This is a genomic window from Kluyvera chengduensis (genome assembly GCF_044197065.1).
Taxonomy (GTDB): domain Bacteria; phylum Pseudomonadota; class Gammaproteobacteria; order Enterobacterales; family Enterobacteriaceae; genus Kluyvera; species Kluyvera ascorbata_C.
Map to the genome: position 1 here is coordinate 228,791 of NZ_JBIQOI010000001.1, position 57,671 is coordinate 286,461.

Annotated in this window: 53 protein-coding genes (2 of these 53 running past the window's edge); 41 read left to right on the forward strand and 12 right to left on the reverse strand. The window is 55.5% G+C overall.

Going from position 1 to position 57,671, the window contains the following annotated elements; genetic code table 11:
- Positions 1-584, reverse strand: the 5' end (the start) of a protein-coding gene (gene mnmC, locus ACH1XZ_RS01075) for a bifunctional tRNA (5-methylaminomethyl-2-thiouridine)(34)-methyltransferase MnmD/FAD-dependent 5-carboxymethylaminomethyl-2-thiouridine(34) oxidoreductase MnmC (RefSeq protein WP_395593983.1). 1,417 nt of this gene lie to the left of the window's left edge; 584 of the gene's 2,001 nt are visible here — the first part of the coding sequence; its start codon is at positions 582-584; its stop codon lies beyond the left edge, outside the window.
- 160 nt (positions 585-744) lie between these two features.
- On the opposite strand from mnmC, the gene fabB reads away from it, so the two are divergent.
- Positions 745-1,956, forward strand: a complete 1,212-nt coding sequence (gene fabB, locus ACH1XZ_RS01080; protein WP_185666770.1) for a beta-ketoacyl-ACP synthase I — start codon at positions 745-747, stop codon at positions 1,954-1,956.
- 208 nt (positions 1,957-2,164) lie between these two features.
- A complete protein-coding gene (locus tag ACH1XZ_RS01085) occupies positions 2,165-3,340 on the forward strand; it encodes an MFS transporter (RefSeq protein ID WP_395593984.1) in 1,176 nt (391 codons plus the stop codon).
- Positions 3,341-3,483: 143 nt separating this feature from the next.
- Here the strand turns inward: ACH1XZ_RS01085 and ACH1XZ_RS01090 are convergent, their stop codons facing one another.
- Positions 3,484-4,599, reverse strand: a complete 1,116-nt coding sequence (locus tag ACH1XZ_RS01090; RefSeq protein ID WP_395593985.1) for a flagella biosynthesis regulator — start codon at positions 4,597-4,599, stop codon at positions 3,484-3,486.
- A gap of 109 nt (positions 4,600-4,708) precedes the next feature.
- On the opposite strand from ACH1XZ_RS01090, the gene pdxB reads away from it, so the two are divergent.
- The 9 genes from pdxB to purF all read left to right on the forward strand — a co-directional run bounded on the left by pdxB (position 4,709) and on the right by purF (position 13,856).
- On the forward strand, positions 4,709-5,836 hold the full coding sequence (gene pdxB, locus ACH1XZ_RS01095; RefSeq protein WP_395593986.1) for a 4-phosphoerythronate dehydrogenase PdxB: 1,128 nt from the start codon (positions 4,709-4,711) through the stop codon (positions 5,834-5,836).
- Between the two features lie 64 nt (positions 5,837-5,900).
- On the forward strand, positions 5,901-6,914 hold the full coding sequence (locus ACH1XZ_RS01100) for an aspartate-semialdehyde dehydrogenase (RefSeq protein WP_395593987.1): 1,014 nt from the start codon (positions 5,901-5,903) through the stop codon (positions 6,912-6,914).
- Positions 6,914-7,726 carry a tRNA pseudouridine(38-40) synthase TruA gene (truA, locus tag ACH1XZ_RS01105; protein ID WP_395593988.1) on the forward strand — a complete coding sequence of 271 codons (813 nt, stop codon included), beginning with the start codon at positions 6,914-6,916 and terminating at the stop codon, positions 7,724-7,726. Before ACH1XZ_RS01100 ends, truA begins: the two co-directional genes overlap by 1 nt.
- Before the next feature lie 25 nt (positions 7,727-7,751).
- Positions 7,752-8,411, forward strand: a complete 660-nt coding sequence (locus ACH1XZ_RS01110; protein WP_395593989.1) for a DedA family protein — start codon at positions 7,752-7,754, stop codon at positions 8,409-8,411.
- Between the two features lie 195 nt (positions 8,412-8,606).
- Complete coding sequence (gene accD / locus ACH1XZ_RS01115; RefSeq protein WP_035892521.1) at positions 8,607-9,521, forward strand: acetyl-CoA carboxylase, carboxyltransferase subunit beta; 915 nt, start codon at positions 8,607-8,609, stop codon at positions 9,519-9,521.
- Between the two features lie 72 nt (positions 9,522-9,593).
- The gene (gene folC, locus ACH1XZ_RS01120) at positions 9,594-10,862 is read left to right on the forward strand and encodes a bifunctional tetrahydrofolate synthase/dihydrofolate synthase (RefSeq protein ID WP_395593990.1); all 1,269 of its coding nucleotides are present in this window, start codon (positions 9,594-9,596) and stop codon (positions 10,860-10,862) included.
- Complete coding sequence (gene dedD / locus ACH1XZ_RS01125; protein ID WP_395593991.1) at positions 10,852-11,529, forward strand: cell division protein DedD; 678 nt, start codon at positions 10,852-10,854, stop codon at positions 11,527-11,529. The genes folC and dedD overlap by 11 nt, the downstream gene beginning before the upstream one ends.
- A gap of 287 nt (positions 11,530-11,816) precedes the next feature.
- Positions 11,817-12,305 (forward strand): colicin V production protein, encoded by a 489-nt coding sequence (gene cvpA, locus ACH1XZ_RS01130; protein ID WP_035892519.1) that lies wholly within the window; start codon positions 11,817-11,819, stop codon positions 12,303-12,305.
- Positions 12,306-12,338: 33 nt separating this feature from the next.
- A complete protein-coding gene (gene purF, locus ACH1XZ_RS01135) occupies positions 12,339-13,856 on the forward strand; it encodes an amidophosphoribosyltransferase (RefSeq protein ID WP_395593992.1) in 1,518 nt (505 codons plus the stop codon).
- Between the two features lie 102 nt (positions 13,857-13,958).
- Here the strand turns inward: purF and ACH1XZ_RS01140 are convergent, their stop codons facing one another.
- The gene (locus ACH1XZ_RS01140) at positions 13,959-15,926 is read right to left on the reverse strand and encodes a glycoside hydrolase family 127 protein (protein ID WP_395593993.1); all 1,968 of its coding nucleotides are present in this window, start codon (positions 15,924-15,926) and stop codon (positions 13,959-13,961) included.
- Between the two features lie 7 nt (positions 15,927-15,933).
- Complete coding sequence (locus ACH1XZ_RS01145; RefSeq protein ID WP_395593994.1) at positions 15,934-17,337, reverse strand: MFS transporter; 1,404 nt, start codon at positions 17,335-17,337, stop codon at positions 15,934-15,936.
- Between the two features lie 351 nt (positions 17,338-17,688).
- On the opposite strand from ACH1XZ_RS01145, the gene ACH1XZ_RS01150 reads away from it, so the two are divergent.
- The 7 genes from ACH1XZ_RS01150 (at position 17,689) to hisP (ending at position 23,638) form a co-directional block, all read left to right on the forward strand.
- On the forward strand, positions 17,689-18,702 hold the full coding sequence (locus ACH1XZ_RS01150) for a LacI family DNA-binding transcriptional regulator (protein WP_395593995.1): 1,014 nt from the start codon (positions 17,689-17,691) through the stop codon (positions 18,700-18,702).
- A gap of 41 nt (positions 18,703-18,743) precedes the next feature.
- On the forward strand, positions 18,744-19,313 hold the full coding sequence (locus tag ACH1XZ_RS01155; RefSeq protein WP_395593996.1) for a UbiX family flavin prenyltransferase: 570 nt from the start codon (positions 18,744-18,746) through the stop codon (positions 19,311-19,313).
- Positions 19,314-19,605: 292 nt separating this feature from the next.
- Positions 19,606-20,388 carry a lysine/arginine/ornithine ABC transporter substrate-binding protein ArgT gene (gene argT, locus ACH1XZ_RS01160; RefSeq protein ID WP_395593997.1) on the forward strand — a complete coding sequence of 261 codons (783 nt, stop codon included), beginning with the start codon at positions 19,606-19,608 and terminating at the stop codon, positions 20,386-20,388.
- 222 nt (positions 20,389-20,610) lie between these two features.
- Entirely contained in the window at positions 20,611-21,393 is a 783-nt protein-coding gene (hisJ, locus tag ACH1XZ_RS01165) for a histidine ABC transporter substrate-binding protein HisJ (protein WP_395593998.1), read from the forward strand.
- A gap of 64 nt (positions 21,394-21,457) precedes the next feature.
- Complete coding sequence (locus tag ACH1XZ_RS01170) at positions 21,458-22,144, forward strand: histidine ABC transporter permease HisQ (RefSeq protein ID WP_185666789.1); 687 nt, start codon at positions 21,458-21,460, stop codon at positions 22,142-22,144.
- Entirely contained in the window at positions 22,141-22,857 is a 717-nt protein-coding gene (locus ACH1XZ_RS01175) for an ABC transporter permease (RefSeq protein ID WP_395593999.1), read from the forward strand. The genes ACH1XZ_RS01170 and ACH1XZ_RS01175 overlap by 4 nt, the downstream gene beginning before the upstream one ends.
- A gap of 7 nt (positions 22,858-22,864) precedes the next feature.
- Positions 22,865-23,638 (forward strand): histidine ABC transporter ATP-binding protein HisP, encoded by a 774-nt coding sequence (gene hisP / locus ACH1XZ_RS01180; RefSeq protein ID WP_395594000.1) that lies wholly within the window; start codon positions 22,865-22,867, stop codon positions 23,636-23,638.
- Positions 23,639-23,651: 13 nt separating this feature from the next.
- On the opposite strand, the gene ACH1XZ_RS01185 is transcribed toward hisP, so the two are convergent.
- The 3 genes from ACH1XZ_RS01185 to folX all read right to left on the reverse strand — a co-directional run bounded on the left by ACH1XZ_RS01185 (position 23,652) and on the right by folX (position 25,555).
- Positions 23,652-24,164 (reverse strand): GNAT family N-acetyltransferase, encoded by a 513-nt coding sequence (locus tag ACH1XZ_RS01185; protein WP_395594001.1) that lies wholly within the window; start codon positions 24,162-24,164, stop codon positions 23,652-23,654.
- 110 nt (positions 24,165-24,274) lie between these two features.
- The gene (locus ACH1XZ_RS01190) at positions 24,275-25,171 is read right to left on the reverse strand and encodes a TIGR01777 family oxidoreductase (protein ID WP_395594002.1); all 897 of its coding nucleotides are present in this window, start codon (positions 25,169-25,171) and stop codon (positions 24,275-24,277) included.
- Between the two features lie 21 nt (positions 25,172-25,192).
- Positions 25,193-25,555: a dihydroneopterin triphosphate 2'-epimerase gene (folX, locus tag ACH1XZ_RS01195; RefSeq protein WP_035892505.1), complete on the reverse strand. Its 363-nt coding sequence runs from the start codon at positions 25,553-25,555 to the stop codon at positions 25,193-25,195.
- A 276-nt stretch (positions 25,556-25,831) separates the two neighbouring features.
- Between folX and yfcF the strand changes: the two genes are divergently transcribed.
- From yfcF to yfcD, 3 genes are read left to right on the forward strand one after another with little or no spacing between them, the layout of a single operon-like run.
- The gene (yfcF, locus tag ACH1XZ_RS01200) at positions 25,832-26,476 is read left to right on the forward strand and encodes a glutathione transferase (protein ID WP_395594003.1); all 645 of its coding nucleotides are present in this window, start codon (positions 25,832-25,834) and stop codon (positions 26,474-26,476) included.
- Positions 26,477-26,531: 55 nt separating this feature from the next.
- Positions 26,532-27,083 carry a phosphodiesterase gene (gene yfcE, locus ACH1XZ_RS01205; RefSeq protein WP_395594004.1) on the forward strand — a complete coding sequence of 184 codons (552 nt, stop codon included), beginning with the start codon at positions 26,532-26,534 and terminating at the stop codon, positions 27,081-27,083.
- Positions 27,084-27,139: 56 nt separating this feature from the next.
- On the forward strand, positions 27,140-27,685 hold the full coding sequence (gene yfcD, locus ACH1XZ_RS01210) for an NUDIX hydrolase YfcD (protein WP_395594005.1): 546 nt from the start codon (positions 27,140-27,142) through the stop codon (positions 27,683-27,685).
- A gap of 95 nt (positions 27,686-27,780) precedes the next feature.
- On the opposite strand, the gene pta is transcribed toward yfcD, so the two are convergent.
- A complete protein-coding gene (gene pta / locus ACH1XZ_RS01215) occupies positions 27,781-29,928 on the reverse strand; it encodes a phosphate acetyltransferase (RefSeq protein WP_035892496.1) in 2,148 nt (715 codons plus the stop codon).
- Positions 29,929-30,004: 76 nt separating this feature from the next.
- Positions 30,005-31,207: an acetate kinase gene (ackA, locus tag ACH1XZ_RS01220; protein WP_035892493.1), complete on the reverse strand. Its 1,203-nt coding sequence runs from the start codon at positions 31,205-31,207 to the stop codon at positions 30,005-30,007.
- A gap of 335 nt (positions 31,208-31,542) precedes the next feature.
- Here ackA and yfbV point away from each other — a divergent pair, with 335 nt between their 5' ends.
- The 4 genes from yfbV (at position 31,543) to ACH1XZ_RS01240 (ending at position 35,178) form a co-directional block, all read left to right on the forward strand.
- The gene (gene yfbV, locus ACH1XZ_RS01225) at positions 31,543-31,998 is read left to right on the forward strand and encodes a terminus macrodomain insulation protein YfbV (RefSeq protein ID WP_185666803.1); all 456 of its coding nucleotides are present in this window, start codon (positions 31,543-31,545) and stop codon (positions 31,996-31,998) included.
- An 81-nt stretch (positions 31,999-32,079) separates the two neighbouring features.
- On the forward strand, positions 32,080-32,574 hold the full coding sequence (locus tag ACH1XZ_RS01230; protein WP_395594006.1) for a YfbU family protein: 495 nt from the start codon (positions 32,080-32,082) through the stop codon (positions 32,572-32,574).
- The gene (locus tag ACH1XZ_RS01235) at positions 32,567-33,244 is read left to right on the forward strand and encodes a sugar phosphatase (RefSeq protein WP_395594007.1); all 678 of its coding nucleotides are present in this window, start codon (positions 32,567-32,569) and stop codon (positions 33,242-33,244) included. Before ACH1XZ_RS01230 ends, ACH1XZ_RS01235 begins: the two co-directional genes overlap by 8 nt.
- A 101-nt stretch (positions 33,245-33,345) precedes the next feature.
- Positions 33,346-35,178, forward strand: a complete 1,833-nt coding sequence (locus ACH1XZ_RS01240) for an SLC13 family permease (RefSeq protein WP_395594008.1) — start codon at positions 33,346-33,348, stop codon at positions 35,176-35,178.
- 125 nt (positions 35,179-35,303) lie between these two features.
- Here the strand turns inward: ACH1XZ_RS01240 and yfbR are convergent, their stop codons facing one another.
- Both yfbR and alaA read right to left on the reverse strand, forming a co-directional pair.
- Positions 35,304-35,903, reverse strand: a complete 600-nt coding sequence (gene yfbR / locus ACH1XZ_RS01245; RefSeq protein ID WP_035892488.1) for a 5'-deoxynucleotidase — start codon at positions 35,901-35,903, stop codon at positions 35,304-35,306.
- Positions 35,904-35,987: 84 nt separating this feature from the next.
- Positions 35,988-37,205, reverse strand: a complete 1,218-nt coding sequence (gene alaA, locus ACH1XZ_RS01250; RefSeq protein WP_395594009.1) for an alanine transaminase AlaA — start codon at positions 37,203-37,205, stop codon at positions 35,988-35,990.
- A 908-nt stretch (positions 37,206-38,113) separates the two neighbouring features.
- On the opposite strand from alaA, the gene lrhA reads away from it, so the two are divergent.
- The 14 genes from lrhA to nuoN all read left to right on the forward strand — a co-directional run bounded on the left by lrhA (position 38,114) and on the right by nuoN (position 54,759).
- Positions 38,114-39,055: a transcriptional regulator LrhA gene (gene lrhA, locus ACH1XZ_RS01255; protein ID WP_395594010.1), complete on the forward strand. Its 942-nt coding sequence runs from the start codon at positions 38,114-38,116 to the stop codon at positions 39,053-39,055.
- A 626-nt stretch (positions 39,056-39,681) separates the two neighbouring features.
- On the forward strand, positions 39,682-40,128 hold the full coding sequence (gene nuoA, locus ACH1XZ_RS01260; RefSeq protein ID WP_123650146.1) for an NADH-quinone oxidoreductase subunit NuoA: 447 nt from the start codon (positions 39,682-39,684) through the stop codon (positions 40,126-40,128).
- 15 nt (positions 40,129-40,143) lie between these two features.
- Positions 40,144-40,818, forward strand: a complete 675-nt coding sequence (gene nuoB / locus ACH1XZ_RS01265) for an NADH-quinone oxidoreductase subunit NuoB (RefSeq protein WP_002913178.1) — start codon at positions 40,144-40,146, stop codon at positions 40,816-40,818.
- Between the two features lie 94 nt (positions 40,819-40,912).
- Positions 40,913-42,718 carry an NADH-quinone oxidoreductase subunit C/D gene (gene nuoC / locus ACH1XZ_RS01270; RefSeq protein WP_115073849.1) on the forward strand — a complete coding sequence of 602 codons (1,806 nt, stop codon included), beginning with the start codon at positions 40,913-40,915 and terminating at the stop codon, positions 42,716-42,718.
- A gap of 2 nt (positions 42,719-42,720) precedes the next feature.
- The gene (nuoE, locus tag ACH1XZ_RS01275; RefSeq protein WP_035892483.1) at positions 42,721-43,221 is read left to right on the forward strand and encodes an NADH-quinone oxidoreductase subunit NuoE; all 501 of its coding nucleotides are present in this window, start codon (positions 42,721-42,723) and stop codon (positions 43,219-43,221) included.
- Complete coding sequence (gene nuoF, locus ACH1XZ_RS01280) at positions 43,221-44,558, forward strand: NADH-quinone oxidoreductase subunit NuoF (protein ID WP_115073851.1); 1,338 nt, start codon at positions 43,221-43,223, stop codon at positions 44,556-44,558. Before nuoE ends, nuoF begins: the two co-directional genes overlap by 1 nt.
- Before the next feature lie 146 nt (positions 44,559-44,704).
- On the forward strand, positions 44,705-47,431 hold the full coding sequence (gene nuoG, locus ACH1XZ_RS01285; RefSeq protein WP_395594011.1) for an NADH-quinone oxidoreductase subunit NuoG: 2,727 nt from the start codon (positions 44,705-44,707) through the stop codon (positions 47,429-47,431).
- Positions 47,428-48,405, forward strand: coding sequence for an NADH-quinone oxidoreductase subunit NuoH (nuoH, locus tag ACH1XZ_RS01290; RefSeq protein ID WP_185666812.1), 978 nt, complete (start codon positions 47,428-47,430; stop codon positions 48,403-48,405). The genes nuoG and nuoH overlap by 4 nt, the downstream gene beginning before the upstream one ends.
- 13 nt (positions 48,406-48,418) lie before the next feature.
- Entirely contained in the window at positions 48,419-48,961 is a 543-nt protein-coding gene (nuoI, locus tag ACH1XZ_RS01295) for an NADH-quinone oxidoreductase subunit NuoI (RefSeq protein ID WP_000172742.1), read from the forward strand.
- A gap of 11 nt (positions 48,962-48,972) precedes the next feature.
- The gene (nuoJ, locus tag ACH1XZ_RS01300; RefSeq protein WP_395594012.1) at positions 48,973-49,527 is read left to right on the forward strand and encodes an NADH-quinone oxidoreductase subunit J; all 555 of its coding nucleotides are present in this window, start codon (positions 48,973-48,975) and stop codon (positions 49,525-49,527) included.
- Entirely contained in the window at positions 49,524-49,826 is a 303-nt protein-coding gene (gene nuoK / locus ACH1XZ_RS01305; RefSeq protein WP_395594013.1) for an NADH-quinone oxidoreductase subunit NuoK, read from the forward strand. The genes nuoJ and nuoK overlap by 4 nt, the downstream gene beginning before the upstream one ends.
- Complete coding sequence (gene nuoL / locus ACH1XZ_RS01310) at positions 49,823-51,664, forward strand: NADH-quinone oxidoreductase subunit L (RefSeq protein ID WP_395594014.1); 1,842 nt, start codon at positions 49,823-49,825, stop codon at positions 51,662-51,664. The genes nuoK and nuoL overlap by 4 nt, the downstream gene beginning before the upstream one ends.
- Before the next feature lie 101 nt (positions 51,665-51,765).
- A complete protein-coding gene (nuoM, locus tag ACH1XZ_RS01315; protein WP_395594015.1) occupies positions 51,766-53,295 on the forward strand; it encodes an NADH-quinone oxidoreductase subunit M in 1,530 nt (509 codons plus the stop codon).
- 6 nt (positions 53,296-53,301) lie between these two features.
- On the forward strand, positions 53,302-54,759 hold the full coding sequence (gene nuoN, locus ACH1XZ_RS01320; RefSeq protein ID WP_395594016.1) for an NADH-quinone oxidoreductase subunit NuoN: 1,458 nt from the start codon (positions 53,302-53,304) through the stop codon (positions 54,757-54,759).
- A 147-nt stretch (positions 54,760-54,906) separates the two neighbouring features.
- On the opposite strand, the gene ACH1XZ_RS01325 is transcribed toward nuoN, so the two are convergent.
- Complete coding sequence (locus tag ACH1XZ_RS01325) at positions 54,907-55,536, reverse strand: NUDIX hydrolase (RefSeq protein ID WP_395594017.1); 630 nt, start codon at positions 55,534-55,536, stop codon at positions 54,907-54,909.
- Between the two features lie 170 nt (positions 55,537-55,706).
- On the opposite strand from ACH1XZ_RS01325, the gene ACH1XZ_RS01330 reads away from it, so the two are divergent.
- Together ACH1XZ_RS01330 and ACH1XZ_RS01335 are read left to right on the forward strand one after the other, a co-directional pair.
- A complete protein-coding gene (locus ACH1XZ_RS01330) occupies positions 55,707-56,816 on the forward strand; it encodes an AI-2E family transporter (protein ID WP_395594018.1) in 1,110 nt (369 codons plus the stop codon).
- Between the two features lie 181 nt (positions 56,817-56,997).
- On the forward strand, positions 56,998-57,671 hold the 5' end (the start) of the coding sequence (locus tag ACH1XZ_RS01335; protein ID WP_395594019.1) for a diguanylate cyclase. Its footprint extends 1,108 nt past the window's final position; the window shows 674 of its 1,782 coding nt (coding positions 1-674); its start codon is at positions 56,998-57,000; the stop codon falls past the right edge of the window.

Here is a 57,671-nt window from a genome sequence, read left to right on the forward strand (position 1 = left end):
GCAAACAGCGTAGGGGTCCACATATCCGGGTTTTTGGAAGGAGCAAAGCCATCAAGGAACCAGGCATCGACCTGCTGATTAAAACTGTCGTCGAGTTTGTCGGTGAGTTCATTGATATCGCCAAACCACAAATCCAGCGTGACGCGGCCTTCGTCGAGCAGCAGGCGATGGCAACCCGCCAGCGGCAGCGGCCACTGCGCCTGAAGCTGCTCAGCCCACGGTGCCAGCTCAGGCCAATGCTGATGTGCCAGACGCAGGTCGTCGGCCTTCAGCGGAAATTTTTCAAAACTGACGAAATGTAATCTTTGTAGCGTAGCGTCAGGATGCTGGCGGCGAAATGCGTCGAACGCCTGCCAGAGCGTCAGAAAATTGAGGCCGGTACCGAAACCGCTTTCTGCCACCACAAAGAGCGGGCGCGGGTGGTGGGGGAAGCGTTCATCCAACTGGTTCCCGCCGAGAAAGACGTAGCGAGTCTCTTCCAGACCGTTGTCATTAGAGAAGTAGACATCATCGAAATCTCGGGAAACAGGTGTACCCTCACTGTTAAATTCGAGGTTGGCAGATTGTATGGCGTTATGTTTCACGTAAGTTACTCGTGCGGCAAGGAGTCTGAGGATCTTAACGATGCGGGCCCAATGGCGCAAATTTCTGCATAAAATTGCTGATCGGACTTGTTCGGCGTACAAGTGTACGCTATCTTGCGACTCGAAACTTTAAAATAGTGATGACTTACAGAGGTATTGAATGAAACGTGCAGTGATTACTGGCCTGGGTATCGTTTCCAGCATCGGTAGCAACCAGCAGGAAGTCCTGGCATCTCTGCGTGAAGGACGCTCGGGGATCACTTTCTCTCAAGAGTTCAAAGATTCTGGTATGCGTAGCCACGTATGGGGTAACGTCAAACTGGACACCACCGGTCTTATCGACCGCAAAGTGGTCCGTTTCATGAACGATGCCTCTATCTACGCTTATCTCTCCATGCAGCAGGCGGTTGAAGACTCTGGCCTGAAAGCAGAAGATTATCAGAACAACCCGCGCGTAGGCCTGATTGCCGGCTCCGGTGGTTCTTCTAAAGCTCAGGTATTCGGTGCTGACGCAATGCGTAGCCCGCGTGGCCTGAAAGCGGTGGGTCCATACGTTGTGACCAAAGCGATGGGTTCTGCGGTTTCCGCGTGCCTCGCTACGCCGTTCAAAATTCACGGCGTGAACTACTCCATCAGCTCCGCGTGTGCCACTTCCGCACACTGTATCGGTAATGCGGTAGAGCAGATTCAGCTGGGCAAACAGGACATCGTTTTTGCTGGCGGCGGCGAAGAGCTGGGCTGGGAAATGGCCTGTGAGTTCGATGCGATGGGCGCACTGTCCACCAAATACAACGAAACGCCAGAGAAAGCTTCCCGTACCTATGACGCACACCGTGATGGTTTCATCATCGCTGGCGGCGGCGGTATGGTTGTGGTTGAAGAACTGGAACACGCTCTGGCTCGCGGCGCGCATATCTATGCAGAAATCGTTGGTTACGGCGCAACGTCCGATGGTGCAGACATGGTTGCTCCATCCGGTGAAGGCGCAGTGCGCTGCATGAAGATGGCGATGCACGGCGTTGATACCCCAATCGACTACCTGAACTCCCACGGTACTTCTACTCCGGTAGGCGACGTGAAAGAACTGGGCGCCATTCAGGAAGTGTTTGGCGACAACAGCCCAGCAATTTCTGCAACCAAAGCGATGACCGGTCACTCTCTGGGCGCCGCTGGCGTACAGGAAGCTATCTACTCTCTGCTGATGCTGGAACACGGCTTTATCGCCCCAAGCATCAACATCGACGAGATGGACGAGCAGGCTGCTGGCCTGAACATCGTGACTGAACCAACCGACCGCGAACTGACTACCGTCATGTCCAACAGCTTCGGTTTCGGCGGCACCAACGCCACGCTGGTTATGCGTAAGCTGTAATTTTTACAGTTGGTGAGAAAAAGGAGCCCGTGGGCTCCTTTTTTTATGCGTTGACAATCGCCTGAAATAACAGGCAAACTCCTGGCTCAACATTATCATCACGATAATGCGTAAGCGTTCAACGTCAACCAACGCACCTTAATCCTGATTCGCAGGTAGAGGGGGCGTGGCTACAGCACCTCGCCTTACTCGTTTTCTGGAGTAAAGCATGACAGCAGTAACTCAAACTGAATCAACATCGTCTTCGAACGGGTCGTTATTTCGCATCGCTTTTGCGGTGTTTCTGACCTATTTAACCGTCGGCATTCCGCTGCCGGTCATTCCGCTATTTGTGCACCAGGAACTGGGCTACGGCAACACCATGGTGGGCATCGCTGTGGGCATTCAGTTCTTTGCGACCGTGCTGACGCGCGGCTATGCCGGGCGATTGGCGGACCAGTATGGTGGTAAGCGGTCGGCATTGCAGGGCATGGCTGCCTGCGCGTTTGCCGGGGCCGCCTGGCTTGGTGCGGCGCTGCTGCCGGTAGATGCGATGGTCAAATTTGGCCTCCTTATCGTCGGACGCTTGATTCTGGGCTTTGGTGAAAGCCAGCTATTAACCGGCACCCTGACCTGGGGCATGGGGCTGGTGGGGCCGAAGCAGTCCGGCAAGGTGATGTCCTGGAACGGCATGGCGATATTTGGCGCGCTGGCTGCCGGGGCGCCGCTGGGCCTGTTTATCAACGCACGCTACGGTTTTGCCGTGCTGGCCGGGGTTACGATGGCGCTGCCGCTGCTGGCCTGGGCCTTTAACGGTTCAGTGCGTAAAGTTGCCGCCATGGCCGGTGAGCGCCCGTCGCTGTTCAGCGTGATTGGCCTTATCTGGAAACCGGGCATGGGCCTGGCGTTACAGGGTGTAGGCTTTGCGGTGATTGGTACTTTCGTATCGCTCTACTTTATGAGCAAGGGCTGGTCGATGGCTGGCTTTACGTTGACGGCATTCGGCGGCACCTTCGTGCTGGTGCGTATTCTGTTTGGCTGGATGCCGGATCGCTTCGGTGGCGTGAAGGTTGCCGTGGTTTCCCTGTTAGTTGAAACGGTGGGTCTGCTGCTGTTATGGCAGGCTCCGAGCGCGTGGGTGGCGCTTTCCGGCGCAGCGCTGACCGGGGCCGGTTGCTCGCTGATTTTCCCGGCGCTGGGTGTGGAAGTGGTGAAACGCGTGCCGCAGCTGGTTCGCGGTACGGCGCTGGGCGGCTACGCCGCGTTCCAGGATATTGCACTGGGCGTATCCGGGCCGCTGGCGGGGATGCTGGCAACCTCGTTCGGTTATCCGTCCGTCTTCCTCGGCGGGGCTATTTCCGCGGTGCTGGGAATTGTGGTCACCCTCTGGTCATTCCGTAAGTAATCGTTATTGCGCGTCAGGGCGCCTGGGATAAAGCCTGATATCCGTTAGTGAGGTCAGTGGTTCCGTTCACTTTGCGCCCGACCGGAAGCCGGAGGGAATCTAGCGCACCCATTAGAGGATGCGCTAATGCCTGATGGCCGAGCTTACAGCAGCACCCAAAGCAGCACCGCCACCACAATCAGCACCACAAAAGCCAACCCAGGGCGTGCCGACAGCGACTTAATTGACGTAATCATCGGCGCAAACGGCGCGTAAATCGGCTGGATATTACGCGCCTCCAAGACCTGCGCCTCGGCATGCGCCACGCGCTCACGCTCAATACGCTTAAGGAACAGCAGATTAAGCAGCTCCTGAACCTGAACGGGGGTGAGCGCCGTCTGCGGCGTAATATTCCAGTTCTGCTGCCCGTAATCACGCAGAATCTGAAACTCCTGATCGCCTAGCGGTTGCTTAAGCGCTGCCTGAAGAACGTTAAGCGTAGGCGCAGGGTGCGTGCTCAGCGTCAACCGCGCTTGCAGCAAGGTCACCAGCGAAGTGAAATATTTAGCGGGAATAAGCTCGCTGGTTTTGACCGGAGAAAACTCCTGAAGCGACTGCCACAGCGGCTTACTGGCCTCGGTGGATGATGCCTGCGCTTTATCTGAATAGAGCGCATCGGGCTTCACGCTGGCGAGCTCAATCAGCGACTGCCAGATTTGCTTACTCGGCTCACCGGTGGCCGCAGAAAGCTTGCCAACCAGCTGATTGAGCGTGGTGTACTCTGCCGGTAGCAGCGGACGGTCTGTCGCCGGGCGCTGCTGTGGTTGAGGAATAGAAAGCTGGCCGCGCTGGAGGAGCTGCAGCACATTTTTAAGCTGCGGCAGCGTGAGCTGGTTCAACGCGGTTTGCCCGTACTGCTGGCGGATAAAATCACTGACGGCCTGACGGTTATTTCCCTGGCTGAGCAGCTCGGTCAACTGAGACAGCGTTTGTCTCATACTGAAGTTCTGCTCAGCAGTACCGATGCGCTGATTTAAATTCTGTTCGGCTGCCGGAAAGTGACGCGATAGCAGCGGCGTATCGCTTTTCACACCCAGATCGTGCTTCACGCCAGCCCATACCTCAGCATTTTGTTGTGAGGTCATAGTGATAAGGCGCGTGATCAAACGTTCCAGCACGGTGCGTTGCTGGAGACTCAGCGGCTGCTCTCCAGCATTGGAAAGCGGTGTAGGGTCGGCCCCCGGAGGGCGCGCAGGCATACCTGAGATGGGTTGCGTCATGATTATTCCTTTCTGCAAAGCGGTACTGATACCAGGCGCGAGTATTCCTGGCGGCAAGATTATGGCACACTTCCCCGGTTTACTCTCGCTCTCAGACAGGTACTGAACCGTGAAAATCCTTGTTGATGAAAATATGCCCTACGCCCGTGAGCTTTTTAGCCGCCTGGGCGAAGTGAGGGCGGTTCCTGGCCGGCCAATCCCGACCGATGCGTTAACCGATGCTGATGCGCTGATGGTGCGTTCGGTAACGAAGGTGAATGAAGCGCTGCTCGGTGACAAGGCAATTAAATTTGTCGGTACGGCGACGGCGGGCACTGACCACGTCGACCAGTCGTGGCTGACGCAGGCGGGAATTGGATTCTCGGCTGCGCCAGGCTGTAACGCGATTGCCGTGGTGGAATATGTTTTCTCGGCGCTGCTGATGCTGGCCGAGCGCGACGGTTTTGCGCTGGCTGACCGCACCGTCGGTATCGTCGGCGTGGGCAACGTGGGTGGCCGTCTGCAAAAGCGCCTTGAAGCGTTGGGCATTAAAACATTGCTGTGCGATCCGCCGCGTGCGGATAACGGCGACGAGGGCGATTTCCGCTCGCTCGACGAACTGGTCGCTGAAGCTGACGTTATCACCTTTCACACGCCGCTGTATAAAGAAGGTCAGTATAAGTCGCTGCACCTTGCCGATGAGGCGCGGATTCGCCGCCTGAAGCCGGGGACGATTTTAATCAACGCCTGCCGTGGTCCGGTGGTAGATAACGCTGCGCTGCTGAAATGTCTGGAAGAGGGACAGAACCTTAGCGTCGTGCTGGATGTATGGGAGCCCGAGCCGGATCTTAACCTGGCGCTGCTCGATAAAGTCGATCTGGGCACCTCGCATATCGCGGGATACACCCTGGAAGGCAAAGCGCGCGGCACCACTCAGGTGTTTGAAGCCTACAGTCAGTTTATCGGTCAACCGCAGGAAGTGGCGCTCTCTACGCTGCTGCCGGCGCCTGAGTTTGGCCGCATCAACCTGCATGGCCCGCTCGATCAGCCTACGCTGAAAAGACTGGTCCATTTGGTGTATGATGTGCGCCGCGATGACGCACCGCTGCGAAAAGTGGCGGGGATCCCGGGCGAATTTGACAAGCTGCGCAAAAATTATCTCGAGCGTCGTGAGTGGTCATCATTAACCGTTGAGTGTGATGATGCCGATGCCGCCGCGCTGCTGCAAAAACTCGGGTTTAACGCCGTACATTGTTAATGTCTTCTTAATGCCTCTGCCGGATACTCCGGCAGGGTCGCCATTTTTTCTGGAGTAAATCACCATGTCTGAAGGCTGGAATATTGCCATCCTGGGCGCAACCGGCGCCGTAGGCGAAGCCCTGCTTGAAACCCTTGCTGAACGTCAGTTCCCGGTGGGTGATATCTATGCGCTGGCGCGCACCGACAGCGCGGGCGAACACCTGCGTTTTAATGGTAAATCAGTCAGTGTGCAGGACGCCGCAGAGTTCGACTGGACGCAGGCTCAACTGGCATTCTTTGCCGCGGGTCAGGAAGCGTCGGCAAGCTATGCCGAAGAAGCCACCAACGCGGGCTGCCTGGTTATCGACCTCAGCGGTCTGTTCGCGCTGGAGCCGGACGTGCCGCTGGTGGTACCAGACGTGAACCCGTTCGTGATGGCGGATTATCGCAACCGCAACCTGATTGCCGTCGCCGATAGCCAGACCAGCCAGCTGCTGGCTGCGCTGAAGCCGCTGATTGATGACGGTGGCCTGTCGCGTATCAACGTGGCCAGCCTCATCTCCGCCTCCGCGCACGGCAAAAAAGCCGTCGACGCGCTGGCAGGGCAGAGCGCCAAGCTACTGAACGGTATTCCGATTGATGAAGATGACTTCTTTGGTCGCCAGCTGGCGTTCAACATGCTGCCGCTGCTGCCGGACCGTGAAGGCTCCGTGCGTGAAGAGCGTCGTATCGTCGACCAGGTACGCAAAATTCTGCAGGACGAAGGCCTGATGATCTCCGCAAGCTGCGTGCAGTCGCCGGTGTTCTACGGCCACGCGCAGATGGTGAGCTTTGAAGCCATGCGTCCGCTGTCCGCAGAAGAAGCGCGTGATGCCTTCTCCCGTGGCGAAGATATCGTGCTGTCTGAAGAGGGGGAGTTCCCGACTCAGGTTGGCGATGCCACTGGTAGCGCGCACCTTTCCATTGGCTGCGTTCGTAACGATTACGGCATGCCGGAACAGGTTCAGTTCTGGTCCGTTGCCGATAACGTTCGCTTTGGCGGCGCGCTGATGGCGGTCAAAACCGCTGAGAAACTGGTGCAGGAGTATCTGTACTAATGTCTGACAAAGAGCTGCTGCCGGTCTATCGAATTGCGCTGGGCATTGAGTACGACGGCAGCAAATACTACGGCTGGCAGCGGCAAAACGAAGTGCGCAGCGTGCAGGAGAAGCTCGAAAAAGCGCTCTCGCAGGTGGCAAACGAGCCTATCAACGTGTACTGCGCCGGACGTACCGACGCCGGCGTTCACGGCACGGGTCAGGTGGTGCACTTTGAAACCCGCGCGTTGCGTAAAGACGCCGCCTGGACGCTGGGCGTAAATGCGAATTTACCTGGTGACATCGCGGTGCGTTGGGTGAAAGCTGTTCCCGACGATTTCCACGCCCGCTTTAGCGCAACGGCGCGTCGCTACCGCTACGTCATCTACAACCACCGGCTGCGTCCGGCGGTGTTGGGGCAGGGGGTGACGCATTATCACCAGCCGCTGGACGCGGAGCGGATGCACCGCGCCGCGCAAAGTCTGCTGGGTGAGAATGATTTCACCTCGTTTCGCGCGGTGCAGTGTCAGTCGCGTACGCCATGGCGCAACGTTATGCATATTAACGTGACGCGCTATGGCAACTATATTGTGGTGGACATCAAAGCGAACGCCTTTGTGCACCACATGGTAAGGAATATTGTTGGCAGCCTGATGGAAGTTGGCGCAGGAAACCAGCCGGAGAGCTGGATGGCAGAACTGCTGGCGGCAAAAGACAGGACGCTTGCCGCCGCAACGGCAAAAGCGGAAGGGCTGTATCTGGTGGCGGTAGATTACCCCGCGCACTTTAAACTGCCCAACGCGCCGATGGGCCCGCTTTTCCTGGCGGACTAACGAAGTCATTTGGGGCTAAGACAATATGGATCTCATCCGTTTTTTAATTGATTTTATTTTGCACATTGACGTGCACCTGGCGGAGCTGGTTGCGCAGTACGGCATCTGGGTTTACGCCATTCTGTTCCTGATCTTGTTCTGCGAAACGGGGCTGGTGGTGACGCCGTTCCTGCCTGGCGACTCGCTGCTGTTTGTTGCCGGTGCGCTATCCGCACTGCCAACCAACGATCTCAACGTCCACCTGATGGTGGTACTGATGGTCATTGCGGCGATTGTCGGCGATGCGGTGAACTACACCATTGGTCGGCTGTTTGGTGAGAAGCTCTTTAGCAACCCGAACTCGAAAATCTTCCGTCGTAGCTACCTCGATAAAACCCATGCGTTCTACGATAAGCATGGCGGAAAAACCATTATTCTGGCGCGATTTGTGCCTATCGTCAGAACATTTGCGCCATTTGTGGCGGGAATGGGCCATATGTCCTATCGTCATTTTGCTCTCTACAACGTAACCGGCGGGCTACTGTGGGTGCTGTTGTTCACCTACGCGGGCTACCTGTTTGGCGATCTGCCGGTGGTTCAGGAAAACCTGAAGCTGCTGATTGTCGCTATCATCGTGCTGTCGATATTGCCGGGCGTGATTGAAGTGATTCGTCACCGCCGTAAGGCGGCAAAAGAGGCAAAATAAACCCTGCACGTAGGGCACGATTCAGCCGTGCCCTGTTACGACATGTTTCGCGGTTCGACCACTTTTTTATGCCAAGTTTCGGGCTGTTATGTTTTAATGTGCAACATTCATGGTCTATGAGGGGCAAAAGTGGCATTATGCGCGCCCCCTTATGGCAAAACTGGCATCGACCAGGTTCAGGCAGAAAGGTTATCAATGAGCTGGATTGAACGAATTAAAAGCAATATCACACCTACCCGTAAGGCGAGCATCCCGGAAGGGGTGTGGACCAAATGCGATAGCTGTGGTCAGGTTCTGTATCGCGCTGAGCTGGAGCGTAACCTCGAGGTTTGCCCGAAGTGCGATCATCACATGCGTATGTCAGCGCGTAATCGCCTGCATAGCCTGTTAGATGAAGGGTCCCTGGTAGAACTGGGTAGTGAACTTGAGCCGAAAGACGTGCTGAAGTTCCGTGACTCTAAAAAGTACAAAGACCGTCTGGCATCTGCTCAGAAAGAGACAGGTGAAAAAGACGCGCTGATCGTCATGAAAGGCACTCTGCACGGTATGCCGGTTGTCGGTGCGGCCTTTGAGTTCTCCTTTATGGGCGGCTCAATGGGTTCTGTTGTCGGTGCGCGTTTTGTCCGTGCCGTTGAACAGGCGCTGGAAGACAACTGTCCGCTGATCTGCTTCTCCGCTTCCGGCGGTGCGCGTATGCAGGAAGCGCTGATGTCTCTGATGCAGATGGCGAAAACCTCTGCGGCGCTGGCGAAAATGCAGGAGCGCGGTTTACCGTACATCTCCGTGCTGACCGACCCAACCATGGGTGGTGTCTCCGCGAGCTTCGCGATGCTGGGCGACCTGAACATCGCTGAGCCAAAAGCGCTGATCGGCTTTGCCGGTCCACGCGTTATTGAACAGACCGTTCGTGAGAAACTGCCGCCGGGCTTCCAGCGCAGTGAGTTCCTCATCGAGAAGGGCGCTATCGACATGATCGTTCGCCGTCCGGAAATGCGTCTGAAGCTTGCTAGCATTCTGGCGAAGCTGATGAATCTCCCGGCACCGAACCCGGACGCGCCGCGCGAAAGCGTGGTGGTACCACCGGTACCGGATCAGGAACCAGAGGCCTGATAATCCAAAGGGCAGGGCCGGGTGGCTCTGCCCTTTTTGCTTTTACTCACCGCTGTTGGACGTTGCGACACCATGGACAAACATCTTATTCCTCAGGCCACGTCGCCCCTGGCTACGTGGCTTTCTTATCTGGAAAACCTTCACTCCAAGACCATCGATCTCGGCCTGGCGCGCGTAAGCCAGGTGGGCGGGAATCTGGGCGTGCTGAAGCCTGCGCCGTTTGTCTTTACCGTTGCGGGTACGAACGGCAAGGGCACCACCTGCCGTACGCTGGAAACTATCCTGATGGCGGCAGGCTACAAGGTGGGGGTTTACAGCTCCCCGCATCTGGTTCGCTACACCGAACGCGTGCGCGTGCAGGGCGCTGAGCTGCCAGAAAGCGCACACACCGCCTCGTTTGCGGCGATAGAAGCGGCGCGTGGTGAAACATCGTTGACCTACTTTGAGTACGGAACGCTTTCGGCGCTGTGGCTGTTTAAGCAGGCCGCGCTGGATGTGGTGATTCTGGAAGTGGGCTTAGGCGGGCGCCTGGACGCCACTAACATTGTCGATGCCGACGTCTCCGTCGTCACCAGCATCGCGTTGGACCACACCGACTGGCTGGGGCCGGACCGTGAAAGCATTGGCCGCGAGAAAGCGGGCGTGTTTCGCGCTCATCGTCCTGCGGTCGTCGGCGAGCCGGATATGCCGCACACCATTGCGGATGTGGCGCGCGAAAAAGGCGCACAACTGTTGCAGCGTGACGTTGACTGGCGCTATAGCGTTGAAGGCGATAGCTGGACCTTCAGCGATGCGCACGGCGAACTGCGCAACCTGCCGCTGCCAAATGTGCCGCAGCCAAACGCTGCTACGGCGCTTGCCGCGCTGCGCGCCAGCGGGCTGAAGGTGAGCGAGGTGGTTATCCGCGAAGGCATCGCCAGCGCGATTCTGCCAGGCCGTTTCCAGACCATCCAGCTTGAGCCGCGCGTCATTCTCGACGTCGCGCATAACCCACACGCCGCAGCCTACCTTGCCGGGCGTCTCAAATCGTTGCCGAAAACCGGGCGAGTGCTGGCGGTTATTGGTATGCTGCATGATAAGGACATCGCCGGTACGCTGGCGTGCCTGGAAGACGTTGTGGATAGCTGGTACTGCGCGCCGCTTGAAGGGCCGCGCGGTGCAACGGCGGAGCAGCTGTGCGAGCATCTGCGCGCAGGTGCTATTTATAGCAATGTGGCGCAGGCGTGGCATGCCGCCATGGCTGATGCAGCGCCTGAAGATACGGTGCTGGTGTGTGGTTCATTCCACACGGTAGCGCATGTGATGGAAGTGTTGGACGCGGGGAGTGCTGGTGGCAAGTAAGTTTCAAAACCGTCTCGTCGGGACGATTGTATTAGTCGCGCTGGGGGTCATTGTACTGCCAGGGCTGCTTGACGGGCAAAAAAAGCATTATCAGGATGAGTTTGCTGCCATCCCGCTGGTGCCTAAGCCTGGCGATCGCGATGAACCAGATATGCTGCCAACGGCGACGCAGGCGCTGCCTGCTCAACCGCCGGAAGGCGCGGCTGAAGAGGTGAGGGCAGGCGATGCCGCCGCGCCATCGCTGGATTCCAGCCGGCTGTCAGTCAGCGGCAACGGCGAGCTCGAGCAGATCCCGCCTGCGGCTGAGCTGCCGAAGCCTAAGCCGGTAGAAAAACCGAAGCCAAAACCGCAGCCAGTGGCCGAGCAGGTCGCGGCGACTACGCCACCGCCGAAAGCCGCGCCGGAAGAGAAACCGGCGCCGGTTGGTAAAGCGTATGTGGTACAGCTCGGTGCATTGAAGAATGCAGATAAGGTGAATGAAATTGTCGCGAGTCTGCGCGGTGCGGGTTATCACGCCTACACGTCGCCTTCGACGCCTGTTCAGGGTAAAATCACCCGTATTCTGGTTGGCCCGGATGCCTCGAAAGATAAGCTGAAAGGCTCACTTGGTGAGTTGAAGCAGCTGTCGGGGCTGAGTGGCGTAGTGATGGGATATACGCCGAACTAAGGCGTTTGTTTTTCCCCCTCACCCCGGCCCTCTCCCCAGAGGGGCGAGGGAGAAAGTCGGTGCTGGACTTATCGACGTCTCCCAACGGTCCCCTCTCCCCTCAGGGGAGAGGGTTAGGATGAGGGGCGCTAAACAACGCCAAAAGCCACCAAAAAACGATGGCGTTGAATATTTTTTCAGCGCCATTTTTTATTTACGCCGGGGAAGGAAATCCCTACGCAAACGTTTTCTTTTTCTGTTAGAATGCGCCCGAACTGGATGACAGGGCGTAAAATCGTGGGACGTATATGGTCTGGATTGATTACGCCATTATCGCGGTGCTGGGCTTATCTTGCTTGGTGAGCCTCATCCGCGGCTTTGTTCGTGAAGCATTATCGTTGGTAACATGGGGCTGTGCCTTCTACGTTGCTAGCCATTACTACACTGACCTGTCTGTCTGGTTTACGGGCTTTGAGGACGAACGGGTTCGAAATGGGATTGCTATTGCGGCGCTATTCATCGCGACGCTCATCGTCGGCGCTATCGTCAACTTTGTGATAGGTCAGCTGGTGGAGAAGACCGGTCTGTCGGGTACAGACAGGGTATTGGGGATCTGCTTCGGCGCGCTACGTGGGGTGCTGATCATCGCCGCTATCTTGTTCTTCCTTGACACCTTTACCGGCATGTCCAAAAGCGATGATTGGCAGCATTCGCAGTTTATTCCCTATTTCTCGCCGGTTATCAGATGGTTTTTTGAATACCTTCAAAGCTCGTCAAGTTTCTTGCCCAAAGTATAAGCTTTGGGTCGTTGCTTAACGAGGAAAAGACGTATGTGCGGTATTGTCGGTATCGCCGGTGTCATGCCGGTTAACCAGTCGATTTATGATGCGCTAACGGTGCTGCAGCACCGTGGACAGGATGCCGCTGGCATCATCACCATTGATGCCAACAACTGCTTCCGCTTGCGTAAAGCGAACGGTCTGGTGAGCGATGTCTTTGAAGCCCGCCACATGCAGCGTATGCAGGGCAACATGGGTATTGGCCACGTGCGCTACCCAACGGCGGGCAGTTCCAGCGCGTCTGAAGCCCAGCCTTTTTACGTCAACTCCCCATATGGTATTACGCTTGCGCATAACGGCAACCTGACCAATGCGCACGAGTTACGTCAAAAGCTGTTTGAAGAAAAACGCCGTCACATTAACACCACCTCCGATTCTGAAATCCTGCTCAATATCTTTGCGAGCGAGCTGGATAACTTCCGTCACTATCCTCTGGAAGCGGACAACATCTTCGCGGCCATCGCCGCTACCAACCGCCAGATTCGCGGGGCGTATGCCTGTGTGGCGATGATTATCGGCCACGGTATGGTGGCCTTCCGTGACCCTAACGGTATTCGTCCACTGGTGCTGGGCAAGCGCGATATCGGCGACGGTCGCACCGAATATATGGTGGCTTCCGAAAGCGTGGCGCTGGACACCCTCGGCTTCGAATTCCTGCGCGACGTTGCGCCGGGCGAGGCGGTCTACATTACTGAAAATGGCCAGCTGTTCACCCGTCAGTGCGCTGACAATCCGGTGAGCAACCCGTGCCTGTTCGAGTACGTCTACTTCGCGCGTCCGGACTCCTTTATCGACAAGATTTCCGTCTACAGCGCTCGTGTGAACATGGGGACCAAGCTTGGCGAGAAAATTGCGCGTGAATGGGAAGATCTTGATATCGACGTGGTCATTCCGATTCCGGAAACCTCCTGCGATATCGCGCTGGAAATTGCGCGTATTCTCGGCAAACCCTACCGCCAGGGCTTTGTGAAAAACCGCTACGTGGGTCGTACCTTTATCATGCCGGGCCAGCAGCTGCGTCGTAAGTCCGTTCGCCGCAAGCTCAACGCTAACCGCGCTGAATTCCGCGATAAGAACGTACTGCTGGTGGATGACTCCATCGTGCGCGGTACCACCTCTGAGCAGATCATCGAGATGGCGCGTGAAGCGGGCGCGAAGAAGGTTTACCTGGCTTCCGCAGCGCCGGAAATTCGTTTCCCGAACGTTTACGGTATCGATATGCCAACCGCCACTGAGCTGATTGCTCACGGGCGTGAAGTGGATGAGATTCGCCAGATAATCGGCGCGGATGGGCTTATCTTCCAGGATCTGGACGATCTGATTGAGGCAGTACGCGCGGAGAACCCGGATATTCAGCAGTTCGAATGCTCGGTGTTCAACGGCGTGTACGTGACCAAAGACGTCGACCAGAGCTATCTTGATTTCCTTGACTCTCTGCGTAACGACGACGCGAAAGCGGTGCAGTTGCAGAACGAAGTGGAAAATTTAGAGATGCATAACGAAGGGTAAATCAGGAATGCCGGATGGCGACGCATCGCGTCTTATCCGGCCTACCGTCCACCCTCGTTGTAGGCCGGATGAGGCGTAGCCGCCATCCGGCTTTTTTTATGGTTACGCCTCGTCCACCCAAATCCGCATTTCGCCTTCGCCACGGTTGGCCCAGCTAAACCACGGGATAAAGGTTAACGTCTGCTTCTCAACCGCCGTCTGACGATTATCAAAGCTGTACAGCGGCTTATCTTCCTGAGCGGTTAGCACGCGTAGCCCTTCCGCCTGCAGCAGCACCTTGCCCTTCAGCACGCCAACGCCCTGGATCTCACGGAACGCACTCTCTTTTGGCAGTGACAGATTATGCAGCTCGCTGCCGTTATCCGCCTCTTCCAGACAGTAGATCAACGGCCCGCGCTGAATCGCCACTTTGCCCGCCGCATGGCGTACCAGCGGGTTGGCGTAGACGCGGCGAATGGTCATTGGCAGGTGCAGCGTAATCACGTCACCCTCCTGCCACTGGCGGTGCAGGTGCAGATAACCGTTGAGGGTATCACCCACCGCAGGTTCACCGTTGACCAGCACCTTCGGCGCGTCACACCACTCCGGCAGGCGCAGCGCCAGGGTGTGCTCGACCGCCTGCGGATGCGTGAAGCGAATGTTCACCTCTTCATCCCACGGATAGTTGCCTTCGATTTCGAGCGCCAGCGTCTGCTCGCTCACCGTGAACTGCGCTTCGCTACCGGCGTAGAAGTTGATAAACAGCGCATCCGGGCGCGGAGTGAAAATGTAATGACCGATAGCAACCAGCGTGCGCGCAATGTTCGGCGGGCAGCAGGCGCAGCCGAACCAGCGCTGACGAACCGGCTTGATGTGATCGTAGATATGGTTATGCGGAATGCTTTTCGGGTGCGTTTCCAGCGGGTTGACGTAGAAGAAGTGCTTACCGTCCAGCGCCATCCCGCCGAGCACCGTATTGTAGAACGCGCGCTCCATCACGTCGGCGTAGTGAGCATCGCCCTCCATTTCTAACATGCGGCGGGCGAACATCATCAGGCCAATCGAGGCGCAGCTTTCGCCGTAGGCGGTATCGTTCGGCAGGTCGTAGTCGCTGGTGAAGGCTTCGCCAATGCCCTGCGAACCGATGCCGCCGGTGATATACATGCGGCGCTGCACCATGTTGTCCCAGATCCGCAGGCAGGTCTGGCGTTTATCTTCGTCGTGGGTCATACGGGCGATATGCGCCAGCCCGGTCATCAGATACACCGACCGCACGGCGTGGCCGACCGCTTCGTGTTGTTCTGAAAGCGGCTTATGTGCGTGGGTGTACGACTTGTCTTTAATCATGCCTGGCCAGGCATCACCCCAACCCACCCAATGGCGGGTACCGCCGCGTTTTTCAAACTCAATATCGTAGTAGTACGGCTGCTGGCCGCGCTCTTCCACGAAGAAGCAGGCCAGCGCCTGATAGCGCGGTTCTTTTGTCACTTCATACAGACGCATCAGCGCCAGTTCAATTTCCGGATGCCCCGGATAGCCGCGCAGCTGATCGGGGTTCGGTCCGAAAACCGTGTCGATGTGATCGGCAAAGCGGCAAGAAATGTCGAGCAGGCGACGCTTGCCGGTGGCGTGGTAAAACGCCACTGCCGCTTCGAACAGGTGCCCGGCGCAGTAAAGCTCGTGGCACTCTGCCACGTTGGTCCAGCGTAACCCGGGTTCCTTCACGGTATACCAGGTATTCAGATAACCATCTTCACACTGCGCCTGCGCCAGTAGCTCAATCACCTCATCAGCGGTTTTTTCGAGCTGAGCATCCGGCTTCTGGCTTAATGACCAGGCGACCGCTTCCAGCCATTTGGTGACATCGCTGTCCTGAAAGACCATCCCATAAAAATCACCCTGCTCAAGACCGGCGGCAATACGGTAGTTAGCCAGCGCGTGGCTCGGCTCCGCCTCCGGCAGATTGTCATTAAGCGCCTCCCACTGATAAGGGATAACCACATCGCGGATGAGGCGCTGGTATTCCCCTAAAAACGGGTCTGTAATGGTGATTCGGTTCAGATCGGCTTCAATCACATCAGACTGCATCATGTTTACCTCAAGAAATGTGTGAATGGCGTTGGTGAAGGTCGGTAGAAATACGTTTCATCATGGGGCCGTTAAGTCGGCACTTCAGCAGGCACATGGCGAGCACAAAGTGGAACACGGCTGGCACCAGACTTTGCAGCAGGGTGATGCCATGAATAGACGCTGGCGTCTGGTTCCCGAGCCCCGGCTGATAGGCCACCATAATCAGGATCAGGCTGATAATGCCGCCGGAAGAGGCCCAGGAGAGCTTGATGAAAAAGAGGTTGAAGGCGAAGTTCATCCCGGAGGAGCGCACGCCGGTTTTCCATTCGCCGTAGTCGTCAGCGAAGGCCATAATTGAGAAGTGCAGCGGCAGGGTGAAGCCCTGAATCACGCTGTTAATAGCAATGCAAACCAGCCACAGCACCTGGTAGTGCGGGCCAACCGGGAGGAAGTACATGCCAATCCCGAACGCGACCAGCACCAGGTTAGTCCAGTAGTAAAGGCGCACCATATCAACGCGGCGAGAGAGCGGGTTGACGATCATCGCCCCGGCAATCCCGGAAATGGTGAGGATACCGAAGAACATCGACATGTATCCGGCTCCGCCCTCAAGCACGTAGGAGATGAAGTACATGTAACCGCCGCCGCGAATACAGAGAATATTCACCAGCAGGAAGGACATGATGAGCATCATCAGCAACTGGTCATTTTTACGCAGGCCAGCCAGGTGTTCGCGCAGCGTGAAGTTACCCGCCAGCGAGAGTGGCACACGCTCTTTCACCCAGAAGAAGCACAGCAGGAACAGCACCATGCCGATGGTGCACAGCACGGTGACGCCATACTGATAACCTTTCGCCAGGTTGCCCTGACCAAAGAATTCCACCATCCACGGCAGACCGACTGAGACCAGGAAACCGGCAATGCCGCTTAACACGAAGCGCCAGGACTGGCAGGACATCACCTGATCGTGGCGGTTGGTGATGGCGTTAATCAGCGCGCAGTAAGGCACGTTGTTGGCGGTATAGCCGATGGAGAGCAGGAAATAGGTGCCGAAAGCCCACGCAATTTTCATGTTTGCGCTCATGTCCGGGACGGTAAAGGTCAGGATACCAATCACGCCCAGCGGTACGGCTGTCCAGAGCTGCCACGGACGAAAACGCCCCCAACGGCTGCGGGTGCGGTCGGCAATCACGCCCATTACCGGGTCGGAAACGGCATCAAAGATACGCAGGGTAAAGAACATGGCGCCAACGATGGCGGGGCTCAGCCCGAAGACGTCGGTGTAGAAAAACAGTAAAAAGCCGCTAATCAAATCTGAGATGCAATGCCCGCCGGCATCGCCTAATCCATAGCCTATCTTTTCGCGGGTAGAGAGCGTCTCCCCCGCATCAACGGTCTGTACATCAGTATCCAGGTTATCAGCAATGGTCATAACCAATCCTCGAACAGGGTGTGATGATTCAAAAAGTCATTACGGCGTATCTCTGACGATTTTTAGTAAATAACTAACGGCGCTGAGCATAGATCCTGTGCGAAATGCGGGTATATAGCGTACAGTTTAAAGAGTGAATTCGATCTTATTTTTACTATAAATAAAATTATAATGGTGATGTTTATCACAATTAATGATGTGTGAGAGGCGCTAAATACCATCACCGAGAGAAATTAATGGTGATTTGATATTCTGTTTAGTAAATGAAAACCTAAAAAACAGGCGTTTTGTGCGGGCGAGGACATGGTATTCTCTGTCCGGCACAAGGGTTAACAGACGGAAGCGAACGGAATGGCGAAGAAAATTAGAATCAAAGATATTGCCACGGCGTGCGGCGTTTCCATTGGCGCGGTGTCCCGCGCTCTGAAAGGGCAGCCGGGGCTGAGCGATGAAACGCGGCAGCGTATTTTGTCAATCGCTCAGGCAGAGGGCTACGACTTCAGCCGCCTGCGCACCGGGCGTATCAAGCGGCTGATGTTTTTGCTCCACCGGGAGCACAATATTGCCAGCGCGCTGCCGTTCTACTCCACGGTAATGCTAGGTGTGGCAGATGCCTGCCGGGAAAACGACATTGCCATGAGCTTTCAGCCGATCGGCCCGCAGGATTCTGTGTCTGAGCTGATTCAACTGCACCAGCCGGATGCGCTGATTTGTGCGGGCTATCTTGAGCCCGAAGTGCTGGCTGAACTACGCCAGAGCTCGCTGCCGGTGGCGCTGGTGGATTTATGGGCGGCTGATTTTCCTTGCGTTAACCCGGATAATTTCCACGGTGGCTTCATCGCCACGCGTCATTTGCTGGAGCAGGGGAGAACCCGCATTGCGTTTCTGGGAACCTCGCAGCGCCACTACAGTATCCGTCAGCGCGTAGAGGGCTATCAGCAAGCGCTGTTTGATGCCGGGCTGACGCTCGCGCCTGAATACTGCGTGGAGGTGCCGCCGATTAAAGAGATCGAGCAGGCGCTGGTTGAAGGTATGTCACGCCTGCTAGCGCAACCACAGCCGCCGGATGCGATTTTTGCCTATAACGACGTGGCGGCGCTGGTGGCGATGCGTGAATGTGCTCGTCGGGGTATTCGCGTGCCGGAAGAGATGGCTATCGTCGGGTTCGATGATATCGATGCGGCGGCCTGGGCTCATCCGCCGCTGACCACGGTGGCGGTTGATAAACGCGAGCTGGGACGTGATGCCTTTCAGTTGCTGATGAACGACGAGAGCGAACGCAACCTGCTGCTGCCGGTGCGGCTGGTGGCGCGCGGTAGCTCGGTGACGGATAGTGACGCGTTGCGGTTGCGTCTGGCGCCGTAATCCGGCAAAGTTTGCCCCATTATGGCTACAGGGCGGTCTGTGTGAAACGACTCATCATTGGTATTTCCGGCGCAAGCGGCGCTATTTACGGCGTGCGTTTGTTGCAGGTGCTGCAAACCGTCGCGGATGTTGAAACGCATCTGGTGATGAGCCAGGCAGCAAGACAGACGCTGGCGCTGGAGACGGATTTTTCACTGCGCGAGGTTCAGGCGCTGGCGGATGTGGTGCACGATGCCCGTGACATCGCCGCGAGCATCTCTTCCGGCTCGTTCAAAACCGCGGGGATGGTTATCCTGCCGTGCTCGATAAAAACGCTCTCCGGCATCGTCAACAGCTATACCGATGGCCTGCTAACCCGCGCCGCCGATGTGGTGCTAAAAGAGCGCCGCCCGCTGGTGCTGTGCGTGCGTGAAACGCCGCTGCATTTAGGCCATCTGCGCCTGATGACTCAGGCGGCGGAGATAGGTGCCGTTATCATGCCGCCGGTTCCGGCGTTTTATCATCGCCCACAAAGTCTGGACGACGTGATTAACCAGACCGTTAACCGCGTACTCGATCTTTTCGATATTACGTTGCCTGAAGATCTCTTTACCCGCTGGACGGGCGCGTAACCCTGCGCCACTATCGTGCATGATGTCGCTTTTGCCCTGTTTCAGGGCAATTGTGTAACACCGATCAAATCCTCGCTATTTAATCATCCCATTTGCATTTTTGTGCTCGATTTATACGCTGCTGCTGATATCTTTCCTGATGATCACCTCTCGTTATCTTTTTGTTAACATATTTAACATTGCCTGCTTTTGCAGCGTTAAAGATGGCACGGAAGATGCAGAGTAGGTTATGCAGACACAACACAACATAACTATTAGCAGTTAACGACATCACGGTTTAATAGGGGAACGTATGAAAAAGACGGTTCTGGCTCTCTCTTTGCTGCTGGGTCTCAGCAGCGCCTCCAGCGTATTTGCCGCACTGCCACAGAGCATCCGCATCGGTACCGATACCACCTACGCACCGTTCTCATCGAAAGACGCCAAAGGCGATTTTATCGGCTTTGATATCGATCTGGGCAACGAAATGTGTAAACGCGCCAGTATCAAATGCACCTGGGTGGGGAGCGATTTTGACGCGCTGATCCCGTCGCTGAAGGCGAAGAAAATCGACGCGATTATCTCTTCACTGTCGATCACCGAAAAACGCCAACAGGAGATTGCTTTCTCCAACAAGCTGTACGCGGCGGACTCCCGCCTGATTGCCGCCAAAGGCTCCTCGGTTAAACCGACGCTGGACGGGCTGAAGGGCAAGCATATTGGCGTGCTGCAGGGGTCTACACAAGAAGCCTATGCCAATGAAAACTGGCGTAGTAAAGGCATCGACGTGGTGGCCTATCAAAACCAGGACCTGATCTACGCCGACCTGGCTGCGGGCCGTCTGGACGCAGCGTTGCAGGATGAAGTCGCGGCAAGCGAAGGCTTCCTGAAACAGCCTGCCGGTAAAGATTTTGAGTTTGCTGGCCCGTCGGTGAAAGACAAAAAATACTTTGGCGATGGCACTGGCGTTGGGCTGCGTAAAGATGACGTGGAGCTGAAGGCGGCATTTGATAAAGCGTTAGCTGAACTGCGTGCCGATGGCACCTACGACAAGATGGCGAAGAAGTATTTTAACTTCAACGTCTACGGCGACTAATCTGCCGTATGTATCATCATGGTGCATGAATTTCTCGATGCACCATGATGGTGCGTTTTTTGTTCGAAAGTTGCGCGAGGTTGCATAATTAAGCATTTTTAATGAGAAAAAAGCCAGCCTGAAGGGCAGAATGCTTTGCCTTGAAGGGCCGAAAGATGGCACGATAACCGCTCAGATTATTTCTAAAAAACACACAAAAATCACAGCTTGTAGAGGATGATTATGAAAAAACTGGCGTTGTCTTTTTCTCTGGTATTAGCGCTTGCTTCTGCATCAAGCGCATTTGCAGCAATCCCGCAAAAAGTGCGTATCGGTACTGACCCTACGTATGCACCGTTCGAATCAAAGAATGCACAGGGTGAATTAGTGGGTTTTGACATTGATCTGGCAAAAGAGCTGTGTAAGCGCATCCAGGCACAATGTACCTTCGTGGAAAACCCGCTGGACGCTCTGATCCCCTCGCTGAAAGCGAAGAAAATCGATGCCATCATGTCATCGCTGTCGATCACTGAAAAACGTCAGCAGGAAATTGCTTTTACCGACAAACTCTACGCCGCAGACTCTCGTCTGGTGGTGAAAAAGGATTCCCCAATTACGCCTGATCTTGCCACGCTGAAAGGCAAACGCGTGGGCGTACTGCAGGGCACCACTCAGGAGACGTACGGTAATGAGCACTGGGCGCCTAAGGGTATTGAAATTGTTTCCTACCAGGGACAGGACAATATCTACTCTGACCTGACCGCCGGTCGTATTGACGCGGCATTCCAGGACGAAGTGGCGGCGAGTGAAGGTTTCCTGAAACAGCCTATCGGTAAAGACTACCAGTTCGGCGGCCCGTCAATTAAAGACGTGAAGCTGTTTGGTGTGGGTACCGGTATGGGTCTGCGTAAAGACGACACCGAACTGCTGAACGCGCTGAATAAGGCGTTTGCAGAAATGCGTGCCGACGGCACCTACGACAAGCTGGCGAAAAAGTACTTCGATTTTAACGTTTACGGCGAGTAATCATCACGAGTAACCCATCGTTTCGCACGCACGAAACGATGGGCGTAAAGACAGGACTGGCAGCATGCTGTACGGGTTTTCACAGGTAATTTTTCAGGGCGCCCTTGTCACCCTTGAGCTGGCAATCAGCTCAGTGGTTTTGGCCGTGCTTATTGGGCTGGTCGGCGCGGGAGCGAAGCTCTCCCGAAATCGCGTGCTGGCGTTAATTTTTGAAGGCTACACTACACTAATTCGTGGCGTGCCAGACTTGGTGCTGATGCTGCTGATTTTCTACGGGCTGCAAATGGCGCTCAACGTGCTGACCGACGCGCTCGGGCTGGCGCAGTTTGATATCGACCCGATGATAGCCGGTATCATCACCCTTGGCTTTATCTACGGGGCCTATTTCACCGAAACCTTTCGCGGCGCGTTTATGGCGGTGCCGAAAGGTCATATTGAAGCCGCCACAGCCTTTGGCTTTACTGGCGCACAAACCTTCCGTCGTATTCTGTTCCCGGCCATGATGCGCTATGCACTGCCGGGCATTGGTAACAACTGGCAGGTTATACTTAAAGCGACCGCGCTGGTCTCGCTGCTGGGGTTGGAAGACGTGGTGAAAGCCACTCAGCTTGCCGGGAAAAGTACCTGGGAGCCGTTCTACTTCGCCATCGTCTGTGGTTTGATTTATCTGCTGTTTACTACCGTTTCCAATGGCGTGTTGCTGCTGCTCGAACGCCGCTACTCCGTGGGTGTGAAGAGGGCTGACCTGTGATTGAGATCATTCAGGAGTACTGGAAATCGCTGCTGTGGAGCGACGGTTATCGCTTTACCGGCGTGGCGATTACGCTGTGGCTGCTGGTGCTGTCGGTGGTAATGGGCGGCGTGTTGGCGCTGTTCCTGGCGATTGCGCGTGTTTCCAGCAATAAATACATCAAGTTTCCGGTGTGGCTGTTTACCTATATTTTCCGCGGTACGCCACTCTACGTGCAGTTGCTGGTGTTTTACTCAGGCATGTACACGCTCGAAATTGTCAAAGGCACCGAGCTGCTCAACGCGTTCTTCCGCAGCGGCCTGAACTGTACGGTGCTGGCGCTGACGCTCAATACCTGCGCTTACACCACTGAAATTTTTGCTGGAGCGATTCGCTCGGTACCGGCAGGTGAAGTGGAAGCGGCTCGCGCGTACGGCTTTTCATCGTTTAAGCTTTATCGTTGCATCATTTTGCCGTCGGCGCTGCGCATTGCGCTGCCGGCCTACAGCAATGAAGTTATCCTGATGCTGCACTCAACGGCGCTGGCGTTTACTGCCACCGTGCCTGACCTGCTCAAGATCGCGCGCGATATTAACTCGGCAACCTATCAACCCTTTACCGCCTTCGGCATTGCGGCGGTGCTCTATTTGGCCATCTCTTATGTACTGATTAGCCTGTTCCGCAAAGCGGAAAAGCGCTGGTTACAGCACATGAAACCGTCTTCTACGCACTGAGAATATGATGTCTGATAAAAAACTAAACGTAATCGACCTGCACAAACGCTATGGCGAGCACGAGGTGCTGAAGGGCGTGTCGCTGAAGGCAAACGCCGGGGATGTGATTAGCATCATCGGCTCGTCCGGCTCCGGCAAGAGTACCTTTTTGCGCTGCATAAACTTCCTTGAGAAGCCAAGCGAAGGCACCATTATTGTTAACGGCGAGAACATTGGTCTGGTGCGTGATAACGACGGCCAACTGAAGGTGGCGGATAAAAACCAGCTTCGCCTGCTGCGCACGCGCCTGACGATGGTGTTCCAGCACTTCAACCTGTGGAGCCACATGACGGTGCTGGAAAACGTCATGGAAGCGCCAATTCAGGTGCTGGGCTTAAGCAAACAGGAAGCGCGCGATCGCGCGGTGAAGTACCTGGCAAAAGTCGGTATCGACGAGCGCCAGCAGGGTAAATACCCGGTGCATTTGTCTGGTGGTCAGCAGCAGCGTGTTTCCATCGCCCGCGCGCTGGCGATGGAGCCGGAAGTGCTGCTGTTTGATGAACCGACTTCAGCCCTCGACCCTGAGCTGGTGGGTGAGGTGCTGCGCATTATGCAGAAGCTGGCGGAAGAGGGGAAAACCATGGTGGTGGTAACCCACGAAATGGGCTTTGCTCGCCACGTTTCATCGCACGTGATTTTCCTGCATCAGGGCAAAATTGAGGAAGAGGGCAATCCGGAAGAGCTATTTGGCAACCCGAAGAGCCCGCGTCTGCAGCAGTTCCTGAGCGGCGCATTAAAGTAAGCTTCACTCGCCCTCACGCGTGCGTGGGGGCGTTTTCCCGCCGATAGACCCAGTCATCGTAATCCTTACCGTTCAGCCTATAGGCTTTGGTCAGCACCTGTGTACGGATAAATCCGTGCTTTTCCAGGAGCCTTGCTGAACCTTGATTATCGCCCAGTACCCAGGCATTAATGGCCCATAGGCCAAGCTGTTGAAAGCCGTAATCGCATAGTGCACCGAGCGCCTCGCTGGCAAACCCTTTGCCTTGCGCCTCTGGTAGCAGCGCGTAGCCGACATCCGCCTCATGGGGATTTTTACTGCTGATCTGTAGCCCTATATCGCCAAGCGTCGTACCGTTTTCATCGCGGATAACAAAGATCGCGGGAGAATTGCAGCGTAGGGTAAAGATTGCACGTATCGCCGCTTCGTCCAGCATTTCCCCCATAAACTGCATCACCTCAGGATTTTGTCGCAGCTGAAGAAAGAAGGGCCAGTCGCTTTCATTAAACGGAGAAAGCCGTAGTCGCTGGGTGGAGAGGATTGTCATTTTACAATGCCATTGAGCCAAATCTTAGGCTGTACTTTAACACTGCGGGTGTAGTTCAGGAAGGATTGGCACACGGTGATAGCCAGGCGCTATCACCGTCGTATGGAAACTTAGCGGGCGAGAATATCGCCTAGCGCTTCGTCTAAATCGTACCAGCGAAACGCGAATCCGGCGGCTTCAAGCCGTTTGGGGAGCGCGCGCTGGCCGCCCAGCACCAGCACTGAGGATTCGCCCATCAGCAGGCGTATAACGGTGGCGGGAACCCGAAGAATAGCCGGGCGATTTAGCGCCTGGCCAAGGGAATGAGAAAACTGCTCGTTGTGCACCGGGTAAGGTGAAACCATGTTGAAAGGCCCGCGCAAATCGTTATCCAGCAGCCAGAGGATACCGTTGACCATATCGTCGATATGGACCCATGCCAGATACTGTCTGCCGTTGCCGATAGGGCCGCCGAGGCCGAGCTTAAACGGCGGCAACATTTTGCCAAGAATGCCGCCTTTTGGCGCCAGCACCACCCCGGTGCGCAGCAGACATACACGGGTGCGGTCACTCTGCGCTGTGCAGGCAATTTGCTCCCAGCGCGCGCATAGCTTATGGGTAAACTCGTTATGCGGCGGCTCTTCTTCCGTCACCACGACTTCACCCAGATCGCCATAATAGCCGGTGGCAGAGCCAGAAATCAGTACCGAAGGAGGCGTGGTGCTCGCCTGAATCAAATCGCTAATCCGCTGGGTGATATTCCAGCGGCTGTCGCACAGTTTCTGTTTTTGCTGCGCCGTCCAGCGCTTGTCGGCGATAGGTTCACCAGCAAGATTGATAACGGCGTCAATACCGTCGAGCGATGACATATCCTGTAGCCCAGGCCAAAGCTCAACGCGTGAGTCGAGCGTCTGGCGGGCTTTCTCCGGCGAGCGGGTCACGACGCAAACCGTATGCCCGAGCGTCAGTAAACGCGGAACTAAATGGCGGCCAATCAACCCGGTGCCGCCGGTAATCAGAATTTTCATGCCACCTCCCGAAGGGAGCGCTTAGCGTTGCCAGCTCAGGGTAATGGATACCGAATCGGCGTAGCGCAGCGCGTGAACTTTATCGACTTCCACTTCAGCATAAGTGACCCAGTGATGTTCGCGTGCGATATCGAGCACATCCTGAGTTAATTTTTCCAGTAAAGAGAAACGGTTATTCTCAACGTGGCGAATAATGCTTTTGGTGATGGTGCGGTAGTTCAGCGCATCGTTAATATCTTCGCTATTGCGGGACTTATCCGCCGGGTAACGAATTTCAAGATTGATAACCACGTCCTGGCGGTTAGCAATCTCTTCTTCCTTAATGCCGATAAACGTACGCAGGCGTAAATTTTTGATGCGAATGATGGCGTCAGACTGAGACATTGCAGGTGTTCTCCTTAATTTTTGTTTTCCTCTACATCATACACTAAAGCATCTTCAGCGCGGCAGCGTCTGGCGAGCGTTCAGTTCGTGCGCCAGTTCAATAAATGCGCGCAGGCCTATCTTAAGCCGAAAACGCTGGCAGTGGGGTGATTGCAAAATCCTCATGTTGCGGGCAAGTGACATAGCCTGTCAGACAGGCTATGTTGGCTATTATGTTGGATGGGTGCGTCCTGCGCCCATCGTTCGTGCATCTCTTGCCTGTGATATGAGGACGCTATGAGCCAGCCTGTGATAACGCTTTGGTCTGATTCTGATTTTTTCTCGCCTTACGTGATGTCCGTCTATGTTGCCCTACAGGAAAAAGGGCTGCCATTTACCCTCAAAACCGTCAATCTTGACCTGGGTGAACACCTTCAGCCGGGCTGGCGCGGTTATTCAGCGACCCGTCGCGTTCCCTTACTGGATGTGGGTGGTTTTGAACTCAGTGAATCTTCTGCCATTACAGAATACCTTGATGAACGATTTGCGCCGCCGGAGTGGGAGCGCCTCTATCCTCACGACCTGCAAAAACGCGCTCGGGCGCGCCAGGTTCAGGCATGGCTTCGCAGTGACCTGATGCCCATCCGCGAAGAGCGATCCACGGCGGTGATTTTCGCTGGAGAGAAAAAAGCACCGTTGACTGAAGCAGGACGCAAAAGCGCAGCTAAACTGTTTGACACCGCCAGTGCATTACTCGTCGATGACCGCCCAAACCTGTTTGGTGAATGGTGTCTTGCCGATACAGACCTAGCGCTTATGCTTAATCGCCTGATACTGAACGGCGACGATGTGCCGGAGAGACTGGCTGACTACGCGACATTCCAGTGGCAGCGGGCTTCCGTGCAGCGCTATGTTGCACTCTCGGCCAAACGGGCTGGCTGAAAAAAGTGTGAAAATCCATTATGATGGCAAGGTTATCATTGTGGGGATTTGATTAATGAAACTGATGTTTGCATCGGATATTCATGGTTCGTTACCGGCCACGGAACGGGTACTGGCGCGCTTTGCTGAGAGCGGCGCGCGCTGGTTGATTATTCTGGGCGATGTGCTCAATCACGGGCCGCGTAACGCGCTGCCGGAAGGTTACGCTCCGGCGCAGGTTGCCGAACGTCTGAACACGGTTGCAGACCGTATTATTGCGGTTCGCGGCAACTGCGATAGCGAAGTCGACCAGATGCTGTTGACGTTTCCTATCACCGCGCCCTGGCAACAGGTGCTCACCGAATCGCAGCGCCTGTTTTTGACCCACGGGCATCTTTATCACCCTGACAATCATCCGCCGCTGTTGTCGGGCGATGTGCTGGTTTATGGCCATACGCATCTGCCCGTCGCAGAAAAGCGTGGCGACATATTCTTATTTAATCCTGGTTCGGTTAGCATTCCTAAAGGCGGTTTTGCCGCAAGCTTCGGGATGCTTGACGAGGGTAAGCTGCAAGTTTTCGCACTCAATGATCAACAGGTTATTGCAGAGGTTGCTATTAACCCGTAAGTTACCCATCAATCATAAAACGCGCCGTAAGAGCGCTTTCAATTTAAGGTTTACGGATGGTCGAGCAGAATCATTTGGCAAGCACGGAATGGGTCGATATTGTCAACGAAGACAATGAGGTCATCGCGCAAGCGAGCCGTGAGCAGATGCGCGCACAGTGTCTTCGACACAGGGCAACCTACATCGTCGTTCACGACGGTATGGGGAACATTCTGGTGCAGCGCCGTACGGAGACGAAAGACTATCAGCCAGGTATGCTGGACGCCACCGCTGGGGGTGTTGTTCAGGCTGATGAACCGCTGCTGGAGTCCGCTCGCCGCGAAGCGGAAGAAGAGTTAGGTATTGCTGGCGTTCCGTTTGCCGATCACGGGCAGTTCTACTTTGAAGATAAGAACTGTCGCGTCTGGGGAAGCCTGTTTAGCTGTGTTTCTCACGGACCGTTTGCGCTGCAGGAAGAAGAGGTGAGCGAGGTTCGCTGGATGACGCCGGAAGAGATCACCGCGCGCTGCGATGAGTTTACCGATGATTCGCTGAAGGCGCTGGCGCTGTGGATGACCCGCAATGCCAACAACGAAGCCCACGTTGAAGAAGAAGCGGAATAAGCGCGACTAAACGACAGATACAAAAAATCCGGAGCGGTTTCCCGTCTCCGGATTTTTTTTGCCTTTAAACCGCCCGCGAACGGGCGGAATAAGGATTAGTGCTGCTGCTGTGAAGACTGGATCGCGGTCAGAGCGATGGTGTAGACGATATCGTCAACCAACGCGCCACGAGACAGATCGTTCACCGGCTTGCGCATACCCTGCAGCATCGGCCCGATGGAGATCAGGTCGGCAGAACGCTGTACCGCTTTGTAGGTGGTGTTACCAGTGTTCAGATCCGGGAAGATGAACACGGTAGCGCGACCTGCAACCGGAGAGTTCGGTGCTTTGGATTTCGCAACGTCAGCCATAACAGCGGCGTCGTACTGCAGCGGGCCATCGATCATCAGGTCAGGACGTTTTTCCTGCGCCAGACGAGTCGCTTCACGCACTTTCTCTACGTCGCTACCTGCACCAGAGGTACCGGTGGAGTAGGAGAGCATTGCAACGCGTGGTTCGATACCGAAGGCAATCGCGGATTCAGCGGACTGAATAGCGATTTCTGCCAGCTGCTCAGCAGTTGGATCCGGGTTGATCGCGCAGTCGCCGTAAACGTAAACCTGTTCAGGCAGCAGCATGAAGAACACGGAAGACACCAGAGAGCTACCCGGTGCAGTTTTAATAAGCTGCAGCGGTGGACGAATGGTGTTCGCGGTGGTGTGAACGGCACCGGAAACCAGACCATCAACGTCGTCTTGTTCCAGCATCAGGGTACCGAGAACCACGTTGTCTTCCAGCTGTTCGCGGGCAACGGTTTCGGTCATGCCTTTGTTCTTACGCAGTTCGACCAGGCGGGCAACGTAGCTTTCGCGAACCACTTCTGGGTCAACGATTTCAACGCCAGCGCCCAGTTCAACGCCCTGAGACGCTGCAACACGGGTGATTTCGTCTGGGTTACCCAGCAGTACGCAGGTCGCAATACCGCGTTCAGCACAGATAGCAGCTGCTTTAACAGTACGTGGCTCGTCGCCTTCTGGCAGAACAACGCGTTTGCCTGCTTTACGTGCCAGCTCGGTCAGCTGGTAGCGGAACGCTGGTGGAGACAGACGACGGCTGTGTTCAGAGGTCGCAGTCAGGGAATCGATCCACTCTGGATTGATAAAGTTCGCGACGTATTCCTGAACTTTCTCGATGCGCTCGCGGTCATCAACTGGAACTTCCAGGTTGAAGCTCTGCAGGCTCAGGGAGGTCTGCCAGGTATTAGTGTTCACCATGAATACCGGCAGGCCGGTTTCAAATGCACGTTCGCACAGCTTAGTGATGCGCGCGTCCATTTCGTAGCCGCCGGTCAGCAGCAGGGCACCGATTTCCACGCCGTTCATGGCAGCGAGGCACGCTGCAACCAGAACGTCAGGACGGTCTGCGGAAGTCACCAGCAGGGAACCTGCACGGAAGTGCTCCAGCATGTGCGGGATGCTGCGTGCGCAGAAGGTGACGGATTTCACGCGGCGAGTATTGATGTCGCCTTCGTTGATCACGGTCGCATTCAGGTGACGTGCCATATCGATAGCACGCGTCGCGATCAGGTCAAAGCTCCATGGCACCGCGCCGAGAACAGGCAGGGTGCTGGTGGTTTTCAGCTGGTCGGCATCGATTTTAACGACTTTCGCTTTGGAGGAATCGTCGAAGATCTCGGACAGATCCGGGCGAGTACGGCCCTGTTCATCAACCGGTGCGTTCAGTTTGTTAACGATAACGCCGGTGATGTTGGTGTTTTTTGCGCCGCCGAAGCTGTTGCGAGTCAGTTCAATACGCTCGTTCAGCTGTTCTGGGGTGTCGGTACCCTGAGACATAACGAAGACGATTTCCGCGTTCAGCGTTTTCGCGATTTCGTAGTTCAGAGACTGAGCAAACTGGTGCTTACGGGTTGGGACCAGGCCTTCAACCAGCACCACTTCAGCATCTTTGGTGTTAGCGTGGTAGTTAGCGATGATCTCTTCCATCAGCACATCTTTCTGATTGCTGGAGAGCAGGGCTTCTACATGGCTCATCTTCAGCGGTTCAGCCGCAGTGGTGGTAGATGAGTTAGCGCGAACGATAGTGGTCGTCTGGTCTGGTGCATCGCCACCGGTGCGCGGCTGAGCGATTGGCTTAAAGACGCTCAGACGAACGCCTTTGCGTTCCATAGCACGGATAACGCCAAGGCTGACGCTGGTCAGGCCGACGCTGGTTCCGGTAGGGATCAGCATAATAATACGGGACACGGTTTATCCTCTTTCGTTACCGCCAGTTTCAGGCGGGATACAAAACAGCACCGCCAGCTAAGCTGGCGGTGTGATATTAGGCAGTCAGACGGCTTGCGTCTTGTGCGATGACCAGTTCTTCGTTGGTCGGGATAACGATGGCAGGACGGGTGCCTTCTTTGTTGATGAAGCCAGACTTGCCGAAACGCGCAGCCAGGTTACGTTCGTGATCAACTTCGAAGCCCAGAACGCCCAGTTTGCCCAGGGACAGTTCGCGAACCATTGCGGCGTTTTCACCGATACCACCGGTGAAGATAACCGCGTCCAGACGACCTTCCATCAGTGCAGTGTAAGAACCGATGTATTTCGCCAGACGGTGGCAGTAAACGTCCATTGCACGTTTAGCGTCAGCTTTTTCTTTGTAGTTATCTTCTACATAACGGCAGTCGCTGGTCACTTCGGTCAGACCCAGCAGGCCGGACTCTTTGGTCAGCATCTTGTTGATCTGGTCGATGCTCATGCCCAGAGTGTCATGCAGATGGAAAATGATGGCCGGGTCGATGTCGCCAGAGCGAGTACCCATTACCAGACCTTCCAGTGGGGTCAGACCCATGGAGGTATCAACACATTTACCGTTACGGATAGCAGAAACAGAACCACCGTTGCCCAGGTGACAAGTGATGATGTTCACTTCTTCAACCGGCTTGTTCAGTACTTTAGCGGCTTCCTGAGTCACATAGAAGTGGCTGGTGCCGTGTGCGCCGTAGCGACGTACGCCGTGCTCTTTGTACAGGCTGTACGGCAGAGCATAAAGGTAAGATTCTTCCGGCATGGTCTGATGGAACGCGGTGTCAAACACAGCAACGTTCTTGTCTTTCAGGTTAGGGAAGGATTTCAGCGCTTCAGCGATACCGATCAGGTGAGCCGGGTTGTGCAGCGGTGCGAAGGACGCAGAGTCTTTGATACCCTGGATCACGGAATCGTCGATCACAACGGAGCTGGTGTACTTCTCGCCGCCGTGTACGATACGGTGGCCGATTGCGGTCAGCTGAGCGGACAGTTCTGGTTTTTGTGCCAGAATAGTATTAACGATGAAGTTCAGCGCTTCACTGTGAGCGGCGCCTGCACCTAAAGCGGCCTCTTGTTTACCGCCATCCATTTTCCACTTGATACGCGCTTCTGGAAGATGGAAACATTCGGCTAAACCAGAGAGGTATTCTTCACCGTTAACTGCATCAATGATGGCAAATTTCAGGGAGGAGCTACCGCAGTTCAGAACCAGTACTAACTTACTCGACATGGAAGTACCTATTTATGATACGTGGCTAAAAAAACGTCAAAGAGTCATAAGCGTAGCGCAGGATGACATCGACATTTATGATTAACATCATGCCCGGAACACTTTTCAGGCATGATCTAAGAAATACATATTGATTCTAAGTCATTTTGCATAATTTTCCGCCAATGGCAGAATATGCGATAATTTGATATGCCGGAGCGTATAGGATCGCGCTATCTCAGGCTGGCACAGGATACCCGATTGCAGTGTCTATGCCAAAATTTTTTGAACGATGTCATACTCAGTTGTTGTTTTAAAAAATATTTTAATTTTTATATATGAAGTTGAGGTCAGCCATGTCGACACCCGAGCAACGCCCGGTTAGTTTCTTCAGTTTGTTTAGCCGAGGGCAGTATTATGCAAAGACGTGGCCGCTGGAAAAACGGCTCGCACCGGTGTTTGTTGAAAACCGCGTCATTCGCGCCACACGCCACGCCATCCGTCTGATGCCGCCGCTGGCCATTTTTACGCTGTGCTGGCAAATCGCCCTTGGTGGGCAGCTTGGCCCGGCGGTCGCCACCGCCTTGTTTGCGCTTAGCCTGCCGATGCAGGGGCTGTGGTGGTTGGGTAAACGTTCCGTCACGCCGCTGCCTCCTTCTATATTACAGTGGTTTTATGAAGTGCGCGGCAAGTTGCAGGAGTCGGGGCAGGCGCTAGCGCCGGTTGAAGGCAAACCAGATTACCAGGCGCTGGCTGACACGCTTAAGCGCGCCTTCAAACAACTGGATAAAACTTTCCTCGATGATTTGTAATTGAGGGCGAAAAACGCATATAAAAGAAGACACAAATATTGTGTCTTTTTTTATGCTGCAAAGCGCAACAGGAGTCGAAGAATGGAAATGACCCATGCTCAACGTCTGATTTTGTCTAATCAGTACAAAATGATGACTATGCTTGATCCCGACAACGCTGAGCGCTACCGCCGCCTGCAAACCATTATCGAACGTGGTTATGGTTTACAGATGCGTGAACTGGACAGGGAATTTGGGGAACTCAAAGAAGAGACCTGTCGTATTGTTATCGACATTATGGAGATGTACCACGCGCTTCACGTCTCGTGGACCAACCTGAAAGATGCCGATACCATCGATGAACGCCGCGTCACCTTCCTTGGTTTTGATGCGGCTACCGAAGCCCGTTTCCTCGGCTATGTCCGCTTTATGGTCAACGTTGAAGGCCGCTATACCCATTTCGATGCGGGCACCCATGGCTTCAACGCGCAAACCCCGATGTGGGACAAATACCAGCGTATGCTGAACGTCTGGCACGCCTGCCCGCGTCAGTATCATCTGAGCAGCAACGAAATTAACCAGATAATCAATGCCTGAGGAGGCAGACGTGCAGTGTAAAGGTTTCCTGTTCGATCTGGACGGTACGCTGGTTGATTCGCTGCCGGTGGTGGAACGTTCCTGGCAGTTCTGGGCCGAAAGCTATGGCGTAGACCCGCAGGCGGTGCTGGACTTTATTCACGGTAAGCAGGCCATCACCACGCTGCGCCACTTTATGCCGGGCAAGTCGGAAGCGGAAATTCAGGCCGAGTTTCTGCGCCTTGAGCATATTGAAGCAACCGACCTTGACGGGATCCAGGCGCTGCCGGGGGCTCTTGAATTGTTGAAACATCTGGACGCTAACGCGATTCCCTGGGCGATTGTCACCTCGGGTTCTATTCCGGTAGCCCATGCGCGCCACCGTGCGGCGGGTCTGCCGCAGCCGGCGGTGTTTGTCACCGCCGAGCAGGTCAAGCGCGGTAAACCACAGCCGGACGCCTATCTTTTAGGCGCTGAGCTGTTGGACATCGCTGCACGGGATTGTCTGGTCGTTGAAGATGCGCAGGCTGGCGTGCAGTCAGGACTGGCCGCGGGCTGTCATGTGGCAGCGGTCAACGTGCCGCCGGAAACGCCTGAACTGCTCGAGGTTGATTTTGTGCTCTCTACGCTTGCGACGCTACGCGTTGAGAAACTGCCGGATGGCACCATCAACGTCACGCAGAATGCATGATCTTATGATTTAGCCCCACATCGTTGGGGCTTTTTTCTGTCACTATGGTCAACGCCTTATAGTTGAAAACCTTACCGATTATCTGATGACAAGGAAATGTTGTGAACGGTGAACTGATTTGGGTGCTCTGTCTGTTAGCCATTGCGGTTGTGCTGTTTGCCACCGGCAAAGTACGCATGGATGCGATAGCTTTGGGCATTATTGTCGCTTTTGTTCTTAGTGGTACGCTCACGCTTAGTGAAGCCTTTTCTGGCTTCAGCGATCCAAACGTCATTCTGATTGCCGCGCTGTTTATCATCGGCGATGGGCTGGTGCGAACCGGCGTGGCAACCAACATGGGCTCCTGGCTGGTACAGGCGGCGGGCAGCAGTGAAACCAAAATGCTGGTCTTCCTGATGCTGACCGTGGCCGGGCTTGGCGCATTTATGAGCTCAACGGGTGTGGTGGCGATTTTTATCCCGGTGGTGCTTAGCGTCTCGGCGCGCATGAATATTTCGCCTTCACGTCTGATGATGCCGCTCAGCTTTGCTGGGCTGATTAGCGGCATGATGACGCTTGTGGCTACGCCGCCGAACCTGGTTATCAACAGTGAGCTTATCCGCGAAGGGCTGGAAGGGTTTAGCTTCTTCAGCGTAACGCCAATAGGTCTGGTGGTATTGGTGCTCGGTGTTCTCTATATGCTGGTGATGCGCTTTATGCTTAAAGGCGATGAAGGCAACCTGACACGCGATGGCCGTAAGCGCAGCACTTTCCGCGATTTAATCCGTGATTATCATCTTACCGGCCGCGCGCGCCGCCTCGCTATTCGCCCCGGCTCCCCGATGATTGGCCAGCGCCTGGACGACATGAAGCTGCGTGAACGTTACGGCGCTAACATTATCGGCGTGGAGCGCTGGCGTCGTTTTCGGCGGGTGATTGTGAACGTGAACGGGGTCTCTGAATTTCGCGCTCGCGATGTGCTGCTGATTGATATGTCCGCCGCGGAAATTGACCTGCGCCAGTTCTGCAGCGAGCAGTTGCTGGAACCCATGGTGCTGCGCGGTGAATATTTCTCTGACCAGGCGCTGGATGTCGGCATGGCGGAAGTGTCGCTCATCCCGGAATCGGAGCTGCTGGGGAAAACCGTACGTGAAATGGGCTTTCGTACCCGCTACGGCCTGAACGTGGTCGGCATGAAACGCGACGGCGAGGCGCTGGACGGATCGGTGGTCGATGAGCCACTGCAGCTTGGCGATATCGTGCTGGTGGTGGGTAACTGGAAATTGATTAGCCAACTGGGGCAAAACGGCCGCGACTTCGTGGTGCTGAATCTTCCTGTTGAGGTGAGCGATGCTTCCCCGGCACACAGTCAGGCGCCGCACGCGATCTTCTGCCTGGTGCTGATGGTCGCGCTGATGCTGACTGATGAAATTCCCAACCCCATTGCGGCGATCATCGCCTGTCTGTTGATGGGGAAATTCCGCTGTATTGATGCCCAGAGCGCCTACAAATCGATTCATTGGCCGAGCATTATTTTGATTGTTGGCATGATGCCGTTCGCCCTCGCGTTGCAAAAAACCGGCGGTGTGGATTTGATCGTGAAAGGGCTGATGGATATTGGCGGCGGACAGGGGCCTTATCTGATGCTCGGCTGTCTGTTCGTGATGTGCGCCGCAATTGGCCTGTTTATCTCCAATACCGCCACGGCGGTGCTGATGGCGCCGATTGCGCTGGCCACAGCAAAAACCATGGGCGTGTCGCCTTATCCGTTTGCGATGGTGGTGGCGATGGCGGCATCCGCGGCGTTTATGACGCCGGTCTCCTCCCCGGTGAATACGCTGGTGCTGGGGCCGGGGAAATACAGCTTCAGCGATTTCGTGAAAATCGGCGTGCCGTTTACCGTGCTGGTGATGATGGTCTGCGTGGTGCTGATTCCGATTTTGTTCCCATTCTGAGGCTTATGGGCAGCACACGATGGCTACGCCTGATAAGCGTAGCGCCATCAGGCAGAATGGCGCACGGTGCCGGATGGCGACGTAAACGTCTTATCCGGCCTACAAACATAGTATCGCGGGAACGACTACAGCGGTGAATCCTGGCTTATTTCATCGAGCGAAAGATGGAAGCTCGGTACAAACACCGCCATAAAGTAGTCCATCTCCTCGCTACGGCGCGAGGCCAGCGTCTTCTCCAGACGGCCTTTCGCCAGCAGGAATTCGTTGTTTCCCGCCGACAGCTCCTCCAGACACTTCAGATAAGCGCACAGCGCGTCAGCCTGTTTCACAATCGCTTTTTCTTCATCGCTGCTCTGATGCTCGTCGATGAGCGGCGCAAAAATATCGTGCAGCTCTTCCGGCACCATATCGATAAGCTTCTGCTGGGCGATTTTCTCGATGGCTTTGTATTCCTGCGCAATCTGCGAATTGAAATACTTCACCGGGGTCGGCAGATCGCCGGTTAACACTTCAGAAGCGTCGTGATACATCGCCAGCAGCGCAATGCGTTCGGCGTTGACCTGTCCATTGAATTTACGATTTTTAATCGCCGCGAGAGCATGGGCGACCATGGCAACCTGCAGACTGTGTTCAGAGACGTTTTCGGTGCGCACATTGCGCATCAGCGGCCAGCGGTTGATTAACTTGAGGCGGGAGAGGTGGGCAAAAAAATGACTCTGATTCATAACAACCCTTACGCATTAACAACAGTAAAGGCATTGTGCGCAGAGATGACCGCCGGATGCAAATTCCGGCGGTCGTGAGCTGCATTAAAGCTGGTGGTAGCCTGACAGGAAACGACCGAAGCGGGTAATCGCCATTTCCAGATCGTCTTCGCGTGGCAGGGTCACGATACGCACGTGATCCGGCCACGGCCAGTTAAAGGCGGTACCCTGAACCAGCAGGACTTTTTCCTGTAGCAGGAAGTCCAGCACCATGCGTTGATCGTCATGAATGTTAAACCGCTTGGCATCGATTTTCGGGAACATATACAACGCACCCTTGGGCTTCACGCAGGAGATGCCTGGGATTTCATTGATAAGCTCCCACGCGCGGTTGCGCTGCTCGTACAGACGCCCGCCCGGCATAATGAACTCGCTAATGCTCTGATAGCCACCTAATGCGGTCTGAATGGCATGCTGTGCCGGGACGTTGGCACACAGACGCATGGACGCCAGCATTTCCAGCCCCTCAATATAGCCTTTAGCATGCTTTTTAGGCCCGTTCAGTACCATCCAGCCCTGACGGAAACCGGCGACACGATAGGTTTTAGACAGACCGTTAAAGGTAATGGTCAGCAGATCCGGCGCCAGTGCGGCGATCGAATGGTGCTGGGCTTCGTCATAGAGGATCTTGTCGTAGATTTCATCGGCGAAGATGATCAGGTTGTGCTCGCGGGCGATCTCAACAATCTCCAGCAGCAGCTCTTTGGAATACACTGCACCGGTCGGGTTGTTCGGGTTAATGATGACGATCCCGCGGGTGCGTGGGGTGATTTTTGCGCGAATATCGTCTAAGTCCGGGAACCAGTCGGCGGATTCATCGCACAGGTAATGCACCGCTTTGCCGCTGGAGAGGGACACGGCCGCGGTCCACAGTGGATAATCCGGCGCGGGAACCAGCATTTCATCACCGCTGTTCAGCAGCGCCTGCATCGCCTGGACGATAAGTTCGGACACGCCGTTGCCGATGTAAATGTCTTCTACCGTTACGTCGCGCATGCCGCGCGCCTGGTAGTGCTGCATGATGGCTTTACGGGCGGAGTACAGCCCTTTGGAGTCGCAGTAACCCTGTGCGGTAGGCAGGTTGCGGATCACGTCGACCAGAATCTCATCCGGCGCGTCAAACCCGAAAGGTGCTGGGTTACCGATGTTAAGTTTGAGAACTTTATTGCCTTCTTCTTCAAGGCGTTTTGCCTCTTTAAGAACCGGGCCACGAATGTCGTAACAAACGTTGTCTAACTTGCTGGATTTTTCAATCGGAGACATGAACCTTTAACCTTTTTAGCTGTTATTGCCACTCCCTGCCGTGGAAGTCAGCACGGAACAATGTACTCCGCATCCCCGGGGTTTTGAAGGGTTAACAGTAGAAGATTTCGTGCATCCTTTGTTGTCGGTACATTCTTTTACGCCACTCTTTGGTGTCTATCGTTGTGTGATCTTTTGTTAATTTATTGTTCAATAGATTAAATCACTGCCATTGAAACAATATGTAGCTTTTATCGCTGGCAAAAAGAAAATGGTTTAGCTTAGGTGCTAATATTGCTGGATATACTTTAAGCATTCTTCAACATTTTTAATTTTTAATTAAATAATGACGAATAAGGATTAGAGATGATACTCATTTTTGTGAAGTTGATGTTAAGGATGGCTTATGATCAATATTAATATTTTCTTATATTTTGAAAAGTAATGCCGATGATTTGTTAGTTTTCTTAAATTGTTTTGATTCTAAACCTTTTTCTTTATTGAGATAGATCTTATTTAGGCTTATAAAACTTATGGTTTTCGGTTAATATGGAAAAGAGCATCAGACTCCCATTAGCTGTTTTTGTTGATGATTATCAAGATTGATATCATAACTTGATGTTATTCATTGGATTTATTGGCTTCTTTTATAAATCCCGTTTTCTCTCTGAAGCATTATCGCACTGTCGCTACCTACAACTTCTTACGCGAGAGGGTTATCAGGGCGAAAAGGATTATTAGCCTCTGGGTCGAAGGATATATTGCAAAAGGAACTGTTGCTCACGGTAGTAACAGAAAATTTAATACTGACACTCGTCAGGCAGTCATTCGTCAATGATTGGTGAAAGATGATTTAAAAGGATTTGCCTGAACTTTTGAGTGCAGCATCAATAAGGCAGGTCGGTCCCCGAACCTGTAAGTGGATTAATATGATAAATGCCAATCGTCCGATACTGAACCTCGATCTCGATCTGCTGAGAACCTTTGTTGCTGTAGCCGACCTAAGCACTTTTGCGGCGGCGGCGGCGGCAGTTTGCCGTACCCAATCTGCCGTAAGCCAGCAAATGCAACGTCTGGAGCAACTGGTTGGGAAGGAACTGTTCGCCCGTCATGGGCGCAACAAACTGCTTACCGAACACGGCATCCAACTGTTGGGCTACGCGCGTAAAATCCTGCGTTTTAACGATGAAGCATGCACATCGTTAATGTTTAACTCCCTTCAGGGGCAGCTGACTTTAGGGTCGTCTGATGAATCAGCCGATACCATTTTGCCGTTCCTGTTAAACCGCATCAGTTCGGCCTATCCGAAGCTGGCGCTTGATGTACGCGTCAAACGCCACGGCGAGATGGCCGCTATGCTAAGCAATAAAGAGATCGATCTGGCGCTGACGACTCACCCATTGGAAGGCTTCGAGTCGACGGTTTTGCGCACCTCGCCTACGCTTTGGTACTGTGCGGCAGAATTTACGTTGCGCCAGGAAGAGCCGGTACCATTGGTACTGCTGGATGATCCTAGTCCGTTCCGCGATATGATTATTAATACCCTGGACGCCGCCGGCATTGCGTGGCGACTGGCGTATGTCGCTTCAACGCTTTCAGCCGTACGCGCGGCGGTCAAAGCGGGGTTAGGCGTCACCGGCCGGCCTGCTGAAATGATGAGCCCGGATCTGCGTGCGCTCGGCAAAGGTGAGGGCATGCCCGATCTGCCGGAAACCGAATATATGTTGAGCTACAACGTAGCCAGTGAAAACGAGCTGGCACAGATGATTTTTCAGTCCCAGGAGCCGCGCTACGAACCCTGGCCGAACGGTGGGAGTTATACCCCTGAAGGGGGAGATAATTCCCTCATACATGAAAGGGATTTTGATTAACAATCTGCTTGAAATGTAGTAACAAAATGTAAATGTAAAAAAGAATCGTAGACGATGAAAAGCGTGTTTGCGGTTCTTTTTTCGTACTTCTGCGTAGATAGTTTAAAAATAAATCTAATAATGTGAGAGTAATCATGTAATTAGAAATATTTTTACCCTCGGTTGTCCTATCATCATACCTAAAGTCATATCTCCTGCTAATGTTAAAAAAACGGATAGATTGTTGCCGTTTTTCGGGTCGAATTAACAAAAGCGTGTCTTAGATCAAGAAAATACTCCTCATTGGGGGGAGGAATCATTAGTAAATCCTGTCAAAATAGAAGGGTAATTCTTGTTATTGCTACAAAACGGACACGATTCAACAACAGGTAAACCGCAGGGTCTATTGAGCTGAATCAAATCAAAGGGCACGTAATGTTAATGAAATGCTTTTGATGTAAATTAATGTGAGGAAACTTTTGTTAAAGTTGACAAAAGGTTATAGAAAGGAGTAAAAAACCTCAACATTTTGCGGTCTATGTTTCGAATTGGGCTGTTTGTAGGTTTTTTAATCCTCCCCATGAATCGATGTAGCGTCCATCTGCCGGTAAGAGCAGAGGTGGTAATGCTACCTATTTGGTAAAGCTTTGTGTATGTCAACATCCACTGAAATCATCGCCCATCACTGGGCATTCGCTATCTTTCTGATCATTGCCATTGGCCTGTGCTGCCTGATGTTAATCGGCGGTTGGTACTTGGGTGGTCGCGCACGCGCAAGAAGCAAAAACACGCCGTTTGAATCGGGTATCGACTCCGTTGGCTCCGCACGTTTGCGTCTGTCGGCGAAGTTCTATCTGGTCGCCATGTTCTTCGTCATCTTCGACGTGGAAGCGCTTTACCTCTACGCCTGGTCAACGTCCATTCGCGAAAGCGGTTGGGTTGGCTTTATCGAGGCCGCCATTTTCATATTTGTGCTGCTGGCCGGTCTGGTTTACCTCGTTCGCATTGGCGCGCTTGATTGGACGCCTGCGCGTTCTCGCCGCACGCTGGCTAACCCAGAAACCGACAGCGTCACTAACCGTAATACGCAGTAAAAGCGAGGCAATAAGATGGATTATACGCTCACCCGCATAGATCCTAACGGTGAGAACGACCGTTACCCCCTGCAAAAACAGGAGATTGTTACCGATCCCCTTGAGCAAGAGGTGAACAAAAGCGTGTACATGGGGAAACTCGAACACGCGCTTCACGACATGGTCAACTGGGGCCGTAAGAACTCAATCTGGCCTTACAACTTCGGCCTTTCTTGCTGCTACGTTGAAATGGTGACGTCATTCACTGCGGTGCATGACGTTGCGCGTTTTGGTGCGGAAGTACTGCGTGCGTCCCCACGTCAGGCTGACCTGATGGTGGTTGCCGGTACCTGCTTCACCAAGATGGCTCCGGTTATTCAGCGCCTGTACGACCAGATGCTGGAACCGAAATGGGTTATCTCAATGGGCGCCTGCGCCAACTCCGGCGGTATGTACGACATCTACTCCGTCGTGCAGGGCGTGGATAAATTCATTCCTGTCGACGTGTACATTCCTGGCTGTCCTCCGCGCCCGGAAGCCTACATGCAGGCGCTGATGCTGCTGCAGGAGTCCATTGGTAAAGAACGTCGCCCACTGTCGTGGGTCGTTGGCGATCAGGGCGTTTACCGCGCCAACATGCAGTCGGAACGCGAGCGTAAACGCGGCGAACGTATTGCGGTGACGAATCTGCGGACACCGGACGAGATTTAATTTGCGCCTGCGGGCTGTGGCATCTTTTTGACTTCGCAAATCAATATACAACAGCGCGAAGGCCACTCCCGGCAGTCACCACGGACCTTTTGCAATGGTGAACAATATGACCGATTTAACCGCGCAAGACGCAGCCGCATGGCAAACCCGCGATCACCTTGATGATCCGGTCATCGGCGAGTTGCGCAACCGTTTTGGGCCGGATGCTTTTACCGTTCAGGCCACTCGCACCGGGATACCCGTTGTTTGGGTTAAGCGCGAACAGCTGCTCGAAATTGTCGACTTCCTGAAGAGGTTGCCAAAACCTTACGTCATGCTTTTCGATCTCCACGGCATGGACGAACGTCTGCGTACGCACCGCGAAGGTTTACCTGCCGCGGACTTTTCCGTTTTCTACCACCTGATCTCAATAGACCGCAATCGCGATATCATGCTCAAGGTGGCATTGTCTGAAAACGACCTCAACGTCGCGACGATCACCAAACTTTTCCCGAACGCCAACTGGTATGAGCGTGAAACCTGGGAAATGTTCGGCATTACCTTTAACGGCCACCCGAACCTGCGTCGCATCATGATGCCGCCGACCTGGGAAGGCCACCCGCTGCGTAAAGACTACCCGGCGCGCGCCACTGAATTCGATCCGTTTGAGCTGACCAAAGCCAAGCAGGATCTTGAAATGGAAGCGCTGACCTTCAAACCGGAAGAGTGGGGCATGAAGCGCGGGACCGAAAACGAGGACTTCATGTTCCTCAACCTCGGCCCGAACCACCCGTCTGCGCACGGTGCATTCCGTATTATTCTGCAGCTTGATGGCGAAGAGATTGTCGACTGCGTACCGGACATCGGCTACCACCACCGTGGTGCGGAGAAGATGGGCGAGCGTCAATCCTGGCACAGCTACATTCCGTACACCGACCGTATCGAGTACCTCGGCGGCTGCGTGAACGAAATGCCGTACGTGCTGGCGGTCGAGAAGCTGGCGGGTATTACCACGCCGGACCGCGTAAACGTGATTCGCGTGATGCTCTCCGAACTGTTCCGCATCAACAGCCACCTGCTGTACATCTCGACGTTTATTCAGGACGTCGGCGCGATGACCCCGGTGTTCTTCGCCTTTACCGACCGTCAGAAAATCTATGACCTGGTCGAAGCGATTACCGGTTTCCGTATGCACCCGGCCTGGTTCCGCATCGGCGGCGTGGCGCACGACCTGCCTCGCGGCTGGGATCGTCTGCTGCGTGAATTCCTCGAGTGGATGCCGAAGCGTCTGGACTCCTACGAGAAAGCCGCGCTGCGTAACACCATTCTGAAAGGCCGCTCCGTCGGCGTTGCTGCTTATACCGCCAAAGAAGCGCTGGAGTGGGGTACCACCGGTGCTGGCCTGCGCGCCACCGGTATCGGCTTCGACGTGCGTAAATGGCGTCCATACTCTGGCTACGAAAACTTCGACTTCGAAATCCCGACCGGCGGTGGCGTTTCTGACTGCTACACCCGCGTGATGCTGAAAGTGGAAGAGCTGCGCCAGAGCCTGCGTATTCTTCAGCAGTGCCTCGACAACATGCCGGAAGGCCCGTTCAAAGCGGATCACCCGCTGACCACGCCGCCGCCGAAAGAGCGCACGCTGCAGCACATTGAAACCCTGATCACCCACTTCCTGCAGGTTTCCTGGGGCCCGGTTATGCCGGCACAGGAATCCTTCCAGATGGTGGAAGCGACCAAGGGTATTAACAGTTACTACCTGACCAGCGACGGCAGCACCATGAGCTACCGCACCCGTATCCGTACGCCGAGCTATGCGCACCTGCAGCAGATTCCGTCGGCGATCCGTGGCAGCCTGGTATCAGACCTTATCGTCTATCTGGGTAGTATTGATTTTGTTATGTCAGACGTGGACCGCTAATTATGCACGAGAATCAACAACCACAAACCGAGGCTTTTGAGCTGAGTGCGGCAGAGCGTGAAGCTATTGAGCACGAGAAGCACCACTACGAAGACCCGCGTGCGGCGTCCATCGAAGCGCTGAAGATCGTTCAGAAACAGCGTGGCTGGGTACCGGACGGGGCGATTTATGCGATTGCCGAGGTTCTGGATATTCCAGCAAGCGACGTAGAAGGTGTCGCAACGTTCTACAGCCAGATTTTCCGCCAGCCGGTTGGCCGTCACGTGATTCGCTACTGCGATAGCGTGGTGTGTCACATCACCGGTTATCAGGGCATTCAAGCCGCGATTGAGAAGAAGCTCGACATCAAACCGGGTCAAACCACCTTTGATGGCCGCTTCACCCTGCTGCCGACCTGCTGCCTGGGCAACTGCGACAAGGGGCCGACCATGATGATTGATGAGGACACTCACAGCCATCTGACGCCGGAAGCCATTCCTGATCTGCTGGAGCAGTATAAATAATGAAAAATATTATTCTGACTCCCGAAACCCATCCGCTGACCTGGCGTCTTCGCGACGACAAGCAGCCGGTGTGGTTGGAAGAGTATCAGGCGAAAAATGGCTATGCCGGTGCGCGTAAAGCGCTCTCCGGGATGGCCCCGGACGAGATCGTCAACCAGGTAAAAGACGCTGGCCTGAAAGGGCGCGGCGGCGCGGGCTTTTCCACCGGTCTGAAGTGGAGCCTGATGCCGAAAGACGAATCCATGAACATCCGTTACCTGCTGTGTAACGCCGATGAAATGGAGCCGGGCACCTATAAAGACCGCCTGTTGATGGAACAGCTGCCGCACCTGCTGGTGGAAGGTATGCTGATCTCCGCGTTCGCCCTGAAGGCGTACCGCGGTTACATCTTCCTGCGTGGTGAATACATTGAAGCCGCACAGCACCTGCGTCGTGCCATTGCGGAAGCGACCGAAGCGGGCCTGCTTGGGAAAAACATTCTCGGCACCGGTTTTGACTTCGAGCTGTTCGTGCACACCGGGGCAGGGCGCTACATCTGCGGTGAAGAAACCGCGCTGATTAACTCCCTTGAAGGCCGTCGTGCTAACCCACGTTCCAAGCCGCCGTTCCCGGCGAGCTCTGGCGTATGGGGCAAGCCGACCTGCGTCAACAACGTCGAAACCCTCTGCAACGTTCCGGCGATTCTGGCCAACGGCGTGGAGTGGTATCAGAACATCTCCACCAGTAAAGATGCCGGCACTAAGCTGATGGGCTTCTCCGGGCGCGTGAAAAACCCGGGCGTCTGGGAGCTGCCGTTTGGCACTACCGCGCGTGAAATCCTTGAAGACTACGCTGGCGGCATGCGTGATGGCCTGAAGTTTAAGGCCTGGCAGCCGGGCGGCGCAGGGACTGACTTCCTGACCGAATCGCACCTTGACCTGCCGATGGAGTTTGAAAGCATCGGTAAAGCGGGCAGCCGTCTGGGTACGGCGCTGGCAATGGCCGTCGACCACGAGATTGGCATGGTGCCGCTGGTGCGTAACCTGGAAGAGTTCTTCGCCCGCGAGTCCTGCGGTTGGTGTACGCCATGCCGCGACGGCTTGCCGTGGAGCGTCAAAATTCTGCGCGCCCTTGAGCGCGGTGAAGGCCAGCCTGGCGACATCGAGACACTTGAGCAACTGTGTCGATTCTTAGGCCCGGGTAAAACCTTCTGCGCGCATGCGCCTGGTGCGGTTGAGCCGCTGCAGAGCGCCATTAAATATTTCCGCGAAGAATTCGAAGCAGGCATCAAGCAGCAGTTCAGCAACACCCATGCAATTAACGGGATTCAGCCGAACCTGCTAAAGACGCGCTGGTGATTTTTGCCCCTCACCCTAACCCTCTCCCCAAAGGGGAGAGGGAACCGTCCGGGTTTCTCCCTCGCCCCTTTGGGGAGAGGGCCGGGGTGAGGGGAACGAATTTTGATTAACGCTCGGTCTCGGCTGAGCCAACTGGAAGCACGCTAATGGCTACGATTCATGTAGACGGCAAAGAATACGAGGTCAACGGAGCGGACAACCTGCTACAGGCATGTCTCTCTATGGGCCTTGATATTCCATACTTTTGCTGGCACCCGGCGCTTGGGAGCGTCGGTGCTTGCCGCCAGTGTGCGGTGAAGCAATATCAGAACGCGGAAGACACGCGTGGCCGCCTGGTGATGTCCTGTATGACACCGGCATCCGACGGCACCTTTATTTCTATCGACGACGCAGAAGCGAAACAGTTCCGCGAGAGCGTGGTGGAGTGGTTGATGACTAACCACCCGCACGACTGTCCGGTCTGTGAAGAGGGCGGTAACTGCCACCTTCAGGATATGACCGTAATGACCGGCCATAGCTTCCGTCGCTATCGCTTTACCAAGCGTACCCACCGTAACCAGGACCTGGGGCCGTTCATCTCTCACGAAATGAACCGCTGCATCGCCTGTTACCGCTGCGTGCGTTACTACAAAGACTACGCTGACGGCACCGATCTTGGTGTGTACGGCGCGCACGACAACGTCTATTTCGGCCGTCCAGAAGACGGTACCCTGGAAAGCGAATTCTCCGGTAACCTGGTTGAAATTTGCCCGACCGGCGTATTTACCGATAAGACGCACTCCGAGCGCTACAACCGTAAGTGGGACATGCAGTTTGCGCCAAGCATCTGCCAGCAATGTTCCATTGGCTGTAACACCAGCCCGGGCGAGCGCTACGGCGAACTGCGTCGTATCGAAAACCGCTACAACGGTACCGTGAACCACTACTTCCTCTGCGACCGTGGTCGTTTCGGCTATGGCTACGTGAACCTGAAAGATCGTCCGCGTCAGCCGGTTCAGCGCCGTGGCGATGACTTTATCACCCTCAACGCCGAACAGGCGATGCAGGGCGCGGCGGATATTCTGCGTCAGTCGAAGAAAGTGATTGGTATCGGCTCCCCGCGCGCCAGCGTTGAAAGCAACTTCGCGCTGCGTGAACTGGTGGGTGCGGATAACTTCTACACCGGCATCGCTAAAGGCGAGCAGGAACGTCTGCAGCTGGCACTGAAAGTGCTGCGTGAAGGCGGCATTCATACCCCTGCGCTACGCGATATCGAATCTTACGATGCGGTACTGGTGCTGGGCGAAGACATTACCCAGACCGGCGCTCGCGTCGCGCTGGCGGTTCGTCAGGCGGTGAAAGGTAAAGCGCGCGAAATGGCAGCGGCCCAGAAAGTGGCTGACTGGCAGATTGCGGCCATCCTCAACATCGGCCAGCGTGCGAAACACCCGCTGTTTGTCACCAACGTTGACGATACCCGTCTGGACGATATCGCCGCGTGGACCTACCGCGCACCGGTAGAAGACCAGGCGCGTTTAGGCTTCGCCATTGCCCATGCGCTGGACAACAACGCACCGGCGGTTGATGGTATCGACCGTGACCTGCAGGGCAAGATCGACGTGATCGTTCAGGCGCTGGCCGGGGCGAAAAAACCGCTGATTATCTCCGGCACTAACGCCGGTAGCGCGGAAGTGATCCAGGCCGCAGCTAACGTGGCGAAAGCCCTGAAAGCCCGCGGTTCTGACGTTGGCGTGACGATGATTGCCCGTGCGGTGAACAGCGTCGGCCTCGGCATGATTGGCGGTGGCTCTCTGGATGACGCGCTGAATGAACTGGAAAGCGGCGCTGCCGATGCGGTTATCGTGCTGGAAAACGACCTGCACCGTCATGCTGCTGCCAGCCGCGTTAACGCCGCGCTGGATAAAGCACCGCTGGTCATGGTCATTGACCATCAGCGCACGGCGATTATGGATCACGCGCACCTGGTGCTGTCGGCGGCAAGCTTCGCTGAAAGCGACGGTACGGTCATCAACAACGAAGGCCGCGCACAGCGCTTCTTCCAGGTGTATGACCCAAGCTACTACGACAGCAAAACCATCATGCTGGAAAGCTGGCGCTGGCTGCACTCGCTGCACAGCACCCTGGAAAACCGTCACGTTGACTGGACTCAGCTGGACCACGTGATTGACGCCGCCGTCGCCGCGCTGCCGCAACTGGCAGGCATTAAAGACGCCGCGCCGGACGCGACCTTCCGCATTCGCGGTCAGAAGCTGGCGCGTGAACCGCACCGTTACAGTGGCCGTACGGCGATGCGCGCGAACATCAGCGTTCATGAGCCGCGTCAGCCGCAGGATAAAGACACCATGTTCGCCTTCTCCATGGAAGGGAACAACCAGCCGGGCGCGCCGCGCTCGCAGATCCCATTCGCTTGGGCTCCAGGCTGGAACTCCCCGCAGGCATGGAACAAGTTCCAGGCGGAAGTGGGCGGCAAACTGCGTCACGGTGACCCGGGCGTACGTCTGATTGAAGCCTCTGCTAACGGTCTGGATTACTTCACCACCGTACCGGCAGGCTTCCAGGCTGAAGCCGGGAAATGGCGCGTGGCTCCGTACTACCATCTGTTTGGTAGCGACGAAATGTCACAGCGCGCACCGGTGTTCCAGAGCCGTATGCCGCAGCCTTACCTCAAGCTCAACCCGGCCGATGCCGCGGCGCTTGGCGTAAACGAAGGCGCGAAGATGGCGTTCAGCTTTGATGGTCAGACCGTCACGCTGCCGCTGGTGATTTCCAGCGGGCTGGTGGCAGGGCAGGTTGGTTTGCCGATGGGCATGCCGGGCATTGCTCCAGCACTGGCGGGCGCGCGTCTTGAGAATCTGCAGGAGGCACAGCAATGAGTTGGTTAACGCCGGATCTGATTGAGATCCTCCTTAGCATCATCAAGGCCGTGGTCATCCTGCTGGTGGTTGTCACCTGCGGGGCGTTCATGAGCTTCGGTGAACGTCGCCTTCTGGGCCTGTTCCAGAACCGCTACGGGCCAAACCGCGTGGGTTGGGGCGGTTCGCTCCAGCTGGTTGCCGACATGATCAAAATGTTCTTTAAAGAGGACTGGGTTCCGAAATTTACGGACCGCATGATCTTTACGCTGGCGCCGGTTATCGCCTTCACCTCGCTGCTGCTGGCCTTCGCCATTGTTCCAGTCAGCCCAAGCTGGGTGGTCGCAGACCTCAACATCGGGATCCTGTTCTTCCTGATGATGGCGGGTCTCGCGGTTTACGCGGTGCTGTTCGCTGGCTGGTCGAGCAACAACAAATACTCGCTGCTGGGTGCGATGCGTGCGTCTGCGCAGACCCTGAGCTACGAAGTGTTCCTGGGTCTGTCTCTGATGGGCGTGGTGGCGCAGGCCGGTTCATTCAACATGACCGACATCGTCAATAACCAGGCTCACCTGTGGAACGTCATTCCTCAGTTCTTCGGCTTCATTACCTTCGCGATTGCGGGCGTGGCGGTATGTCACCGTCACCCGTTTGACCAACCGGAAGCGGAGCAGGAACTGGCCGATGGTTACCACATTGAATATTCCGGCATGAAGTTCGGTCTGTTCTTCGTGGGTGAATACATCGGTATCGTCACCGTGTCAGCGCTCATCGTGACGCTGTTCTTCGGTGGCTGGCAAGGCCCGTTCTTACCGCCATTCATCTGGTTCGCGCTGAAAACCGCGTTCTTCATGATGATGTTCATTTTGATTCGTGCGTCGTTACCGCGTCCTCGTTATGACCAGGTAATGTCCTTCGGCTGGAAAGTGTGCCTGCCGCTGACGCTCATCAACTTGCTGGTAACGGCGGCTGTCATTCTCTGGCAGCAGCCATAAGGGGCTATAGACCATGACCTTAAAAGAATTACTCGTAGGCTTCGGCACCCAGGTACGCAGTATCTGGATGATCGGCCTGCATGCGTTCGCCAAACGCGAAACGCAGATGTACCCGGAAGAGCCGGTCTACCTGCCGCCGCGCTATCGTGGCCGTATCGTGCTGACGCGCGACCCGGACGGCGAAGAGCGCTGCGTTGCCTGTAACCTGTGCGCGGTAGCCTGCCCGGTTGGCTGTATCTCTCTGCAAAAAGCAGAGACCAAAGATGGCCGCTGGTATCCGGAGTTTTTCCGCATTAACTTCTCACGCTGCATCTTCTGCGGCCTGTGTGAAGAAGCGTGCCCAACCACGGCGATTCAGTTGACCCCGGACTTCGAGCTGGGCGAATACAAGCGTCAGGATCTGGTGTACGAAAAAGAGGATCTGCTGATTTCCGGTCCGGGCAAATACCCGGAATATAACTTCTACCGGATGGCGGGTATGGCAATCGACGGCAAAGATAAGGGCGAAGCAGAGAACGAAGCTAAGCCTATCGACGTCAAGAGCCTGTTACCGTAAGGAGAGGGGCAATGGAATTCGCTTTTTATATCTGTGGCCTGATTGCTGTCCTCGCAACCCTGCGAGTGATTACGCACACTAACCCGGTACACGCGCTGCTGTATCTGATTGTCTCGCTGCTGGCTATCGCCGGGGTGTTCTTCTCGCTGGGCGCTTACTTCGCCGGTGCGCTGGAGATCATCGTTTATGCGGGTGCCATCATGGTGCTGTTCGTCTTCGTGGTGATGATGCTGAACCTGGGCGGTGCTGAAATTGCCCAGGAACGTCAGTGGCTGAAGACGCAAATCTGGATTGGCCCGGCGGTACTTTCTGCCGTGCTGCTGGCGGTGATGGTGTACGCCATCATGGGCCTGAACGACCAGGGCATCGAAGGCAACGCTATCAGCGCTAAAGAAGTCGGTATTGCTCTGTTCGGGCCGTACGTGCTGGCGGTTGAACTGGCATCGATGCTGCTGCTGGCAGGCCTGGTTGTGGCCTTCCATATCGGTCGTGAAGACCGCATGGGCGAAGTGCTGAGCAACCGTGCTGGCGATAGCGCGAAAAGGAAAACGGAGGAACACGCATGATTCCTTTACAACATGGGCTGATCCTCGCGGCGATTTTATTCGTGCTGGGTTTAACCGGTCTGGTTATCCGCCGCAACCTGCTGTTTATGCTGATTGGGCTGGAAATTATGATTAACGCCGCCGCGCTGGCCTTCGTGGTCGCCGGTAGCTACTGGGGCCAGGCCGACGGTCAGGTGATGTATATCCTCGCCATTACCCTCGCGGCTGCGGAAGCGAGTATTGGTCTGGCGCTGCTGCTGCAGCTCCATCGTCGCCGCCAGAACCTGAACATCGATTCAGTAAGTGAGTTGCGCGGATGAACATGCTTGCCTTAACCATTATTCTGCCATTTATTGGCTTTGTTCTGCTGGCCTTCTCCCGCGGACGCTGGTCGGAGAACCTCTCCGCCACCGTTGGCGTCGGGTCAATTGGCCTGGCGGCGCTGGTCACGGCGTTTGTCGGTATGGATTTCTTCGCCAACGGCAAGCAGGCGTTTAGCCTGCCGCTGTGGACGTGGATGTCCGTCGGTGACTTCAACATCGGCTTTAGCCTGGTGCTGGACGGCCTGTCGCTGACCATGCTTTCCGTGGTCACTGGCGTCGGCTTCCTGATCCACATGTTCGCCTCCTGGTATATGCGTGGGGAAGAGGGTTACTCCCGCTTCTTCGCCTACACCAACCTGTTTATCGCGAGCATGGTGGTTCTGGTGCTGGCTGATAACCTGTTGCTGATGTACCTCGGCTGGGAAGGCGTGGGCCTGTGCTCCTATCTGCTGATCGGTTTCTACTACACCGATCCGAAGAACGGTGCAGCGGCAATGAAAGCCTTCGTGGTGACCCGTGTCGGTGACGTATTCCTGGCGTTCGCGCTGTTCATTCTCTACAACGAGCTGGGCACGCTGAACTTCCGCGAAATGGTTGAACTGGCACCGGCGCACTTCGCCGCAGGCAACAACATGTTGATGTGGGCAACCCTGATGCTGCTGGGCGGTGCGGTGGGTAAATCCGCGCAGCTGCCGTTGCAGACCTGGCTTGCGGACGCGATGGCTGGCCCAACCCCAGTTTCTGCGCTGATCCACGCGGCGACCATGGTTACCGCCGGTGTTTACCTGATTGCTCGTACCCACGGCCTGTTCCTGCTGACGCCGGAAGTGCTGCATCTGGTCGGTATTGTTGGGGCGGTAACGCTGGTGCTGGCAGGCTTTGCCGCGCTGGTGCAGACCGACATCAAACGTGTTCTTGCTTACTCCACCATGAGCCAGATTGGCTACATGTTCCTGGCGCTTGGCGTCCAGGCTTGGGATGCGGCGATTTTCCACCTGATGACCCACGCGTTCTTCAAAGCGCTGCTGTTCCTGGCGTCCGGCTCGGTGATTCTGGCCTGCCATCACGAACAGAATATCTTCAAGATGGGTGGCCTGCGTAAGTCGATTCCGCTGGTGTATGCCTGCTTCCTGGTCGGTGGTGCCGCGCTCTCCGCGCTGCCGCTGATTACCGCGGGCTTCTTCAGTAAAGACGAAATCCTTGCCGGTGCGATGGCCAACGGTCATATCAATCTGATGGTAGCGGGTCTGGTCGGTGCGTTCATGACCTCGCTCTATACCTTCCGTATGATCTTCATCGTCTTCCACGGTAAAGAGCAGATCCACGCGCACGCAGGGAAGGGGATTACCCACCACCTGCCGCTGATTGTGCTGATGATCCTGTCGACCTTTATCGGCGCGCTGATTGTGCCACCGCTGCACGGCGTACTGCCGGCAACGACCGAACTGGAACATGGCCGCGTGCTGACGCTGGAGATCACCTCGGGCATCGTGGCGATTGCCGGTATCCTGATTGCCGCATGGCTGTGGCTGGGTAAACGCCAGCTTGTGACCTCCATCGCCAACAGTGCGCCTGGCCGCCTGCTGGGGACCTGGTGGTATAACGCCTGGGGCTTTGACTGGCTGTACGACAACGTGTTCGTGAAGCCGTTCCTTGGCATCGCCTGGCTGCTGAAGCGCGACCCGCTCAATGCCTTGATGAACATTCCGGCTATCCTCTCCCGCTTCGCAGGCAAAGGCCTGGTGTTGAGCGAGAATGGATACCTGCGCTGGTATGTTGCGTCAATGAGCATCGGTGCCGTGGTGGTGCTGGCGTTGTTGATGGTATTGCGTTAATTCGTTGGGGGAGGAGTTTCCTCCCCATGAAAATGTCGTGCTGTTTTCCTGTTCTGGCGGGCTTGTCGCCCCCGGATAGATTAATAAGGAAATGAATTGCCATGTTATTACCCTGGCTAATACTGATTCCCTTTATCGGCGGTTTCCTCTGCTGGCAGACTGAACGCTTTGGCGTGAAGATGCCGCGCTGGATAGCGCTGATTACCATGGGACTGACGCTGGCGCTTGGCCTGCAACTGTGGTTGCAGGGCGGCTACTCACTCACCCAATCCACCGGTCTGCCGCAGTGGCAGTCTGAGTTTATTCTGCCGTGGATCCCACGCTTCGGTATCAACGTCCACCTGGCGCTCGACGGTCTGTCGCTGCTGATGGTGGTCTTGACCGGTCTGCTGGGTGTGCTGGCGGTGCTCTGTTCCTGGAATGAAATCCAGAAATACCAGGGCTTCTTCCACCTCAACCTGATGTGGATCCTGGGCGGCGTTATCGGCGTGTTCCTGGCCATCGACATGTTCCTGTTCTTCTTCTTCTGGGAGATGATGCTGGTGCCGATGTATTTCCTGATAGCGCTGTGGGGCCACAAGGCATCCGACGGTAAAACGCGTATCACGGCGGCCACCAAGTTCTTCATCTATACCCAGGCGAGCGGTCTGGTGATGCTGATTGCCATCCTGGCGCTGGTGTTCGTTCACCACAACGCGACCGGCGTATGGACCTTCGACTATCAGGACCTGCTGAAGACGCCAATGTCCCACGGCGTGGAATACCTGCTGATGCTCGGCTTCTTCATCGCCTTCGCGGTGAAAATGCCGGTGGTGCCGCTGCACGGCTGGCTGCCAGACGCGCACTCGCAGGCACCAACCGCCGGTTCCGTTGACCTCGCTGGTATTTTGCTGAAAACCGCGGCCTACGGTCTGCTGCGCTTCTCGCTGCCGCTGTTCCCGAACGCTTCCGCAGAGTTCGCGCCTATTGCCATGTGGCTCGGTGTGGTTGGTATCTTCTACGGCGCATGGATGGCGTTCACGCAGTACGACATCAAACGTCTGATTGCCTACACCTCCGTTTCCCACATGGGCTTCGTGCTGATTGCTATCTACTCTGGCAGCCAACTGGCATATCAGGGCGCGGTAATCCAGATGATTGCGCACGGTCTGTCCGCAGCTGGCCTGTTCATTCTGTGTGGTCAGCTTTACGAACGTCTGCATACCCGCGACATGCGTCAGATGGGCGGTCTGTGGAGCAAAATCAAGTGGCTGCCTGCGCTGTCGCTGTTCTTCGCAGTCTGTACGCTGGGGATGCCGGGTACCGGTAACTTCGTCGGCGAATTCATGATCCTGTTCGGCAGCTTCCATGTCGTTCCGACGATTACGGTGATTTCGACCTTTGGTCTGGTGTTCGCTTCCGTTTACTCGCTGGCGATGCTGCACCGTGCGTACTTTGGTAAAGCGAAGAGTGAAATCGCGGCAAAAGAACTGCCAGGGATGTCGCTGCGCGAGCTGTTTATCGTCCTGTTGCTGGTCGTGCTTCTGGTTCTGCTGGGCTTCTATCCGCAGCCGATTCTGGACACGTCACATTCTGCGATGAGTAACATCCAGCAGTGGTTTGTTAATTCTGTTTCAACTACAAGGCCGTAATTCGCCATGACAATAACTCCACAACAACTGATCGCGCTATTACCGCTGCTGATCGTCGGCTTGACGGTGGTGGTTGTGATGCTCTCCATTGCGTGGCGACGCAATCACTTCCTCAATGCCACGCTGGCGGTGCTGGGGCTTAACGCCGCGCTGGTCTCGCTCTGGTTTGTTGGCCAGGCGGGGGCAATGGACGTCACGCCGATGATGCGCGTTGACGGTTACGCGATGCTCTACACCGGCCTGGTGCTGCTGGCGAGCCTTGCGACCTGTACCTTTGCCTATCCGTGGCTTGAGGGCTATACCGACAACAAGGAAGAGTTCTACCTGCTGGTGCTGATTGCAGCCCTCGGCGGCATTCTGCTGGCGAACGCCAACCACCTGGCGGCGCTGTTCCTCGGTATTGAACTGATTTCCCTGCCGCTGTTTGGCCTGATTGGTTACGCGTTCCGCCAGAAACGTTCTCTGGAAGCGAGCATCAAGTACACCATTCTGTCCGCCGCCGCGTCGTCGTTCCTGCTGTTCGGTATGGCGCTGCTGTACGCGCAGTCTGGCGACCTATCGTTCCTGGCGCTCGGTAAGAGCCTCAGCGATAACATGCTGCACGAACCGCTGCTGCTGGCAGGTCTGGGGATGATGATTGTTGGCCTCGGCTTTAAACTGTCTCTGGTACCGTTCCACCTGTGGACGCCGGACGTTTATCAGGGTGCGCCTGCGCCGGTATCCACCTTCCTGGCGACCGCCAGCAAGATTGCTATCTTCGGCGTGGTGATGCGTCTGTTCCTGTACGCCCCGGTTGGCGATAGCGAAGCGGTCCGCGTGGTGCTGGGCCTTATCGCCTTCGCCTCCATCATCTTCGGTAACCTGATGGCGCTGAGTCAGACCAACATTAAGCGTCTGCTCGGTTACTCTTCCATCTCTCATCTCGGCTACCTGCTGGTGGCGCTGATTGCGCTGCACAGCGGCGAGATGTCGATGGAAACCGTTGGCGTGTACCTGGCAGGCTACCTGTTCAGCAGCCTTGGCGCGTTCGGCGTTGTCAGCCTGATGTCCAGCCCATACCGTGGCCCGGATGCAGAATCGCTGTACGCCTACCGCGGTCTGTTCTGGCACCGTCCGATTCTGGCAGCGGTGATGACCGTGATGATGCTGTCTCTGGCCGGTATCCCGATGACCCTTGGCTTTATCGGTAAGTTCTACGTGCTGGCCGTCGGCGTCCAGGCGCACCTGTGGTGGCTGGTTGGCGCAGTGGTGGTTGGTTCCGCGATTGGTCTCTACTACTACCTGCGCGTAGCGGTGAGCCTGTACCTGAGCGCGCCGGAAAAACCAAACCGCGATGCGCCGTCAAACTGGCAGTACAGCGCGGGCGGTATCGTGGTGCTGATCTCCGCACTGCTGGTGCTGGTGCTGGGTATTTATCCGCAGCCGCTGATTAGCATTGTGCAGAAAGCGATGCCGTTGATGTAATCCATCGTTACCGATGTGAAAAAACCCCGCAAAAAAATTGCGGGGTTTTTTATTGCCGGATGGCGGCGTAAACGCCTTATCCGGCCTACAAGGGAGTGGTGTCGTTGGTAGGCCGGATAAGCGAAGCGCCATCCGGCAATCAGATATCTAGTCGCACCACACAGACTCATTTTCACGTACGCTACGGAGGCTAGCGTGAATCTCTTCCGGCACGATACGCGTCAGGGAGAGCGGCGGCAGATTGTCCGGGTCAACGTAGGCGACATCCAGCGATTCATGGCTAACGGCAAGCTCACCGCCCAGCGTTTCACACAGGAAAATCAGCTTGTAGACATGCCAGGGATAGGGCGGATGACCATGCTGATTACGATCCCACACGCCCAGCAAACGGCTCACTTTCACTTCAAGTCCGGTCTCTTCGCGCACTTCGCGCTCCACCGCCTCCGTAGGGCTATCGCCAATATCGGCCCAGCCGCCCGGCAGACTCCAGCCTTTATCGTCGGCTTCCTGCACCATCAGCAGCTTACCTTCGTGCAGGATAATCGCGCGGACGTCGGTTTTCGGCGTGGCGTAGCCGGTGTCGACCTTATGCAGGTTTTGCAGCGTCTCAGCGGGGAGATCAAAACGCGCGGTTAGTAACCGTTCCGCTATGCCCATCAGGTCTTCATAGCGTTCGCGGTCGTAGACGTCCCTGGAATAGGTCAACCCGGTCTGTGCAAGCGCCTGCAGGCGTTGGGCAATAAGCGTGAGTTGGTTCTCGTTGAGTACTTCTGGCATGCTTCCTCCCGTTGTGTCTTCCGGTAAAGGTGCCGGAAAACGGTCTTTGTAGGATACCTGGCGCGGCCACTCGCGCGTCAGGGGTTATGAAATGTTGCCTCAATGTTACCTGGTAAATCCGGCTAAACGCTTCTATAGTCGAGACAGTTTCCCCGCAACAGGACTCACTAATGCGTTTTAACGGATTGACCAAAGGCTTTTTCATTTTCATTCTCGCGCTCGTGACCTGGGCATTCTTCGATGTATTGTCGCCGTACTTTTCCGCGATTCTGTGGGCTGCGATCCTCACCGTTGTCTTCAACCCGGTGAAAAATAAACTGCGCAGCGCACTGGGCGATCGTAACGGATTGGCCTCGCTGCTGACTATCGGCATTATCTGTCTGATCGTTTTTATTCCACTGATGGTGATCCTCTCCTCGTTGGCGCTTGAACTGAATGTGGTTTACACCAAGCTACAGGAGAACAACACGCGCTTCCCGCAGGTGATAGCGAGCCTCTTTTCCCATCTTCCACATTGGGCGCGCGGATTCCTGATAGAACACGACCTGGATAACGTCGCCCAGATCCAGAAAAAACTGTCTGAGGTGGCGCTGGCAGGCGGGCAGTACCTCGCCGGCAGCGCGTTCCTGATTGGTAAAGGTACCTTCGGCTTTGCTATCAGCTTCGGCATCATGCTCTACCTGCTGTTCTTCTTACTGAAAGATGGGCCGTACCTCGTGGGCCAGATCCTCGACTCACTCCCATTAACCGATTTTGTGAAGCAGCACCTGTTCGCCAAGTTTGTCGGCGTCACGCGGGCAACGGTCAAAGGCACGGCGGTTGTCGCGGTGGTGCAGGGGACGCTCGGCGGCATTGCCTTTGCCATTGTCGGCATTGACGGCAGCGTACTGTGGGGCGCGCTGATGGCCTTCCTGTCACTGGTTCCCGCCGTGGGGTCGGCCATTATCTGGGTGCCGGCGGCAATATTCCTCTTCGCTACCCAGCAGGTGTGGCAAGGGCTGTTTATCGTCGGTTTCTTCGTGATTATTGTCGGGCTGGTGGACAACATTCTGCGTCCGCTGCTGGTGGGGAAAGACACCAAAATGCCGGACTACCTGATTCTTATCACCACCATCGGCGGCATGGAAATTTACGGCATCAACGGCTTTGTGATAGGCCCGCTTATCGCCGCGCTGTTCCTCGCCTGCTGGAATCTCTTCTCCGGGCGCGATCACGCCGGGAATGTCGAGGGGCTCGACGAAGATTTTATCGAAGAGGGTAAAAATCCCCCCGAAGCCTGATAACGCCACACCCGTTGTAGGCCGGATAAGCGAAGCGCCATCCGGCAATGTGCCGCGGATTCTGCCGGGTGGCGCTTCGCTTATCCGGCCTACCATCATCTTTTTATTGTCACGATAAATCAGGCGTTTTCTATAATTTTAATCATGATCCGTGATGACAGGTTGTAGAAGGAACCGACAGGTGAGAATAGCCACAATAACCAACTGGGCCTATGGCGCAACGGTATGCCTGACGATTGTTTCCGGTATCGTCATGCTGATGGCCTCCAGCGCGGATAACGCAGAACGGCAGGCGGTGCAGCAGCGTCTGGTGTTCGATCGGCTGACGGATGAAATCGAGAGCAATGCCTGGTCGCTCTCTGACCTGGCACGTCTGTACGTGGTGAATAAAGACCCTGAAGTGCTGAGTGAATATCACCAGCGGGAAAAGCAGCAGGTGGAGATTGAACACCATCTGTCGAAGCTCGAAGATGTCGGGGCGACGGGTGAAGAGCTGGCGCTGCTGCACGAAGGGCTACAGATTGTGTATGAGCTTCAGGACGAACAACAAACCGCGCTCGCCAACTTAGCGCATGAAGAGGCACCGATTGCCGTCTCGCTGCTGTATGGCAAAATCTACGAGCAGGAGCTCGACCGGGCGCAGGAGCGCATGGATCATTTCCGCCAGATGCTTGATGCTCGCGCGCTGCGTGCGGTTCAGGAGGCGACCCGCGACTCCCGCATTCTGCGCACGCTATCCGAGGTGATGGTCGGGCTGACGGCGCTGCTGTTTTTATTTGTCCTCGGCTTTATTTTAAAACGCCGCGTGCTGCGCCCGGTGGTGCGGCTCAGCGACGTGGTGCATCGCCTGGCCTC

Coding starts and splice junctions, on each gene's coding strand:
- ackA (WP_035892493.1), bottom strand. CDS start 31,207: ATGTCGAGTAAGTTAGTACTGGTTCTGAACTGCGGTAGCTCCTCCCTG.
- nuoF (WP_115073851.1), top strand. CDS start 43,221: ATGAAAAATATTATTCTGACTCCCGAAACCCATCCGCTGACCTGGCGT.
- fabB (WP_185666770.1), top strand. CDS start 745: ATGAAACGTGCAGTGATTACTGGCCTGGGTATCGTTTCCAGCATCGGT.
- folX (WP_035892505.1), bottom strand. CDS start 25,555: ATGTCTCAGTCTGACGCCATCATTCGCATCAAAAATTTACGCCTGCGT.
- ACH1XZ_RS01235 (WP_395594007.1), top strand. CDS start 32,567: ATGCCTGAGGAGGCAGACGTGCAGTGTAAAGGTTTCCTGTTCGATCTG.
- nuoK (WP_395594013.1), top strand. CDS start 49,524: ATGATTCCTTTACAACATGGGCTGATCCTCGCGGCGATTTTATTCGTG.
- ACH1XZ_RS01325 (WP_395594017.1), bottom strand. CDS start 55,536: ATGCCAGAAGTACTCAACGAGAACCAACTCACGCTTATTGCCCAACGC.
- truA (WP_395593988.1), top strand. CDS start 6,914: ATGTCTGACAAAGAGCTGCTGCCGGTCTATCGAATTGCGCTGGGCATT.
- nuoL (WP_395594014.1), top strand. CDS start 49,823: ATGAACATGCTTGCCTTAACCATTATTCTGCCATTTATTGGCTTTGTT.
- ACH1XZ_RS01185 (WP_395594001.1), bottom strand. CDS start 24,164: ATGACAATCCTCTCCACCCAGCGACTACGGCTTTCTCCGTTTAATGAA.
- yfcE (WP_395594004.1), top strand. CDS start 26,532: ATGAAACTGATGTTTGCATCGGATATTCATGGTTCGTTACCGGCCACG.
- yfcD (WP_395594005.1), top strand. CDS start 27,140: ATGGTCGAGCAGAATCATTTGGCAAGCACGGAATGGGTCGATATTGTC.
- ACH1XZ_RS01170 (WP_185666789.1), top strand. CDS start 21,458: ATGCTGTACGGGTTTTCACAGGTAATTTTTCAGGGCGCCCTTGTCACC.
- ACH1XZ_RS01230 (WP_395594006.1), top strand. CDS start 32,080: ATGGAAATGACCCATGCTCAACGTCTGATTTTGTCTAATCAGTACAAA.
- cvpA (WP_035892519.1), top strand. CDS start 11,817: ATGGTCTGGATTGATTACGCCATTATCGCGGTGCTGGGCTTATCTTGC.
- ACH1XZ_RS01190 (WP_395594002.1), bottom strand. CDS start 25,171: ATGAAAATTCTGATTACCGGCGGCACCGGGTTGATTGGCCGCCATTTA.
- nuoG (WP_395594011.1), top strand. CDS start 44,705: ATGGCTACGATTCATGTAGACGGCAAAGAATACGAGGTCAACGGAGCG.
- yfcF (WP_395594003.1), top strand. CDS start 25,832: ATGAGCCAGCCTGTGATAACGCTTTGGTCTGATTCTGATTTTTTCTCG.
- ACH1XZ_RS01085 (WP_395593984.1), top strand. CDS start 2,165: ATGACAGCAGTAACTCAAACTGAATCAACATCGTCTTCGAACGGGTCG.
- ACH1XZ_RS01090 (WP_395593985.1), bottom strand. CDS start 4,599: ATGACGCAACCCATCTCAGGTATGCCTGCGCGCCCTCCGGGGGCCGAC.
- nuoB (WP_002913178.1), top strand. CDS start 40,144: ATGGATTATACGCTCACCCGCATAGATCCTAACGGTGAGAACGACCGT.
- folC (WP_395593990.1), top strand. CDS start 9,594: ATGGACAAACATCTTATTCCTCAGGCCACGTCGCCCCTGGCTACGTGG.
- yfbR (WP_035892488.1), bottom strand. CDS start 35,903: ATGAATCAGAGTCATTTTTTTGCCCACCTCTCCCGCCTCAAGTTAATC.
- alaA (WP_395594009.1), bottom strand. CDS start 37,205: ATGTCTCCGATTGAAAAATCCAGCAAGTTAGACAACGTTTGTTACGAC.
- nuoH (WP_185666812.1), top strand. CDS start 47,428: ATGAGTTGGTTAACGCCGGATCTGATTGAGATCCTCCTTAGCATCATC.
- lrhA (WP_395594010.1), top strand. CDS start 38,114: ATGATAAATGCCAATCGTCCGATACTGAACCTCGATCTCGATCTGCTG.
- ACH1XZ_RS01145 (WP_395593994.1), bottom strand. CDS start 17,337: ATGACCATTGCTGATAACCTGGATACTGATGTACAGACCGTTGATGCG.
- purF (WP_395593992.1), top strand. CDS start 12,339: ATGTGCGGTATTGTCGGTATCGCCGGTGTCATGCCGGTTAACCAGTCG.
- nuoM (WP_395594015.1), top strand. CDS start 51,766: ATGTTATTACCCTGGCTAATACTGATTCCCTTTATCGGCGGTTTCCTC.
- ACH1XZ_RS01100 (WP_395593987.1), top strand. CDS start 5,901: ATGTCTGAAGGCTGGAATATTGCCATCCTGGGCGCAACCGGCGCCGTA.
- nuoJ (WP_395594012.1), top strand. CDS start 48,973: ATGGAATTCGCTTTTTATATCTGTGGCCTGATTGCTGTCCTCGCAACC.
- nuoN (WP_395594016.1), top strand. CDS start 53,302: ATGACAATAACTCCACAACAACTGATCGCGCTATTACCGCTGCTGATC.
- ACH1XZ_RS01330 (WP_395594018.1), top strand. CDS start 55,707: ATGCGTTTTAACGGATTGACCAAAGGCTTTTTCATTTTCATTCTCGCG.
- hisJ (WP_395593998.1), top strand. CDS start 20,611: ATGAAAAAACTGGCGTTGTCTTTTTCTCTGGTATTAGCGCTTGCTTCT.
- yfbV (WP_185666803.1), top strand. CDS start 31,543: ATGTCGACACCCGAGCAACGCCCGGTTAGTTTCTTCAGTTTGTTTAGC.
- ACH1XZ_RS01140 (WP_395593993.1), bottom strand. CDS start 15,926: ATGATGCAGTCTGATGTGATTGAAGCCGATCTGAACCGAATCACCATT.
- nuoC (WP_115073849.1), top strand. CDS start 40,913: ATGGTGAACAATATGACCGATTTAACCGCGCAAGACGCAGCCGCATGG.
- hisP (WP_395594000.1), top strand. CDS start 22,865: ATGTCTGATAAAAAACTAAACGTAATCGACCTGCACAAACGCTATGGC.
- nuoE (WP_035892483.1), top strand. CDS start 42,721: ATGCACGAGAATCAACAACCACAAACCGAGGCTTTTGAGCTGAGTGCG.
- argT (WP_395593997.1), top strand. CDS start 19,606: ATGAAAAAGACGGTTCTGGCTCTCTCTTTGCTGCTGGGTCTCAGCAGC.
- accD (WP_035892521.1), top strand. CDS start 8,607: ATGAGCTGGATTGAACGAATTAAAAGCAATATCACACCTACCCGTAAG.
- nuoI (WP_000172742.1), top strand. CDS start 48,419: ATGACCTTAAAAGAATTACTCGTAGGCTTCGGCACCCAGGTACGCAGT.
- ACH1XZ_RS01150 (WP_395593995.1), top strand. CDS start 17,689: ATGGCGAAGAAAATTAGAATCAAAGATATTGCCACGGCGTGCGGCGTT.
- ACH1XZ_RS01110 (WP_395593989.1), top strand. CDS start 7,752: ATGGATCTCATCCGTTTTTTAATTGATTTTATTTTGCACATTGACGTG.